At 68.5% G+C, this 43,500-nt stretch carries 33 protein-coding genes and 1 tRNA gene (1 of these 34 cut by a window edge); 10 read left to right on the plus strand and 24 right to left on the minus strand.

Annotated elements, in window-relative coordinates; translation table 11 throughout:
• A protein-coding gene (locus ACH4U8_RS03085; RefSeq protein ID WP_395775669.1) for an isocitrate/isopropylmalate dehydrogenase family protein crosses the window boundary here: on the plus strand, nt 1-658 show its 3' portion. 368 nt of this gene lie to the left of the window's left edge; the window shows 658 of its 1,026 coding nt (coding positions 369-1,026); its start codon lies off the left edge, out of view; the stop codon is at nt 656-658.
• 4 nt (nt 659-662) lie between these two features.
• Here the strand turns inward: ACH4U8_RS03085 and ACH4U8_RS03090 are convergent, their stop codons facing one another.
• The 10 genes from ACH4U8_RS03090 to ACH4U8_RS03135 form a co-directional block, all read right to left on the minus strand.
• Nucleotides 663-989 (minus strand): antibiotic biosynthesis monooxygenase, encoded by a 327-nt coding sequence (locus ACH4U8_RS03090; protein WP_360310406.1) that lies wholly within the window; start codon nt 987-989, stop codon nt 663-665.
• A gap of 64 nt (nt 990-1,053) precedes the next feature.
• Nucleotides 1,054-2,397: an FAD-dependent oxidoreductase gene (locus ACH4U8_RS03095; RefSeq protein WP_395775670.1), complete on the minus strand. Its 1,344-nt coding sequence runs from the start codon at nt 2,395-2,397 to the stop codon at nt 1,054-1,056.
• A 65-nt stretch (nt 2,398-2,462) separates the two neighbouring features.
• Nucleotides 2,463-3,662, minus strand: coding sequence for a cytochrome P450 (locus tag ACH4U8_RS03100; protein WP_395775671.1), 1,200 nt, complete (start codon nt 3,660-3,662; stop codon nt 2,463-2,465).
• Entirely contained in the window at nt 3,659-5,488 is a 1,830-nt protein-coding gene (locus tag ACH4U8_RS03105; protein WP_395775672.1) for a non-ribosomal peptide synthetase, read from the minus strand. The genes ACH4U8_RS03100 and ACH4U8_RS03105 overlap by 4 nt, the downstream gene beginning before the upstream one ends.
• Nucleotides 5,485-6,555: an LLM class flavin-dependent oxidoreductase gene (locus ACH4U8_RS03110; protein WP_360310414.1), complete on the minus strand. Its 1,071-nt coding sequence runs from the start codon at nt 6,553-6,555 to the stop codon at nt 5,485-5,487. The genes ACH4U8_RS03105 and ACH4U8_RS03110 overlap by 4 nt, the downstream gene beginning before the upstream one ends.
• Nucleotides 6,552-7,166, minus strand: coding sequence for a flavin reductase family protein (locus ACH4U8_RS03115; protein WP_395775673.1), 615 nt, complete (start codon nt 7,164-7,166; stop codon nt 6,552-6,554). Before ACH4U8_RS03115 ends, ACH4U8_RS03110 begins: the two co-directional genes overlap by 4 nt.
• Nucleotides 7,167-7,194: 28 nt before the next feature.
• Nucleotides 7,195-8,787, minus strand: a complete 1,593-nt coding sequence (locus ACH4U8_RS03120; RefSeq protein ID WP_395775674.1) for a tryptophan halogenase family protein — start codon at nt 8,785-8,787, stop codon at nt 7,195-7,197.
• A 285-nt stretch (nt 8,788-9,072) separates the two neighbouring features.
• The gene (locus tag ACH4U8_RS03125; RefSeq protein ID WP_395775675.1) at nt 9,073-9,957 is read right to left on the minus strand and encodes a sigma-70 family RNA polymerase sigma factor; all 885 of its coding nucleotides are present in this window, start codon (nt 9,955-9,957) and stop codon (nt 9,073-9,075) included.
• A gap of 263 nt (nt 9,958-10,220) precedes the next feature.
• A complete protein-coding gene (locus ACH4U8_RS03130; protein ID WP_360310422.1) occupies nt 10,221-10,715 on the minus strand; it encodes a helix-turn-helix domain-containing protein in 495 nt (164 codons plus the stop codon).
• A 263-nt stretch (nt 10,716-10,978) separates the two neighbouring features.
• A complete protein-coding gene (locus ACH4U8_RS03135; protein ID WP_395775676.1) occupies nt 10,979-12,565 on the minus strand; it encodes an MFS transporter in 1,587 nt (528 codons plus the stop codon).
• Between the two features lie 144 nt (nt 12,566-12,709).
• On the opposite strand from ACH4U8_RS03135, the gene sigJ reads away from it, so the two are divergent.
• Nucleotides 12,710-13,597, plus strand: coding sequence for an RNA polymerase sigma factor SigJ (sigJ, locus tag ACH4U8_RS03140; protein WP_360310426.1), 888 nt, complete (start codon nt 12,710-12,712; stop codon nt 13,595-13,597).
• 121 nt (nt 13,598-13,718) lie between these two features.
• Here sigJ and ACH4U8_RS03145 read toward each other — a convergent pair whose 3' ends face one another.
• The 3 genes from ACH4U8_RS03145 to ACH4U8_RS03155 all read right to left on the minus strand — a co-directional run bounded on the left by ACH4U8_RS03145 (nt 13,719) and on the right by ACH4U8_RS03155 (nt 16,533).
• Nucleotides 13,719-15,023 carry a cation:proton antiporter gene (locus ACH4U8_RS03145; RefSeq protein WP_395775677.1) on the minus strand — a complete coding sequence of 435 codons (1,305 nt, stop codon included), beginning with the start codon at nt 15,021-15,023 and terminating at the stop codon, nt 13,719-13,721.
• Between the two features lie 9 nt (nt 15,024-15,032).
• On the minus strand, nt 15,033-15,239 hold the full coding sequence (locus ACH4U8_RS03150) for a ferredoxin (protein WP_360310430.1): 207 nt from the start codon (nt 15,237-15,239) through the stop codon (nt 15,033-15,035).
• A gap of 97 nt (nt 15,240-15,336) precedes the next feature.
• Nucleotides 15,337-16,533 carry a cytochrome P450 gene (locus ACH4U8_RS03155; RefSeq protein ID WP_395775678.1) on the minus strand — a complete coding sequence of 399 codons (1,197 nt, stop codon included), beginning with the start codon at nt 16,531-16,533 and terminating at the stop codon, nt 15,337-15,339.
• Nucleotides 16,534-16,725: 192 nt separating this feature from the next.
• On the opposite strand from ACH4U8_RS03155, the gene ACH4U8_RS03160 reads away from it, so the two are divergent.
• The 3 genes from ACH4U8_RS03160 (at nt 16,726) to ACH4U8_RS03170 (ending at nt 19,000) form a co-directional block, all read left to right on the plus strand.
• Nucleotides 16,726-17,538, plus strand: coding sequence for a thioesterase II family protein (locus ACH4U8_RS03160; protein WP_395775679.1), 813 nt, complete (start codon nt 16,726-16,728; stop codon nt 17,536-17,538).
• Nucleotides 17,526-18,302 (plus strand): tryptophan 2,3-dioxygenase family protein, encoded by a 777-nt coding sequence (locus tag ACH4U8_RS03165; RefSeq protein WP_395775680.1) that lies wholly within the window; start codon nt 17,526-17,528, stop codon nt 18,300-18,302. Before ACH4U8_RS03160 ends, ACH4U8_RS03165 begins: the two co-directional genes overlap by 13 nt.
• A gap of 110 nt (nt 18,303-18,412) precedes the next feature.
• Entirely contained in the window at nt 18,413-19,000 is a 588-nt protein-coding gene (locus ACH4U8_RS03170) for a flavin reductase family protein (protein ID WP_360310438.1), read from the plus strand.
• Nucleotides 19,001-19,435: 435 nt separating this feature from the next.
• Here ACH4U8_RS03170 and ACH4U8_RS03175 read toward each other — a convergent pair whose 3' ends face one another.
• The 3 genes from ACH4U8_RS03175 to ACH4U8_RS03185 are packed head-to-tail and all read right to left on the minus strand — an operon-like array spanning nt 19,436 to nt 20,581.
• Nucleotides 19,436-19,765 carry a DUF6247 family protein gene (locus ACH4U8_RS03175; RefSeq protein WP_360310444.1) on the minus strand — a complete coding sequence of 110 codons (330 nt, stop codon included), beginning with the start codon at nt 19,763-19,765 and terminating at the stop codon, nt 19,436-19,438.
• Between the two features lie 55 nt (nt 19,766-19,820).
• The gene (locus tag ACH4U8_RS03180; RefSeq protein ID WP_395775681.1) at nt 19,821-20,372 is read right to left on the minus strand and encodes a flavoprotein; all 552 of its coding nucleotides are present in this window, start codon (nt 20,370-20,372) and stop codon (nt 19,821-19,823) included.
• Complete coding sequence (locus ACH4U8_RS03185; protein ID WP_395775682.1) at nt 20,369-20,581, minus strand: hypothetical protein; 213 nt, start codon at nt 20,579-20,581, stop codon at nt 20,369-20,371. The genes ACH4U8_RS03180 and ACH4U8_RS03185 overlap by 4 nt, the downstream gene beginning before the upstream one ends.
• A 381-nt stretch (nt 20,582-20,962) precedes the next feature.
• Between ACH4U8_RS03185 and ACH4U8_RS03190 the strand changes: the two genes are divergently transcribed.
• The 5 genes from ACH4U8_RS03190 (at nt 20,963) to ACH4U8_RS03210 (ending at nt 32,178) form a co-directional block, all read left to right on the plus strand.
• Nucleotides 20,963-22,372 (plus strand): alpha/beta fold hydrolase, encoded by a 1,410-nt coding sequence (locus ACH4U8_RS03190; RefSeq protein WP_395775683.1) that lies wholly within the window; start codon nt 20,963-20,965, stop codon nt 22,370-22,372.
• Nucleotides 22,369-27,720, plus strand: a complete 5,352-nt coding sequence (locus tag ACH4U8_RS03195; RefSeq protein ID WP_395775684.1) for a hypothetical protein — start codon at nt 22,369-22,371, stop codon at nt 27,718-27,720. The genes ACH4U8_RS03190 and ACH4U8_RS03195 overlap by 4 nt, the downstream gene beginning before the upstream one ends.
• Nucleotides 27,721-28,532: 812 nt before the next feature.
• Entirely contained in the window at nt 28,533-29,834 is a 1,302-nt protein-coding gene (locus tag ACH4U8_RS03200) for a phosphatase PAP2 family protein (RefSeq protein WP_395775685.1), read from the plus strand.
• A 246-nt stretch (nt 29,835-30,080) separates the two neighbouring features.
• Nucleotides 30,081-30,449, plus strand: coding sequence for a transposase (locus tag ACH4U8_RS03205; RefSeq protein WP_395775686.1), 369 nt, complete (start codon nt 30,081-30,083; stop codon nt 30,447-30,449).
• Between the two features lie 556 nt (nt 30,450-31,005).
• A complete protein-coding gene (locus ACH4U8_RS03210) occupies nt 31,006-32,178 on the plus strand; it encodes an IS110 family transposase (RefSeq protein WP_395775687.1) in 1,173 nt (390 codons plus the stop codon).
• Nucleotides 32,179-32,427: 249 nt separating this feature from the next.
• Here the strand turns inward: ACH4U8_RS03210 and ACH4U8_RS03215 are convergent, their stop codons facing one another.
• From ACH4U8_RS03215 to ACH4U8_RS03250, 8 genes are all read right to left on the minus strand, one after another.
• Nucleotides 32,428-33,510, minus strand: coding sequence for a hypothetical protein (locus ACH4U8_RS03215; protein ID WP_395775688.1), 1,083 nt, complete (start codon nt 33,508-33,510; stop codon nt 32,428-32,430).
• A gap of 73 nt (nt 33,511-33,583) precedes the next feature.
• Complete coding sequence (locus ACH4U8_RS03220; protein ID WP_395775689.1) at nt 33,584-34,954, minus strand: protein kinase; 1,371 nt, start codon at nt 34,952-34,954, stop codon at nt 33,584-33,586.
• Nucleotides 34,951-38,043 (minus strand): hypothetical protein, encoded by a 3,093-nt coding sequence (locus ACH4U8_RS03225; RefSeq protein ID WP_395775690.1) that lies wholly within the window; start codon nt 38,041-38,043, stop codon nt 34,951-34,953. Before ACH4U8_RS03225 ends, ACH4U8_RS03220 begins: the two co-directional genes overlap by 4 nt.
• A gap of 22 nt (nt 38,044-38,065) precedes the next feature.
• Nucleotides 38,066-38,719 (minus strand): hypothetical protein, encoded by a 654-nt coding sequence (locus ACH4U8_RS03230; protein ID WP_395775691.1) that lies wholly within the window; start codon nt 38,717-38,719, stop codon nt 38,066-38,068.
• Nucleotides 38,720-39,254: 535 nt separating this feature from the next.
• Nucleotides 39,255-40,463, minus strand: a complete 1,209-nt coding sequence (locus tag ACH4U8_RS03235; protein ID WP_395775692.1) for a hypothetical protein — start codon at nt 40,461-40,463, stop codon at nt 39,255-39,257.
• Between the two features lie 318 nt (nt 40,464-40,781).
• Nucleotides 40,782-41,084 (minus strand): hypothetical protein, encoded by a 303-nt coding sequence (locus ACH4U8_RS03240; RefSeq protein ID WP_395775693.1) that lies wholly within the window; start codon nt 41,082-41,084, stop codon nt 40,782-40,784.
• Between the two features lie 486 nt (nt 41,085-41,570).
• Nucleotides 41,571-41,644 (minus strand) — tRNA-Val (locus tag ACH4U8_RS03245).
• A gap of 64 nt (nt 41,645-41,708) precedes the next feature.
• Entirely contained in the window at nt 41,709-43,349 is a 1,641-nt protein-coding gene (locus ACH4U8_RS03250; RefSeq protein ID WP_395775694.1) for a glycoside hydrolase family 31 protein, read from the minus strand.
• Nucleotides 43,350-43,500 lie beyond the last annotated feature (151 nt).

A 43,500-nucleotide genomic window follows, 5' to 3' on the forward strand; every position in this document is an offset into this window, starting at 1 on the left:
CGTGCGGGAGAACACCGAGGGGCTCTACAGCGGGATCGGCGGCAGTCTCCGCGGCTTTTCGCCGAACGAGATCGCCATCGACACGGACGTCAACACCTGGCACGGCGTCTCGCGCATCGTGGACTACGCCTACACGGTGGCCCGCCGCGAGGTGTGCCTGGTGGACAAGGCCAACGCGGTGCGCAACGGAGGTCGGCTGTGGCAGGAATGCCGGCGCCGGGCCGCCGAACGCAACCCGCGGACGATCTCCTCGCATCTGTACATCGACGCCGCCGCGATGAAGCTGGTCACCGACCCCGGCTGCTTCGACGTCATCCTCGCCAACAACTCCTACGGCGACATCCTCAGCGATCTGGCCGCCGCGCTGGCCGGCGGCATCGGGCTGGCCCCGTCCGCGAACCTCAATCCCGAGACGACGTTCGGGCTGTTCGAACCGGTGCACGGTTCGGCTCCCGACATCGCCGGGAAGGGCCTGGCCAACCCCTTCGCGTGCCTGCTCACGACGGCCCTGCTGGTGCGCCACCTGGGCTTCACCGCGGCGGCGACCGCGATCGAGACGGCGGTGGCCGAATCGATCGCGGCCGAGCGGGTCACGCCGGATCTGGGCGGGAGGCTGAGCACGCAGGAGGTGACCCGCGCCGTGCTCGCCGCCCTGTGAGCCCTCACGGGGCGGGATAGACCTCGGGTTGTGCGTTGGAACTGGTGCGGAGCACTTCGGCGACGCTCAGTTCGTAGAAGTCGTACCACTTCTCCCGGCCGAGCCGCTGCGCGTCCAGGTGTTCCGGATCCTCGCGCCACTTCTCCAGCGTCTCGGGATTGCGCCACCACACCAGGGCGACGCGCTCACCGTCGTCCGCGACGTAGTTCTTGATGTGCAGGAGATCCTCCCCCGCCATCTCCCGGACCTTCTTGGCCAGATGATCCTCGGTCGTTCCGTACTCCTCGTCGACCTGCGCGGAAAAACGTGACCTGAAGACGACCAGAATCACTTGTACCCTCCCTGGGGTCTCGGCTGTACCGGGCTGTCCGTGCGGGGAATCGGCGTGCCACGTCTCACCCGGACGAGACGCATTCGCGCAGCCGCGGATCGGGCAGGTCGATCGCCGCGGCGCCGTGCCGGTTGAGAATGCGCCGGGCCAGTGCGCGCAGTCGGCGGTCCTGGTCCAGCGCGGAGCGATAGCTCTCCTCACTGAACGCGCAGCGTTCGTAGAGCGGGACGAAGCGGTCCGGCATCAGGCCGACCAGCCGCCGGGTGATCGCCTCTTCGGCCTCGTGCCGGGCATCCGGCAGCCGCGACATCGTCCGGTAGTGCTCGTAGGAGATCTCCGCGATCGCCTCGCCGTCGCTGCGGCGGATCCGCTCGTACTCGGCGAACGCCGAGGCCCAGTCGGGCTCTCGGTCGAGGCAGTTCACCAGCGTGCGCACGTCCTCGAAGGCGCAGTTCATGCCCTGGCCCATGAACGGTGCCATCGCGTGGCAGGAGTCGCCGATCAGCGCGGCCCGGTCGCCCAGGACCCAGCGGTCACAGCGGGTGACCCGCAGCGAGGAGACCGGCTTGGTCGCCAACTGCCGTCGCAGGTCCGGGATGTTGCGGGCCGGCTCGGGAAAGAGCCGGGTGAACTGCTCGGCCAGTGCCCGAGTGCCGGCCGCCGCGCTGTAGGACGGACCCGGCCCTTCCCGACGCAGGAACACCGACCCCGCGAACAGGTCGGAGGAGACCATCGGGAACGCCCCGAACAGGGCATCGCCCGCCGGCCAATAGTGCATCAGGCCGCGATCGCAGGCCGGCAGCGGCAACACGATCTCCTGGTAGGCCAGTTCCAGGGTGCCGACCTCCTCGCGACCACCCTTGGCCACCAGCGCGGCGCGGACCGTGGAGCGAACTCCGTCGCAGCCCAGGATGTGATCGCACTCGATCCACCGCTCCGCCTCGCCGGCGCGCACCAGCAGCGCCGGTGCGTCCAGATCCACCTCCAGCACCGGGCGTTCGAAGTGCAGCCGCACTCCCGGCTCGGCCTGCGCCGCGTCCAGCAACATCCGGTGCAGCCGCTCCCGCTGGACCGCCCAGATCGGTGCCCCGTCCCGACTGTAGGGAGTCACCACCGTGCTGCCGTCGGGCAGGTGACCGCACCTGCCGGTGAGCGGCGAGCAGATCCGGCGTACCGCCCGCTCCAGGCCCAGTTCGCGCAGGACCCGCCAGCCGCGGTTCGACAGGATCACCATGAGCGAACGGCCCGGTCCGGCCGCGCTGCGTCGCGGATCCGGGTGTCGTTCCAGCAGGGTGACCAGGTCGTGGCGCCGGGCCAGATAGATCGCGGCCACGGGGCCGGCCAGTCCGGCCCCGACGACCGCGACATGTTTGCCCGTCCCGAACCCGGACGTGCTCGACGTGTGCATGACTGCTCCCAGCGACGGCGGCACCGGCGAATGACGACCTCTGCGATCACCCATGTGCGGGCCGATTACCAGGCCACCGGAAGCTCGCGCACGCCGTACGCCACGCCGTCGTGTTTGAACGGCACGTCGTCGAAGTCGATCGCGAGTCGCAGGGTCGGAATGCGCCGGTAGAGCGTCCCGTAGACCACCTGTAGTTCCAGCGCGGCCAGCGGTCGACCGAGACAGTGGTGCGGGCCGTATCCGAAGGCCAGGTGGTGCTGGGCGTCGCGGCCGAGGTCGAGCCGGTCCGGGTCGGGGAAGTTCTCCGGGTCGCGATTGGCCAGTTCGCTGGCCAGGATGATGCCCTCCCCGGCGCGGATGACCGTGTCGCCGACCGCGATGTCCCGGATGGCGACCCGCCGCCGGCCGGAGTGCGAGATGTTGAGGTAGCGCAGCAGTTCGTCGACTGCGCCTTCCACCACCCGGCGGTCCTCGGTGCGGCGCAGCAGTTCCAGTTGGTCCGGATTGCGCAACAACGCCAGTGTGCCCAGCGCGATCATGTTCCCGGTGGTCTCCAGTCCGGCCACCAGCAGGGTCACCGCGATGTAGGAGAGTTGCTCCTCGCTCAGTTCGCCGGTGCGCACCTGGGCCTCGATCACCGAGGAGATCAGGCCGTCCGCCGGTTCCTTCTTCTGCCGCTCGATCAGCTCCCGCAGATAGCTGCGCAGCGCCTCCTGGGCGCCGACCATCGCCGCGGGCTCACTGTCCCGATGCAGCATGCGCGACGTCTGATCCTGGAAGAACTCGTGGTCGGCGTAGGGCACTCCGAGCATCCGGCAGATCACCTGGGTCGAGGTGGGGAAGGCGAAGCGGCCAACCAGGTCGGTCGGATTCGGCCCGGCGAGCAGGTCGTCGATCAGGCCGTCGACGATGTTCGTTACGTCGCCGCGCAGCGCCTCGATGTTGCGGATGGCGAACGGCAGCGACACCATCCGGCGTTGCCGGGCGTGCTCGGGGTCGTCCAGGGCGACGAAGGAGCGCCCGTCCTTGCGCCGCTCCCGGCTGCCCTCGTCGAAGTGCGGGTAGCCCGGTGTCGTCGAGTCGGCGCTGACCCGGGGGTCGACCAGGAGCTTGCGCCCGAGGTCGTAGCCGGTGACCAGCCAGGGTGTGCTGCCGTCCCACAGGGTGACGCGGGTCAGTTCGTCCAACGCGCGCATGCTGCCGGCCGGGTCGAACGGGCAGGCGGCGTCCTTGCGGATCGGGAAGCGGATCAACTGTTCGTTCACGGCATCTCCTTCTGTTGCCGCGCCGTGCCGCTCCCGGTGGGCGGCTCTGCTTCGGCGGTTGTCGGTGGCTGGATGCGTCCGTGCAGGAATCGGGCTATCTCCCCCAGGTCGCCCGCCTCCAGGACCGTCCGGATCGGCAGGCGCACACCCAGTTCCTCGCGCACCGCGCCGATCAGCCGGCCCGCGATCAGCGAGTTGCCGCCCAGGTCGAAGAAGTTCGCGTCGAGATCGACCGTCGACAGGCCGAGCAGGCGCGCGACCACGTCACCCAGCAGGGCGTCGGGCGTGCGCGGCCCGGCCGGCGCTGCGGGCGGCTCCGGCGCGTCCGCGTCGCTCGGCGCGCCCAGGGCTCGCCGGTCCACCTTCCCGTTGGGCAGGGTGGGGAATTCGTCGAGCACGGTGATCCGCGTCGGGATCATGAACTCCGGTAGCGCGGCGGCCAGTTCGGTGCGCAGCGCGGCAGGGTCGAGGGTGGCGCCCGGGTGCGCGGTCAGATAGGCCACCAGTCGCGCGTCGGCGAGTTCGCCCTCGACGACCACCGCGGCCAGGGCCACGTCCGGTTGCCCGGTCAGGCAGGTCTCGATCTCGCCGAGTTCGACGCGGAACCCGCGCAGCTTGATCTGCCCGTCGACCCGGCCGGCGAAGTGGAACCGACCGTCGGCGTCGCGCCGACCCAGATCGCCGGAGCGGTACATCCGCGCGCCGGGTGGGCCGAACGGGTCGGGCAGGAAGCGCGACGCGGTCAACTCCGGGCGGTTGACATAGCCTCGGGCCAACCCCGAACCGGCCAGGTAGAGCTCGCCTTCCCGGCCGTCGGGCACCGGCCGCAGGTGCTCGTCCAGCACCCGGACCCGGGTCCCGACCCACGGGAAGCCGATCCCGACGCCGTCCGCCTCGGTGATCGGCCCGGCGATCGTGGAGCCGACGGTGGCCTCGGTCGGCCCGTAGCCGTTGAACATCCGCCGCCCGGGTGCCCACTTGCGCAGCAGGGCGGGGGTGCAGGCGTCGCCGGTCGACATGATGGTGCCGCCCAGCAGGACACCTTCGCTGTCGGTGACGCTCAGCGCGGCCGGCGGCAGTACGGCATGGTCGATCTCGTACTTGGCCAGCGTCTCGTGCAGCGCGTCGCCGGGCAGCAGGTCCTCGTCGTCGGCCATCACCAGCGTGGCCCCGTGCAGCAGCGCGAGGGTGACGTCCCAGAAACCGGCGTCGAAACTCATCGAGGCCCACTGCAACACCCGGTCACCGAGGCCCGGCCGAAACCGCTGCGCCTGGGTCGCGACGAGGTCCGCGACGCCGTCGTGGCTGATCGCGACGCCCTTGGGGGTCCCGCTGGAGCCGGAGGTGTAGATCACGTACATCAGGTGCCGGTCCGTCAACGGCTCGCGGCGGTCGGCCTGGCGCACATCCGCGTCGTCGAAGGCGGCGCACGCGTCGGAGTCGAGGTCGATCTCCGCGAGTTCCACCCCGGGCACCCGCCCGCCGCCGGCACGCACGAGCAGCGTCGGGGCGGCGTCCTCGACCATGAACGCCTTGCGGGCCGCCGGGTAGCGGGGGTCCAGCGGCAGGTAGGCACCGCCCGCCTTGAGGATCGCCAGCACGCTCACCACCAGCTCGACCGACCGGGGAACGGCCACGGCCACCAGGTGGTCCGGGCCCACGCCGCGGTCGATCAGCAGCCGGGCCAGCCGGTTGACCCGGCGGTTGAGATCGTCGTAGGTGAGCGCGGTGTCCTTGTAGAGCACCGCGAGCGCGTCCGGACTGCTCGCCACCTGTGCCTCGAAGAACTCGGGCACGGTACGCGGAGCCGATCGCTGCGTCGTCACCGCGTGCTCCCCAGGTAGGGGCGCACCTCGGAGGCGAACAACTTCAGGCTGCGTTCCATCGACTCCAACGGCTGCTGGCCGAAGTCGAGTTGGAACAGCACGATGTCGGTGTCCAACTCCTGTTCGATATGCCGCAGTTGCTCGATCGCGGTCTGTGGCGAGCCGACCACGGCCAGCCCGGCGTCCTCGCTCGGGCCGGCCTGGTGCTTGTCCACCACGGCCTCGCGGTAGCCCTCGTACGAGCTGGAGGTCCGGTCCCGCCAGGCGTTCGCGGCCGAGCCGAAGACGTCCCAGTGGCGGCGCAACGCGGCGGTGCCCTCTTCGATCGCCTCCTGGTCCGTTTCGGCGAGGTAGAGCGCGACACTGATGGCGACCCGGGGTTCGCGGCCGGCGTTGCCGGGCGCGGCGCGGAAGCGGGCCCGGTACAGGTCGATCATCTCCCGGACCTGGTCCACCTGTTCGCGGCTGGGCGCGGAGGCTATCAACAGGTTGTGGCCGGCGTCGCCGATCCATTCGAAGCTCGAACGGGTGAGCAACGCGGCGGCCCAGACCGGCGGGTGCGGCTCCTGGGTGGGCAACGGCAGGGAGTTCGCCGCCCGGTAGCGAAAGAACGGGGTGTCCTCGCTCACGTCCGACTCGGTCCACAGCCGCACCACGGCGTCGACGGTCGCCCGGAAACGATCCTTGCTGCTGTCCAGGTCGATGCCGAACGAGTCGAACTCGTACGGCAGGAACGCCCGCGCGAAGCCGACGTCCAGGCGCCCGTTGCTGAGTGCGTCGAGCTGCGCGGTGCGGGCCGCCAGTTGGATCGGGTGGTGGAAGGACGCCTGGATGCCGCCGGTCATCAGCCGGATCCTGCTGGTTCGCGCGGCCACGGCGGACAGGAAGGCGAGCGGGTCGGGGCAGTAGCCGCCGTAGGGATGCAGGTAGTGCTCGGTCATCTTGACGTATTCGAGCCCGAGGTTCTCCACCAGCTCGGACACGGTCAGCAGGTTCGTGTAGTAGTCACCGGCGCTACGCTGCTGCGGCGTCGTGTCCGGCAACAGGGAGATCCCGTAGCTCGTCATCGCGGCCTCTTCGTATCCGTGTGCGGCTGATCGTCCGTTGTCGTGGTGGTGGTGTTGCACTCCCGCGAGCCGGCCCCGCCCGGGGTCAGGGACCAGTACTCGCGCATCCCGTAGACCAGCGGTCGCGGCAGCACGTCGCCCGCGGTGCTGACCTTGACCACCTCGCCGAACACGACGACGTGGTCGGCGACCGTCACCGACTTGGTGACCCGGCAGTCCGCGATGGTGTGCGCGTCCTGCACCAGGTGGGGTCCGCCGAAGCCGGGTCGCATGGTCCACGCGACCCGCTCGAAGCGATCCGGGCAACGGGCCGCGAACAGTTCGGCCGTCGCGCGGGCCTGATCGTCGAGCAGGTTCACGGTGAAGGCCCGCGTCCTGGTCAGGACGGCGAGGGTGCGGCCGGCCTGCTGGGCGCACACCAGCAGGGTCGGCGGGCTGGCCGACACACTGGCGATCGCGGTGCAGGTCATGCCGTGCAGCGGACCGCCCGGCTCGGCGGCGGTGAGCACCGACACACCGGCCGGAAAGGCCGCCATCAGGTTTCTGAACTCGCTTGTGGACACCGGCTCCGTCGCAACGCGGCGATCGGCCTCGGCGATGGGAATCGACATGGTGGTTGCAGCACCTCCTGGTGTGCTGTCACGCGCTGGGAACGAGGCGCCCGCCGGCGGCCCCGCCGTGCCGGGCGACCTGGTGGGCCAGGTACTCGTACTGCCCGGGCAGGCGCTCGATCAGGGCCGAAGCCTGCTTGCGCACCCGCTCGAACTCGTTGCGCGCGGTGGTCGGATCCAACTGGTCGAGCACCGGCAGCGACCGGACCGGCAGCCCGCCGAGGCCCAGGATCATGGCGGTGTACGAGTACGGTTCGAAGCCGTGGAAGCGCGGGAAGACGGAGTTCTCGTCCGGCAGCGTGGCGCTCCACTGCTCCAGGCGCTCGGCCAGGCCGTCGGGCACCGCCCGGGTCTTGGTGTCCCGCCAGTAGTCGTTGTCCGCCCGAGCCGCGGCGTAGTAGTGCAGGAACAGGAACTCCCGCACCCCGTCCATGACTCCGCTCACCTGGTGGTTGTAGGCCCGGCGCAGCGGCTCGTCGTCCCGGGTGCCCGGGAAGTGCTTGACCAGTTGCTCCACCCCGTTTTGGATGAAGAAGATGCCGGTGGACTCCAGCGGCTCGACGAAGCCGCTGGACAGGCCGATGGCCACGCAGTTCTTGACCCATGACCGGGCGCTGCGGCCGATCCGCATCTTGATGTGATTGGCGGCCAGGTCGGCACTCTTGGGGCCGACGAACCTGCGCAGCGTGCGCTCCGCCTCCTCCGGCGTGGTGTAGTCGCTGGAGTAGACGTAGCCGGTGCCGAGCCGGTCGAGCAGCGGAATGGTCCAGATCCAGCCGGCGTCCTGTGCCGAGGCCGTCGTGCAGGGCCGCATGCCGCCGGCGGCGACGTCCACCGGGACGCGCAGGGCCACCGCGCTGTCGTTCGGCAGGGAATCCTGGTACGAGACGAACGGCTCGCCCAACTTCTGGTTCAGCAATAGACCGCGGAACCCGGTGCAGTCGACGAACAGGTCGCCGCCGAGCGGCCCGTGCTCCTTGGTCAGTACGTCCGTGATGTAGCCGTCGGCGTCCAGGCGCACGTCGACCACGTCGTCCCGGACGTGTCGCACGCCGCGTTCGACGCCGTACTCGGCCAGGAATCCGGCGAGCAGGGTGGCGTCGAAGTGGTAGGCGTACGGGAATTGGGTGCTCTGGCCCTCGGGGGTCGCGCGGGACATGTCCTGTGCGTCGCCGGTGGTGAAGTCCCCTTCGAACAGGCCCCCGTCCAGGTGGCGGGGCGAGCGCTTGGCGTCGCAGAGTGCGGCCAGCACGGAGCAGTCCCGGTCGAACCGGCCGGACGGGCGGTCCCGCAGCCACCATTCGGCGAGCGGGAAGCCCTCGACCACGCGGGGTCGTTCGAAGGGGTGGTAGAAGTGGTGGCCCGGGGCGCGCCAGTTCTCGAATCGGATGGCGAGTTTGTACGAGGCGTGGCAGCGGGGCATCCACTCCGGTTCGGTCAGCCCCAGGTGCCGGAAGAATTTCCGGACGGTGCTGAACGTGGCCTCGCCCACTCCGATGGTGGGCACGGCCTTCGATTCCACGAGTGTGACCGACAGTCGATCACCGAAGCTCGCCTTGAGATGGGTGGCGGTCATCCAGCCGGCTGTACCTCCGCCGACGATCACTACGTTCTCGATCATGATTCCCGTCTTGGTCGATGCCTCGAATGGGACGGGACCCGGCGATTCGGTATGAGACTCCAGCGGGATCCCGGTAATGCACCCGACTCTGACACGGGCGTCCACAGGGTCGGTCGACGGGAAAAGATTCACGAAAGACGCGCTTCTTTCCGGCCGGGGCGACCGCGGATATGCGGGTGATCTTTCACCGACCGGCTCGGTTGCCCGGACCGGTCCGGTGTGTTGCCGGTTATCCCCGGGATCGATAAACGGATCACCGTATTCCGCTGCGCGGCGTCGGGGGCGTCAGGGTTCGGGCAACAGCCGTATGCGCAACGGTTCCAGCCAGGCGCGACCCGCGAGCAGTTCGTACTCCCGGACCCGACCGTCCTCGATGGCGAAGCGAATGACGAGTCGCAGCCGCCCTTCCGGCGCGACCAGCAGGCCGACGCGGCCGTCGATCATCGCGAGTTCGACGTGTTCGGCGGCGGCGCAGAAGTGGCTGATCTCGCGAGCGACGGCTCCCGCGCCGCGCACCTCGCTCGGGTGGTTCGCCGAGACGGCCGCGGCGTCGACGCGCCGCACCACGTCCGGAGCCAGGCGCGCGGCGATCTTGGCGGTGTCACCGGTGCGGGCGGCGGCGAGGAAGGCGGCCACCACCTCGCGATGCTGGGCCAGTTCGACCGACCGGCGATGCTCGTGCGGTTCCCGCACCTTGTGCCGGGCCCGGCTGGCGAGCTTCTTGGCCGCCGCCTCGCTCCGGCCCAGGGTCGCGCCGATCTCGTCGAAGGGCACGCCGAACATGTCGTGCAGTACGAACGCCACCCGCTCGGCGGGGCTGAGGGCGTTCAGGACGACGAGCAGCGCGATGCCGACGGATTCGGCTTCGAGCACCCGCTGTTCGGGATTGCCGCTCGTCACACCCGTGGCCGGGGCCGGCAGCGGATCGCTCGGCTCCTCGGTGCACACGTGTCGGCCGCGCAGTATGTCCAGGCAGATACGGGAGACCACGGTGCGCAGCCAGCCCGGCAGGTTCCGCACCGACGCGGCGTCGACCCGCTCCAGCCGCAGCCAGGTGTCCTGCACCGCGTCCTCCGCCTCCTCGCGCGAACCGAGCATGCGGTAGGCGAGGGCGAGCAGGTCCCTGCGGTTGTCCTCGAAGCACGTTGCCAGGAATTGGCGCTGGTCCATCGGTCACCTTTCCGGTGTGCAATCCGTCGTACAGATGACCCTGAGGTAACGGGTCGTGTGACGAATGCCTGACGAGGAAAGGTGCCATGGCCATCCAATGCGACGAGACCGTCGGGATTCGCCCTGTGTGCGGACCTCGTTCACGTCCCGAACCCGACGGGCCCCGAGCCCCCGTCCTCTGCCCGGCTAGGGATCGGGCAGAGGACGGGATCGTCCGCCACGCCGGCGACGAGGCGCCCGGCGTCGGCCGGTCCGGTGGCGGGTTACATGGTCTCGGGTTCGAGGATGTAACCGCGTCCCCAGATGGTTCGGATGCTGAGGCGTACCGAGGCGATGCGGCGGCGCAGTCGCATGATCTGAAGATCGAGAGCGTTTCTGGTGATCTTCCCGGTCAATTCGATCAACTGTTCCTCGAGCTCCGCGCGATAGACCACTTCGCCGTAGTGCGCGACGAACTGTTCCATCAGGCCCGCCTGCGTGCTGGAGATGGCCACCGAGTCCGTACCGAAGTAGAGCACTCCGGTGGAGTCGACGGCCGGAATTATGAGCCCGTGCGCACGTTGTGTTAACGCTTGGATCCGGGCTTCGACATCTTCCCGAGGGGCCGGCGTTCTGATCCAGTCCTCCGAGGGATCAACGCAGATGGGAGCCCGATTTCCGGCCTCCACGACGAGAAGGCAGGGAATGCCCGCCTTCTTGCAATCGTCTCGCGTGCTCGCCTCGATGGGCCAGCGCACCAACTTGACGCTCTTGCTCAAGGGTGTCCCCCAATGCACAGAGTTCTGTTGTCGATATTCCCTTTTTGCACCCCATGGTTCACGCGATCCTGCAAATCGGATGGTACGTACGAAAAAAGCAGACCGAGGCCGGGATGCCACGCCGCGGCTCCAGATGTGTACCCACCCGGATTGGATTTCTCATTTCCCCGGACGCCATTTTTCACCGGGCGCCGAAGTCGCGTGTTCGCGGAGCATGGAGCTCCGCGAACACGCTGCCCCGACGGACGGGACGATGGAACAAGTCACCGCGAACGATCGCTGAGCGCCTCACTCTCCCGGGGGCTTTCCGACTCCGGCTTCGCCTGCGGCCCCACGGCCACCGAACGCACGGCCCGCTGTCGGAACCCCGCGTACGCGACGGCGGCCGCGACCAGGGTGCAAGCCGAGGCCAGTCCGACGGCCATCTGGTAGCCGTGCAGGAAGGAATCGATCGCGGTCTGCTTGACCGAGGGGCCCAGCGTGTCCACGACCTTTTCCACCCGCCCGCCGCCGACGTTCTGCGCCTGCTGCGTGGCCTGGGCGTGCCGGACGCCGTCCAGGCCGGAGGTCTTGCTCCGCCACGAGGAGGTCGCCATGTTGACCCCGACGGTGCCCAGCACCGCCAGGCACACCGAGGAACCGATCTGCCGGGAGGCGTTCAGGACGCTGGAGGCCGCGCCCGAGACCCCTGCGGGCACGTCGCGCATGGCCGCGTGGGTCGTGGCCGGGACGAACGTGCCGAACCCTCCGCCGTAGAGCGCGAATCCCAGCGCGCTGACCGCGAACGGGGTGGTCCCCGCCCGGCTGAGCAGGAGCACACCGACCGCGGCGACCACCGTGCCGCTGACGGTCACCACCCACGTCTTGAACCGGGCGTCCAGGCGCCCGCCGAACTGCGCCATGACCAGGAACGGGATGTTCATGAACAACCACGACAGGCCGGTGCGCATCACGGACCAGCCCGCGACGTTCTGGAAATACAGCGTCACCCAGAACAACGCGCCGGTCATTCCGCCGTAGCAGAGCATGTAGATGCCCGAGGCGCTCACGAAGCTGCGCGCGCGCAACAGCGCGGGCGGCAACATCGCGTGCGGGATGCGGCGCTCCCACCAGAAGAACGCGGCCAGCAACACGGTTCCGGCGACCAGGGGTAGGGCCACCAGCGTCGAGCCCCAGGGGTGGGCGGAGGACTCGACGAAGCCGAGCGTGAGACAGACCAGCGCCAGGCCGCTGATCGTCATGCCCGGCACGTCCAGCTTCCGGGCCCGCGGATTGCGCGATTCGCGGACCGCGACGACCGTGCAGACGATGCCCAGGGCGGCGAACGGCAGATTGATCCAGAACACCGACTGCCAACCGAAGAAGGTCAGCAGGATGCCGCCGCCGACCGGTCCGGCGCCGAAGCCGGTGCCGCCGATCGCGGCCCAGGCGCCGATCGCGCCGGCCCGCTGTTCCTGCGGGTACGTCTCCATGATGATGGGCAGGCCCAGGGCGAGCATCGCCGCGCCGCCGACGCCCTGCAGGGCGCGGAAGGCGATCAGTGAATTCGCGTCCCAGGCAAGGGCGCAGGCGACCACACCGATGGTGAAGACCACCATGCCGGTGAGGAACACCCGCTTACGGCCATAGCGGTCGCCGAGGGCGCCGCCGGCCGGGATGATCGCCGCCAGGCTCAGTGAGTAGGCGCCGATCACCCACTCCAACTGCGCTGCGCTCATGTGCAGTTCGTTCTGCACGGAGGGAAGTGCCACGTTCACGATGGTCAGGTCGAGCGAGGTCATGAACGTCGCCATGCACATCGCGAACAGGACCAGGCGGCGATGTTGTGTCTCGGTGAGTCGGAGGCTCATGTGCCCTCCCGGTCGGTCGTCGGGCACAGTGCCGACCCGACTACGCTATGCGATGTGGTGATCATCCGTACTCCCAGTGAATCCGTGACTGCCAGGTCCTGACCGCCCACTGGTAATGACCCCTGTCGCCCGAGGAGTGTGACCGTGTCCGATCCCGATCAGCTTGCGGAGCAGTTCGAGCTCGCCCGGCCACGGCTCGGCACGGTCGCCTATCGCATGCTGGGTTCGCATGCCGAGGCCGAGGACGCGGTCCAGGAGAGCTGGATCAGACTCAGCCGCACGGACGCGGACGAGGTGGAGTCGCTCCCGGCGTGGCTGACGACCGTGGTCAGCCGAATCTGCCTCAACGTGCTGCGCTCCCGTGCGGCCCGGCCGGAGGATCCGATCGGGCTGCGGCTGCCCGATCCCGTGCTCGGCCGGGAGGAGACCTTCGGCCCCGAGGACGATGCGCTGCTGAACGATTCGGTCAGCCTCGCGCTGATGATCGTGCTGGACACGCTGGCGCCGACCGAGCGGGTCGCCTTCGTCCTGCACGACATGTTCCATCTGACGTTCGACGAGGTGGCGAAGGTGGTCGGGCGCTCCACGGTCGCGGCGCGTCAGCTCGCCAGCCGGGCGCGCCGACGGGTGCAGGGCGCCTCGGCGAGCTCGGCGGACGGCGACTTCGCGACCCGGCGCCTGCTGGTCGACGCGTTCTTCGCCGCGGCGCGGGGCGGGGATCTCGACGCGCTGGTGGCCCTGTTGGATCCGGACGTCGAGTTGCGCGCGGACGGCGGGCGTACCCTCGTCTCCGCCTCGGCCGTGGTCCGGGGGGCCGGGCCCACCGCGCAGCGGGCGGCGTTGTTCCGGCAGCCCGGGGTGGTGGTGCGGGCCGTGCTGGTCAACGGCTCGCCCGGCGCGCTGGTGGAGCGGGACGGGCGGCCGGTCTCGGTGATGGGGTTCGCCATCGCGCGGGGCCGGATCGTCGGGATCCAGATCCTGCTGGATCCCGACCGGCTCGGGGCGATGGATCTGGCGGCGCTGCACGGGTAGCGGGCGCGGGGTGGCCTGCGTGGGCGCTGTGTGGGCGGCCTGCGTGGGCGGGCTGCGCGCGGGCGGCCGGCGCGGGCGGCTTCCGTGCGCGGCTGCTGCGGGCGGGCGGCCGGGAGGTCCGTCAGGACACGCCGACCAGCTTCTCGCTGCGCCGCAGGCGGGCCCGTTCCTGCTCGTTGACCTCGATGCGTGAAAGGGCCCGGCGAAGTACCGGCGGGGTCATCATCGTGGTGCTGATCGCGATCAGTACCACGATGGTGTAGGCGGCGGTGTTCAGCACGCCCAGTTGCAGTCCGATCCCGGCCACGATGATCTGGATGACCCCGCGCGCGTTCATCCCGGCGCCGAGCACGAGCGCGGTGCGATGGTCGAGACCGGCCAGTCGGGCGCCGAGAAAGGCCCCGGCGAACTTGCCCACGACGGCCACGGCCAGCGCGCACAGCGCGGCCAGGGCGATCACGGGCCTGCCCAGCACGGTCAGATCCAGCCGCAGGCCGGCCTCGGCGAAGTACAGGGGGGCGAACACCGACAACGTGACCGCGCGCAACGGCGCCAACCGGCCCACCGTTTCTCGGGTGCAGGTGCCGATCAGCAGGCCGCCGACGAGCGCGCCGAAGGACGCCTCCATGCCTGCGGCCTGGGTCAGCGCCGCGCTGCCCAGGATCACCACGGTCGCCGTGGCGATGGTCGTCCCCGCCGCGGTCACCCTGGCCATCAGCCACCCAATGGCCGGCCGGACGATCAGCGTCGCGCACACCACGATCAGCAACAGCCAACAGACCGGCTTCACCACCGAGACGACGGTGAGGCCGCCCACGGCCGCGGCGGACGCCACGGACAACAACATCCAGCCGCTGACGTCGTCCACCACCGCGACGGCGATGGTCAGTTGGCCGAGGTCGCGGTGCAACAGGCGCATGTCGGCGAACATCTTGGCGATCACCGGCAGGGCGCTGACGCACATCGCCACCCCGACGAAGAACGCGAACAGGCCGCGATCGTGGTCGGCGGGCAGCAGGCTCGCGGGCGCCGCGAAGCCGATGGCGACCCCCAGGGCCAGCGGGATGAGCAGACCGAGGAGGCCCACGCCGAGCGAGGTCCGACCCTTGCGGCGCACCAGGCCGAGATCGATCTCCAACGCGGTCACGCCCACGAGCAGGATCACTCCGATCTGCCCGACCGCGTCCAGCAGGTGCATCTGCGGTGCGGACGAGGTCTCGAGCCAGTCCCGAAGCCCGGGCGCGAGCCCGCCCAGCACCGATGGCCCCAGCAGGACACCCGCGGACAACTCGCCCAGGAGGGCGGGCAGTCCGAGCCGCTCGGCGAGCCGGCCGAGCAGCAGTGCCACACACAACAGCGTCGACACTTGAACCAGGAGCAGCAGAAGCGAATGGCCGCCCAGGGGCGCGGCGGTGTCGGACGGCATGACGTGCTCCTAGGCGTCGGATTCGGGGAGCACGGCGATCGCCCGAGACGGGCAGACACGCGCCGCGTGCCGCACTCGGTCCTCGAGTTCGCCGGGCACGTCCTGGCGGAGCAGGTGCACGATGCCGTCGTCCTCGCCCTGGTCGAACACCTCGGCCACCGCGAGTACGCACATTCCGGAGCCGATACACCGCTGTTGGTCGGCGGTCACACGCATGACAGATCCTTTTCTCGCGTCGATTCCGATTCCGACGGTCGCATTCCACGGCCGGTCGCAATTCCACGGCCGGCCGCGCATTCCGCGACTGCTTGCGTCACCGCGGTGAAAAGCGCACCGGCAGGCTGCTGTACCCATTGAGGAAATTGGACTGGATCCGGGTCGGCGTCCCCAGGAGTTCGATCTCGGATACCGCGCCGACGAGCGCGCCCATCAGCGCGCGCAGTTCGACCCGACCGAGGAAGGCGCCCAGGCAGTAATGCGGGCCGTGTCCCAAGGCGACGTGCTTGTTCGGGGTTCGGGACAGCTCGAAACTGCGCGGCGCCGGAAAGACCCGCTCGTCGTTGTTCGCCGAGATGTTCCACAGGGACACGATCTCTCCCGCGCGCACGGCCTTGTCGCCGATGACCCGGTCGCGCACGGCGGTACGGGCGAAGTGCAACGAGGGCGTGGCCCAGCGCAGGGCCTCCTCGACGGCCGTGTCCGGGTCGATCCGCCCCGCGCGCAGGGCGTGCCACTGCTCCGGGGCCTCCGCCAGCGCCTTGACCGTGCCGACCGCCGACACCCGCGAGGACTCGTCGCCGCCGATGACCAGGCTGTAGCAGTTGAGAGCGACTTCCTCCAGGGTCAACGGCTCGCCGTCGATGGTCCCGGTCGCGATGGTGCTGACCACGTCGTCGCCCGGATGTGCGCGGCGGAAGGCGCCCAGATTCATGAAATACAGGACGAGTTCGTTGCGTGCTTCGAGGGAATCGAGTTCGTCGGCACCGGCGAGTGCGCCCTTGCTCCAGTCGAGCAGGTCGGGGCGATCCCGTTCGGGCACGGAGAGCAGATCGCAGATGGTGTTCATCGGCACGTGTTCCGCGACCCGGGTGGCGAAATCGAAGCTGCCCTCCTCGACCGCGGCGCCGATCAACGCGGTGGTGTACGCCTCGACTTCGCGTACGACCCGATTGAGCACCTTCGGCGAGAGGGCGCGCCACAGCAGGGCCCGCAACTCGCGATGCCGGGGTGGGTCGGTCACGGCCAGCATCTTCCCGCCGGCCGAGTCGTCGCCCCGAAGCAGCACGTCGAGCACGGTGCCGCGGCCGGAGCCCAGGGTCGCGGGATCCCGGTAGCAGTCCACGACGCTGTCGTAGTCGGTGACCACCCAGAATCCGGGCAGATCACCCGACGCCTCGTGCCAGTACACCGGTTCGCGGGCCCGGGCCGCCGCGAAGAACTCGAAGGGATCGTGCTCGAAAAACGTGCGCGAATCGGTCAAATCAACCGAGGTGACTGCCGCTGGGCTCATTGTTCGAAATCCCCATCGTAAAAGGTACCGACTCCGGCACGCGGATCCTTACACGCACCCGGGACCGTACGAACAAGTTGTGTCAGAGATCTGTCGCAGGCGACCGGGAATTGACGGAGAGTCGAAAGATTTCCTCGATGCATTCATCCGCCATGAGAACTTACGAAGGCATCGGAGCGGAGGAGTGAAAAGATGCCCGTTACACGCCGGAATTACTGCCTGCGGACTCTGACCGACGCACCGGTCACCCCGGCCGCCCCGCAGCCCGTCGCGCGGCTCGTCTGTCTCCCCCACTCCGGCGGGACCGCCGCCGCCTACGCACCGTGGGCCGCGAGCCTGCGACCGGACATCGAGCTGCTCGCCGTGCAATACCCGGGGCACGGCGACCGCTTCGGCGAGCCGGCACCGGACGACGTGCGGACACTGAGCGCGGAACTCGACGCGGAGCTGTCGCGCCTGGACCCGCTGCCCACCTTCCTGTTCGGGCACAGCCTCGGAGCCCTGGTCGCCTACGAGAGCGCCCTCGCCCTCGCCGCCGACGGTCGGCCGCTGCACGGCCTGCTGGTGTCCGGTTGCCTGCCGCCGAGCAGGCAGGGCGGGGGCCGCACACACCTGTGTCCCGACGAGGAACTGTGGTCCGTGGTCTGCCGCATGGGCGGCGTCGACCCGGAGATCGCGGACAACCCCGACCTGGCGCAGGTACTGCTCCCGGTGCTGCGCGCGGACATCACCGCGCACGAACGCTACCGACCGGCCGCCCGGGCCACGCCGCTGCGCTGCCCCGTCCGCTGCCACCACGGCGCACAGGACCCCCTCGTCGACGGCACCGGGTTGGCCGGCTGGGACGCGGTCGGCACCGGGACCTTCAGCCTGCTCGAACGACCGGGCGGACACTTCCACCCGTTCCGGGACCCGGCCGGGCTGGTGGCCGAGATCCTCGCCTTCATCGACGCCGCACTCGATTTTTCGGACTCTAGGACGCGGAGCCAACCATGGCCGACCTGAGCTATACCTCCTACCTCCAAACGGAGACACTGCTCGCGCTCCAGAAGACGCAGATCCCCGAGACGGCCGACCGGACCGTGGTCCTGGCCGAGCACTTCTTCATCGTCGCGCACCAGTCCTGCGAACTCTGGCTCAAACAAACCATCGCCGACCTGAACCTGGTCACCGAACTGCTGTCGACCTCCCCGTATCGCTCGACCCCCGCACATCGTTCGGCCAACGGGTATCGCCCGACCTCCCCGTATCCCGGCGGCAACGGGGTCGAGGTGAGCGTGGAACTCCTGCAACGGGCAAGCGAGTTACTGCGGGTACTGCACGAGCAGGTGATCGTCCTGGAGCGCCTCCAGCTCCGCCACTTCGTCGAGTTCCGGCCCTATCTCGGCACGGCCAGCGGAGCACAGTCGGATCAATTCCGCGTACTCGGCCGCCTGATCGGCGACAACAAGCGCGACGGAGAACTCTACGAAGCCTTCGTGCAGAGCGCCGCGCACCACGGGCACAGCGTGGCCGAGATCTGCCGCCTGGGCCCCGACATCGGCGGCCTGCACCGCGTCGCCGAGGCGCTTCTCGACGTCGGCAACGGCTACTGGCGATGGAAGGTGGCCCACCTCGGGCTGATGTCGAGGATGGTCGGCGGACAGGAGGGCACCGGCGGCACGACGGGGGAGGAATTCCTGATGCGCCGGATCACCCTCCCCTTCCCCGAACTCCGCCGGTTGCGCGGCTCACTCCACGCGGCGGAACTCACGAGCAGCCCGGCGTGACGTCGGCGGGCACCCTGCCCACCCCGGCGGCACAGGCGGCCTCCCCCGGCCGCGGACGTCCGGTCCCGATCCGAAACGGCTGACACATGCTGGAATTCGACGCAGCGGACATGACCACGCGGCAGCGCGAACGGCTGCTGCTGTGGAGCGTCGTCCCCCGACCGATCGCCATGGTCAGTACGGTCTCGCCGGACGGGGCGGTCAATCTCGCGCCCTTCTCCTACTACACCGCTGTGGGCTACTCCCCGATGGCGCTGCTGTTCTGCGCGGGCCGCCGCGCCGACGGCTCCGAGAAGGACTCGTGCCGCAACGCGCGACCACCGGCCGAGGGCGGCACCGGCGAGTTCACCGTCAACGTCCTGATCCAAAAACACGCCGAGGCCGCGACCGGCGCGGCGAAACCCATCCCCCACGGCCGATCCGAATACGAACTCGTCGGCCTGCTCCCCATCCCCGGCACCCGGGTGGGCAGCCCACGCATCGACGGCTCACCCATCGCCTTCGAATGCCGAACCTCCGCCATAGTCCCGATCGGCGACCACTTCGTGGTCATCGGCGAGGTCGTCCACGTCACCGCCGAGGAAGACCTGCTCGACACCGACGACTTCCACGTCGACCTCACCCGCCTCGACGCCATCGGCCGGATGGGCGCCGCCGACTACCTCAAAACCCAGGACCGCTACACCCTCGACCCCTGACCCCACCCGAAGCCCAGGACAGGGTGCCGTCCTGGGCTTCCCGCGGCCCCGGCCGCCCGCCTGCCACGCGACCTCCGCAGGGTCGTCCGTCCGCAACAGAGGCATGAGCGGCCGGGCGCCGGCGATCCCATACCTACGGTGCGGGGAGGGGCGGGGAGACAACCTCCACCGCTACGCCTGCCACCCCTGCGTTCCTCAGGATGCTCGCGAGGAACTCGACCTCCAGGTGGGTCCCGGACCAACCGGACGCCATGGCCTGGCTCGTCATCGTCGACGCGGTCCTGAGGTCGACCTGGGATACCGCGCGAAATGCCTTGAGCAACTGGACTTTCGCCCGAGAAGAGTCCCCGACCACGAGTCTCCGAGCAGCGTGCTCGGCCAGAATTGCTTCTCTGACGAAATCCGGCGCCGGGTCCACCCCCCAGTCGCTGTAGCTCACGGGTGGTCTCCCCACTGTGTGCGGTCGGCCGGGACGGTGTCGACGGGCAGGCCGGCGTTGATCCGCCGGATGGTCTCTTCGGTTTCCGGCCAGTCGGGGCTGCGGCGCATGCGGACCTCGGATTGCCAGGGGCCGAGCATGTCGGCGAGGGGCTGGAGGTCTCCGCTGTCGCGGGCGGTGTCCAGGGCCTGGCCGTACTCCTTTTCGAACTCGTCGCGGAGGTCGGCGGGAAGTTCGGCGCGGATCTCGGCGGGGGTGGCGTGGTGGGTGCCGCCGAAGCCGATGGTGTGCCGGGGCCGACGGGGGTCGGTGGTCTGCTCGTCCATGCCGCCAGGGTGACACCGCACGGGTGGTAATCGGTAGCCGGCGCACACGGGTGGGTTACCCGCCGGCCGCGCGCCTGTCCAGTGCATCGAGCACACGGACCCACGGGTAGGTCGGGATGCGGCTGCCGCCCGTGCCCGGCGGGTGCGGCCGGAACCCGTCGGTGCCGTACAGGACCTCGACCCCGCATTCCCGAAGGGTCGCGACGGCCCGGTCGACAGCGGGGTGGGCGGCCTGGGCGGCGTTCCAAAACGGCAGGGCCGCGATCGGCAAGCCGAGCCCGATCGCCTCGGTGAGAACCCCCAGGGCGTAGGTGTCGGCGTGCCCGTCCGCCCACTTGGTGACCGTGTTCATCGTCATCGGCGCCACGGCGACGGCGTCCGCCTTCGGCCACCGACCGGGCTCATTCGCCCGCCGGTAGCGGTGGCGGACGGGGCGGCCGGTCACTGCTTCGATGGCTGCGGGATCGACGAACCCGCCGCCCTCGGCCGCCGGCGTCGCGACCGTGCACACGTCCCAGCCCCGCCCCCTGGCGGCCTCGACGAGGACACCGACGTGCGGCGCCGGCCCGGCCGCGCACACGACCAGGTACAGGACTCGATCGCTCACAGGGGTACTCCCGATCGGACGGCCAGGGGTCGCAGCTCCGGGAGGCGACCGTACTCGTCGCGACGCACCAACTCGCCGATGAGGTTCCGCGCGACGGTGCGGGAGCGGATCTCCTCGGGTGCCTGCTCCGCCGCCGCCGGCAGGGCGATGCCGGCCTGCTCGGTGCGTCCGCAGACGGCGAGAGCCCGAGCGACGTCGAGCCGGAACACCGCCCGACGCTCGGCCGCTTCGAGGCCCGCGACGTCGACACCGCAGGCGCCTCGACAGCCTGCCCGGCGTTGCCCGGCGTGAGGGCGAGGGACACCCTGTGGACGCTGACGTTGGTGGGGCCGAACGCGGTAAAGGCGCGGTTGCGGTCGCCGTCGAGCATGGCCGCCGCCTGTTGCGGCCGAACACCGTTCTTCCACTGGCGTGTTGATGATCCGCCCCCGCGAAACGCCTGGCCGAGCTCGCGAACCGGTGAAGAGCATCTTGCGATGTGTGCGATTCCCGGCGGAGGCGAGAGCGGGGATTCTACGGTGTGGCCGGCAATGAACCGGTTCCGGGCGATCCGGCGGTTTGTCGTGTGGCTGTAGCGAAGGGGGACGGGCATGGGTCGTCGGCAGTTGGTGTACGTGTTGCCGGGCATCGGGGGGAGTGTTCTGGAGGAACCGCCGTCCGGCAAGCGGCCGGGTCGGCGGGTGTGGGACGCGGGATTGGGGGACATCGCGGCGTCGTTCCTGCGTCCCGGCCGGCTCGATCCCGACATCGCGCTGCGACCGGTCGGGTTGATCACGTCGAAGCGATTGCTCGGCTGGACGCCGGTCCACGGCTATGAGCGGCTGATCAAGGAGGTGGGTACGGGCGCCGTCGTGGACTGCGGACACCCCGATACCCGCAACCTCGCCGCCGATGTCGTGTTGTTCCCCTACGACTTCCGGCTGAGCGTCGTCGAAGCCGCACACCGCCTGGCCGCCGACGTCCACGACCGGCTCAAGGATTGCAGCGAGAAGGAACGGGCGGGACGCGTCGTGGTGGTGGCGCACTCGATGGGTGGGCTGGTGGCCCGCTACTGGCTCGGTCCGTTGGAGGGCCGGCGGGTGTGCCGGTCCCTGGTCACCCTCGGTACACCCCATCGCGGTGCGCCCACGGCTCTCCGCTGGATGGTCAACGGCATCCCGCTCCGGCCCGGCATCGGCGGCCCGAAGGGAGCCCTCACCCGATGGCCGTCGATCGCCGAACTCCTCCCCCAGTACCCGGCGGTGTGGGATGACTCGGCTCAAATATCCCTGTACCCGAAGGACTTGCCGATCGAATGGTTGCGCTCGCGGGCCGAGACCGGCGCACGGACGCACGCAGACATCAAGAAGGCCTGGGACGTGTTGCCACGCACGACGGAAATGGTGCCCCGGGTCGGGTGGAGCCACGCCACCGACGGGGTCGCCCACTGGGACGGAAAGGCCCTGCGGATGACGGGCGAGCAGCCGACCTGGCTGGATCTGGCCGGCCGCGAGGACGAACTCGGCGACGGCACCGTCCCCGCGTGCTCGGCGGTGCCGCAGGAAATGAGCGGCCACAACACGATCGCGATGCGCGTCGCCGAGAAGCACGGACCGATGTCCGCCGCCGCGTGGGTCGCACCGATGCTCGTGCCCTACGCGGAAAGGCGCCCGCTGGACGCTGTCCGAGGCGACCGCCACAAGACGACGCTGGGCCTGGACATCGACGACGTCCACGCCGAACGCAGCCCGTTGTCGGTCCAGGTCGCCATCCGCGGCGAGGACGCGCCTGCCGGTCCCCCGGCCGATGTGGAGGTGTGGGCGACCCTGCGGCCCGCCGATGCCCCGCCGGGCACACCGGAAATCGAGATGTGCTTGACGGCGGACTCGACCGCGGGTGCGTACGTGGGCGAATTCGCCGGGCAGCCGGTGGGGGTGTACGAGATCACTGTGGATGCCGAAGCCGTCCCGGGTGCCGGCGACCTGACCGCCCGCGACCTGGTCGCGGTGGTCGCCCCGTGAGCGATTGGCCCACCTGGAGCCTCACCGGCGACGACGCCGCACTGGCCCGATACGTCGTACCCGACGAGGTCGCGGGCCTGGTCCGCGAACTGCCTCCCAAAGCACTCCTGAACAGCCCCATCGCCCACCTTCGGGCGGTCTACGAGGCGTTGGCCGCACACGGCATCCTCTACGACCACGAAGAACCCACCACCGACTCCGGCCGCCAGGTGATCCGCGAACCCGGCGAAGTCCTGTGGAGCCCCGGTCGCGGCACCTGCCTCGACCTCGCCCTGGTCATGGCGGGGGCCTGCCTCAAGGCCGGCCTGCACCCGATCGTCGTGCTCGTCGACTCCACGAGCGGCGGCGCGTCCCACGCGCTGCTCGGCGTGTGGGTCCGCGACGCCCCCCACCCCGTGGAGCCCTCGGGCGTGTGGCACAGCCCGCCCTCCGCGTGGGGCGGGCTCACCCGTCCCTCGCCCTCGGGCCGCCGGCCCCCGCTCGTGCTCGTGGACCCGGTCGGGATCGCCCGGGGCCTGCCCACCGCCGCCACCCGCGGCCTGAACGCCGACTTCGACGAGGCGGCGCGCTCCGCCACCCACTACACGCCCTTCCCCGACGAAGCCGGCACCGCGTCCTGGGCATGGCGCGTCGGCGTTGACGTCAAGCGCCTATGGCGCGCCCAGAGCGTCCACCCCACCACCAGCCGCCCGGCCGGGGACCCGCTGCGCGAGCCGTACATCAGCCTGGACACGGTCCCCGAAGCCGCCCGCACGCCGATGCAACTCCTGCGCGCGGACTACGGCATCGTGCCCTTCGAGGCCCGGGACGAACTCACCGTGCTCGCGGACTGGTGCCACACCGTCGCCGCCGGCCGCCGCACCGGCATCGCGGTCGTGCACGGCCCCGGCGGCGCCGGCAAAACCCGCCTCGCCCTCGAACTCGCCCAGCGCATGCGCACCCGCCACGACTGGTACACCGGCTACCTCAAGAGCGACGAACCCCTCGACTGGCTCGGCGCCGTCGTCACCCCCACCCTGATCGTCGTCGACTACGCCGACGCCGCCTCCGACCGCACCCGCGAACTCCTGCGCATCCTCGGCCTGCGACGCGGCGCCCCTGCGGCCGTCGTGATGACCGCCCGCTCCGTCGAAGGCGACTGGCTCGACGACCTCCGCGCCTCCTGGACCCGCAGGGGACAACTCTGCGACGAACTCCGCCTCCGCCTGCCCTCCGAACACCCCGCCCGCAGCAGGCTGTTCCGCAGCGCCATGGACGCCTACGCCGCGCAGCGGGATCCGGGCGCAACGCCGCAGGACACGACACTCGACGCACTGGTACCCGACCGGTGGTCCACCCTCGACTACGTGCTACTCGGCCTGCTCGCCGCCCGCCGCGAGGGCCCACTGCCCGCCACACGCGGCGACCTGTACGACGAGGTACTCGACCACGAACGCCGCTACTGGGCCCAGACCCACCAGGACCTCACCGGCACCCGCAAAGCCCCCACCGCCGTCCTGGCCCGGGCGGCGGCCTGCCTGACCCTGCGCGCACCCACCACCGACGCCCAGGCCCACGCGGCGCTCCGCGCGGTCGAGGAACTGTCGGACGACGGCCGATGGCGGGAGGAGGTACGCACCGCCCTGACCACCTGCCTACGCCCCGGCGTCGGCGAACCCCTGGTGGTACGCCCCGACCCGATCGGCGACCACCTCACCATCCAGCGGCTCGCGGACGACCCCGACCTTCTCGAACGTGTCCTGAACGGCCTCGAACCCGACCCACTGCATCAGACCCTCCTCCACTTCAACCGCGCCGCAGCCGCAGACCCCGAAACCGCCAACTCCCGTCTCCTCACCTGGATCGATGCAGGCGCAAACCGATGGGAGGCGGTCCTGCCGGTCGCCTCCGCACAGGGCGGCGCCGCCCTCGCCACCTTGGAACTCGCGGTCCGCCGACCCAGGACACCAACCTGGCTCGACGAACTCGCCCGTGCCCTGCCGGAGGCTCACACCGGCCTGGTCCACCTCGCGCACGATGTCGAGGTACGCCGCCTGACGGACTTACGAAACGACAATGCGACGCCAACGGAAGCACTCGCCGCGCAACTGACACGCCTCAGCCCGCGACAAGCGGACATCGGTGAGCACAATGCGGCGCTGCTCTCCGCCACCGAAGGCGTGGACCACTACCGCGCACTGGCCCAGGCGAACCCGGCAACCTTCCTCCCCGACCTGGCCGGAGCCCTCAACGGCCTCTCGAACCGCCAGTCGGAGACCGGGAACCGGAAGGCCGCGCTCAGCTCGGGTGCCGAGGCCGTCAACCACTACCGAGTACTCGCCCGGGCCGATGCCGCAACCTTCCTCTCCGGCCTCGCCGCCGCCCTCGACAACCTCTCGACCTGCCGGGGCGCAACCGGGGACCGAAACGGGGCACTCACCGCAAGCACCGAAGCCGTCGACCACTACCGCACACTCGCCAAAGCCGACCCCGCAACCTGCCGAGACGGCCTCGCCGCCGCCCTCAACAACCTCTCGATCTCCCGGGACGCAACCGGGGACCGAAACGGGGCACTCACCGCAAGCACCGAAGCCGTCGACCACTACCGCACACTCGCCCAGGACGACCCCGCAGCCTTCCTCCCCGACCTCGCCGCGTCCCTCAACAACCTCTCGAACCGGCAATCCGAGAGCGGGAAACGGGACGCGGCACTCATCTCGATCGTCGAAGCCGTCCAGCTCCGACGCACACTCGCACAGACGAACGCTGCGGCATTCCTCCCCGACCTCGCCATGTCCCTCAACAATCTCTCGAACCACCTGCGCGTAACCGGTGATCGAAACGCGGCACTTGCCTCGGCCACCGAGGCCGTCGACCACTTCCGGGCACTCGCCCAGGCCGATGCCGCAACCTTCCTCCCCTCCCTCGCCGCCTCCCTCAACACTCTCTCGAGCCGCCAACGCGCAACCGGGGACCGGCACGCGGCACTTGCCTCGGTCACCGAGGGCGTCGACCACTACCGCACACTCGCCCAGGACGACCCCGCAGCCTTCCTCCCCGACCTCGCCGCGTCCCTCGACAACCTCGCGAACTGCCAGTCGGAGACCGGGAACCCGAACGCGGCACTGACCTCGATCACCGAGGCCGTGGGCCACTACCGGGAACTCGCCCAGGACGGCCCCGCAGCATTCCTCCCCGACCTCGCCTCCTCCCTCAACACCCTCTCGGTCCAGCAGTCCCGAACGGGGAACCGAGAGGCGGCCCGCACCTCAAGCACGGAAGCCGTCGACCACTACCGCACACTCGCCAAAGCCGACCCCACCGCCTTCCTCCCCCGCCTCGCCACGTCCCTCACCAACCTCTCGAACCACCAGTCGGAGACCGGGAACCGGGACGCGGCACTCGTCTCGAGCACCGAAGCCGTCCGACTGCAACGCCCGCTCGCGCAGGCGGACCCCGCCACCTTCCTCTCCGACCTCGCCGCCTCCCTCAACACCCTCTCGACCTGCCGACTCAAGACCGGGGACCGGCACGCGGCACTCACCTCCAGCACCGAAGCCGTCGACCACTACCGCACGCTCACCGACGCCAACCCGGAGACCTTCCTCCCCCACCTCGCCACATCCCTCACCAACCTCTCGAACTGCCAGTTCAAGACCGGGAACGGTCACGCGGCACTCACCTCAAGCACAGAAGCCGCCCACCACTACCGCACACTCGCTCAAGACGACCCCGCGACCTTCCGCCCCCGCCTCGCCATGTGCCTCAACAACCTCTCGGTCCAGCAGTCCCAAACCGGAAACCAAAAAGCAGCCCTCACCTTGATCACCGAGGTTGTCGACCACTACCGCGCACTCGTCCAGGACGACCTCGCGACCTTCCGCCCCCACCTCGCCACGTCCCTCAACAACCTCTCGGTCCAGCAGTCCCAAACCGGAAACCAAAAAGCAGCCCTCATCTCGATCACCGAAGCCGTCGACCTCCACCGCACACTCGCCCAAGACGGCCCCACAACCTTCCTCCCCGACCTCGCCATGTCCCTCACAAACCTCGCGAACTGCCAGTCCGAGAATGGAAGCCCGGACGCGGCGCTCACCTCGATCACCGAGGCCGTCGACCGCTACCGCGCACTCGCCCGGGACGACCCCGCAGCCTTCCTCCCCGACCTCGCGATGTCCCTCAACAACCTCTCAAGCCGCCAGTCCGACGCCGGAGACCCGAACGCGGCGCTCACCTCGATCACCGAGGCCGTCGACCACCACCGCGCACTCGCCCGGGACGACCCCGCAGCCTTCCTCCCCGACCTCGCCATGTCCCTCGAGAACTTTTCGCTCCTGCAGACGGATGCCGGCCTGACCAAAGCAACCTGGCTGGGCGTCTTGGACGACCTGAGGCCAACCCCGATCGCCATGGCCGAACTGCGCACCCGCTACGCCCGATATCTGATGGACAGCGACAGATCTTCCGAGGCAACAGATCAACTGGTCCAAGCAGCGGCTGAAACCTATGAAGGATCGTCACATCGCCTGGGACTGACACGACGGGCGATCCGCGATGTGGTGCTGCTCGGCAAAAGCCGGGACGAGCGGCTACCGGCCTGGGCGGTATTCCATCCGGACGACGAATGCGCCGCCCTCCTGGAGGCATGGGCCGAGATCGAGACCTGGGCCGGCGTCGAGGCGTTCGTCACGCAAAACTCCACCTGGCTTCAGACGGCGGCCGGCAGAACCGACCTCGACGCGGCGCAGTCCCTGTACCCGGGACACGCCGCTCTCGGCCGCCTGGCCGAGACATTCGACGCCATCGCACGACTCGGTGTCGCCACGTTCCTGGCCGAAGGTCGCGACGACAACGAACGCCGAGCGGTCGTGAAGGCCTGGCTCGACACGCCGACTTGGGACGACTCGATCCGCTTCCTCGCCGAGCATGCCGACGAGCTGCACACCCCGGCAGTCCGGCAACTCCTCACCGCAGCCGGCGACACCGTCGACTCACGCCGACACCGGGCCATCCTCGACCTCAGCGAACACATGGCCGCGGCAGACGTACTCGCCCTGCTCACCGACCCGTCCGTCGCGGCCAACCATGCCCTGGACGCCATCGAACACGCCGACGTGCCCTGGATGACAGCCGTGCTCGCGGCCTGCCCACCCGTCCTGGAGAACCACGACGCCAACGCCGCAGTCCTCACCGCCGTCCTGGCCCTCGCCGACGGCTCCCCCGACGAGGCCCGCGCCTGCGCGATGTACGCCGCCGAACACGCCGACGACCTCCAACGCCGAGCCCACGCAATCCGCCTACGCGCCCTCCACCACGGCCGCCCCGACCTCGAAGCCGCAGCAGAACTCGTCGACATCATCAACCCCTGACATCGGCCCACCCGACCGCGCGCCACAGCCATCGCAGCCGGCAACCACCAGGTCCCGAACGGGGCACAACCATCGATTTCCGACGCCCCGCTGCCCTCGCACCCCAAAATCCCCACCCGCCACAAAACGCACCCCGCCCGTCCCGGCCGGCCCAGAGCAGCTCTACGCCTTCACACGGTGATGTGGCGGCAGCCGGATAGTGCAGGAACTGCACCATTTCGGCCCCAATCCGGCCCCGGCTGGAATCAAAACGGGCATCCATCTGGTCAGATGGATGCCCGAACCAGATAAACACGCAGGTCAACCAGGGTGGGCACAGACAGACTCGAACTGTCGACCCCTGCTTTGCAAGTGCCGATGGGGTGGTGACGGGAGGTGCCACAGAGGGATGCCGTGTCCCGGGCCTCACGTAGTCCGTCGAACTGCGACAAATCACCACAGGATCAACGCATGGCAACTTCGGGGCCTACCAGGTTCCCACCCCTCTCAGGCTCGATGTCGTCCTCGCCCCGGTGCGCGAGGCGTGAAATCTTTCCAGCGCCGCCATCCACCCCACCGCCGGTGGTTCGGGGACTGAGCGGCACCACCCGTCAGCGCGTGATCGGCGAAGCGCAACAACGTGATGAACAGCCAGGGGCCTGCAACTGACGTGCGCCGAACGCCCCCGAGAACCTGGGCAAGCCGCGCCCGCGATACTGGAGCACGACTGCAGTACACTGGTGGATTTCGATATGTTACTAAACTCTAATAAATTGGCCAAGTAATTGACATTCATAATATCGCGAATATTTTCGCGAATAAGTCGCAGAACCATGGTCGCCGTGCGGCGCCGGCCGCAGGCGATTCGGTGCGGCGCCGTCGGAGTGGCGGTCCTCGGATTTCTCATCACCATGGAGATTTTCGCACGTCGCTACGGTCTACCGGGGCCGATCACCAGCCAGGGGCGCGAGCTGATATTTGCTCCCCGTTCGGGACAGCTGCTGTATGCCGGTTTGACGTTGATGATGGTGGTGCTCACCTGGCGGCAACGGTTTATTGCGGTGGGTACGGCAATCGGCATCGACATCGCCTTCTGGCTGGTGCGGTGGGTGGTCGACGCCAGAATGAACTACGGCAACGGCGCGTTGTGGGTGATTTTTGGCTGTGCGGTCTTTGCTCTCACGCGCCGCACCGGCGGGGAACGCGTCCTGATGCTGAAGGGCGCCGGACTGGGACTGCTGCTGGTGGCAGGCCACAAGACCGGCGCCACCTGGCTGCTCATCACGTCGGAGACCCGCCCGGCTGTGCTCGACCAGTACGTGGCGACTGCCGATCACGCGCTGAGTGACCCGTCGTGGCTGGCCGGCCGGATGGTCGCGGCCACCGACCCGATCAGCTCCCATGTCCTCGGCACCGTCTATGGTCAGCTTCCCCTGGCAGCGGCCATCGTTGCGCTGTACCAACTGCGACACGTAGTGGTCGAGCGCCGCTTCCCGGGCCATCACCTGGTGCGCACCTTCCTGGCCATCGGCCTGCTCGGGCCGAGCATCTACATGATCTTCCCGGTGGTCGGACCGGTCTTCGCCTACGGCCCCGACGGCGGGCCCTGGGCAGTGGCCGACCTGTGGCCGAACACGCCGCCGTCGATCAGTACGCCAGTCTCGATGCAGTTCGACGAAATCACCCCTCGCAACTGTATGCCCAGCCTGCACACAGCGTGGGCTACCATAATTTTCGTTCACTCTCGCAAGGGCTCGCGGTTTATCAGATTCGCAGGAACGTTCTGGCTGATTGCCACGCTCGCGGCCACGCTGGGATTCGGCTACCACTACGGCGTGGACCTCGTGGCCGGTGTGGTCTTTGCGCTCACAATCGAGACTGGAATGCGCTCGCTGGACCGCGGCTGGGGCTGGCAAGGAATTTGTCTGGTCATCTACGGCGCGACGGTTTTCACAATGCTCTTGGTATCGTACCGCTATCTGCCGATGGAGATGGCACGCTATCCGTGGGCGTTTGGACCACTGCTTATTCTGGCGATGGCCTCGGTTATCTACGCCTATGTGCGGACCACCAATGTGTGGGACCCGAAGGCCGCGCCGGCGGAGCAGCTGGAACCGCAACTCCAACCGGCGTGATCGCCGTGCGCCCGGTCACGTCACCACCGACCGTGTGCAGCGGTTGTTTCACGGCCACGGAACGTGACTCTGTCGGGACTTGGTGTTCCCGGTGCGCGAGCATGATCGGCAGGCATACTCGGGGCCGTTTCGTAGATCGATGCGGCTGCCGAGGTGTCCGTTTCGCTCCGTCCCCGTTCGGGTGGGCAAGTCCCGTCTTCGACCGCGCAGATCGCACGGACGAGCAACCCGGCCGGCACCACGGCGATGTGGGTCAGAGACCGACTGGACGGACTGTGGTGCGACGAGGACTTCGCGCGCCGGTATCCGCGCGCCGGGCGTCCCGGGCTCTCACCCGCCCGACTGGCCACCGTCTGCGTGCTGCAGTTCCTGCTCGGCCTGTCGGACCGGCAGGCGGCGGAGGCGGTCCGGTGCACCTGGCTTTGCCGTTCCCGCCGGGCTTCTGCGGCCTGGACATCGAGGAACGAGGACCGCCCCGGCTGGAACTGGGCCCGAGGACCAGCCGAACTTCGATGTGCACCTGCGCTGACGGGGAACCGCATTGGGATATCCGCGCACGCACGGCCTTCCAGGCAGTCCTCCAACGGGCGGACTCACCGTCACGGACAGCGATAAGCCCAGGTCAGCGCGCTGACCTGGGCCTTGTTTCGGGTGGGCACAGACAGACTCGAACTGTCGACCCCTGCTTTGTAAGTGCTGATGGCATGGTGACGGGAGGTGCCATAGAGGGACGCTGTGTCCCGTTTTGAATCCGTCTGGCACCCCGAAAGCGGGCCCGATACCGCCGAGTGTCGGCGGGTGCCGGAACGGCCGTACACGCGCCGTGCACGCAAGTGTGAGCGCTGGTCGGAGGTTTCCGTGACGCGCCCTGGGGTTCTTCCGGGGCGCGTCACGTCGTGAAGGGGGCGCGGGATCAGCCTTTCGGGTGGTCGCGTCGTCGTGGTGGTGACGAAGCCGAAGCTTGGTTCGTAACGTGCCGATCGGGTTCCGTTCTTCGGGCATGGCTTGCACGCACGTGCCGCTGGGATGGCTTTGCGCGATAGGACCGCCCGAAGTGTTCGGTGGGTGGCCTCATCGCCGATTGGGATGTGTGGATCGGATCGCCGGCGCGGATACGCGGTCGGCCACCCTCGCGGGATCCCTCGGTACTTCTTCCTCGGAGGGGAGGTGCGTGGTGGCCGGGATCTGGGTCGGAGTCGACATCGGCAGAACGCACCATCACTGCGTCGCGATCGACGATCGCGGGAACACGCTGCTGACCCGTCGTGTGGCCAACGAAGAGGCCGACCTCCGGGCGTTGATCACGGACGTAACCGTGCTGGGCGTCGATCCCTTGTGGATCGTGGACCTGCCGGACGGCCCGACCGACCTGCTACGAACGTTGCTCCACGACCGCGGCCAGCAACTCGTCTACCTCCCCGGACGATTCATGCACAATGTCGCGGGCTCCTATCCCGGCGAGGGCAAGTCCGACGCCCGCGACGCGGCGATCCTCGCCGACCAGGCCAGAGTGCGCCGAGACCTGCGAACCCTGTCCCCACCGAACACGATCGCGGTCGACCTCGCCCTGCTCACCGCGCGCCGCACCGACCTGGTCTGCGACCGCACACGCGTCTACAACCGCATCCGCAGCCACCTCAGCACCATCGCACCAACCCTGGATCGGGCACTCGAAGTCCGCCTCCAGGGACCACTGACCCTGCTGGGCAGCTACCCCACGCCGACGGCCCTACGAAGGATGGGCCAGCGCCGCTTGACCGCATGGCTTCGACGGCGACACATCCCCCGAGCAGAGGCGTTGGCGGAACGCGCCTTGACCGCGGCCCACCGTCAACACGTGATCGTCCCGGGCGAAGAACTCGCGGCAGCCCTGATCATCCAACTCGCCCACGAAGCCCTCGGGCTACACCAACGAGTGCGTGAGGTCGAACACCGGATCACCGCCCGGTTCCACACCCACCCCGACGCCGCATTGATCACCAGCATGCCCGGCATCGGCGACGTCCTCGGCGCCCACTTCGTCGCCGCCACCGGCGGCGACCTCACCCGCTTCCCCAACGCCGGAAGCCTCGCCGCCTACGCCGGCCTAGCCCCCGTACCGCACGACAGCGGCCGGGTATCAGGCGCACGCCGCCGCCCCCACAACTACAACCGACCCCTACAACGCGTCTTCTTCCAATCCGCCCGCATCAGCATCGGCTGCTGCCCAGCCTCGAAGACGTACTACGACCGCAAGCGTGCCGAAGGCAAGCGTCACACCCAGGCCGTCCTCGCGCTGGCCCGCCGCCGCGTCGACGTCTTATGGGCCATCTTCCGCGACCGCCGGCCCTACCAACCCCGGTGAGAGTCGGGCGTGTCCGCTCCTTTGTGTAAGTCCTGGGGCGGTTCCTGATGGACGGCGACCACATTTTCGGCAAAGCCTGTGCCGACACGGCCGTGTCACTCCTCACCCAGGCCACTCGACCAGGGTGTGTGGCAGGTCGGCAGAATACGCGACCAACGTGACGTTTGGGATTGTTGGGTTGAGATTTCGAGCATCTGCGTCAGCGGTAAAGGAGCCTTGTGCGTTACAGGTATCGAGCTCGTCACTCGATCAGTAGTCGGGGGGAAAGAGCTCAGTTTGCCTTGGGGCTCCCGATGGCTGGTTCTGCGGAGACAAACTTGCTGGAATCATCGGGAGCAGGTCCAGCGACCTCAGAATGCGTCCGGTGTCAGCCCCATCGATGATCATGTAAGAGCGGGGGCGCCGGGCGTCGTGGGCATAGGCGTCCATCATGCCAACCACGTTCGGCTTGATCTCATGACAATGCTGCAGAACGAGTAGCTCCGCAGGCTCGGTGAACAACCGATCGATTTGGTCACCGTTCTTGCCCAGGGCCCTGACGTCCATGGCGCGAGGGTAGCCGGGTCCCTTGAACAGCCAGGCAGCTGAAACCTGGCGCCTGCGGACGAAAACTCGTGATGTGTAGAGATCGGAGCGCTCGCCACCCCAGTCCTTCGGAACGTACGGCTCGCCGATCAGCCTGGCGAAGGCGTGTTTCACCACATCCTCTGGCACACGCAGGACCGCTTCACCCTCGGCGTCGGTAAGGGGAGAGGCGAAGTCGATCCCGCTGAACTGGCTGATATCGCTGGGGTACACCCGCGCTCCCGGCGCCGACCCCTCGGGGACGGGGCAGTCATCGACGAACGACCTGATTCCGATGAAGACCGGCCTGAGCTCAATTTGCGCCGCGCTGAGATTGGTGATCGTTCCGATCAGGTAGGCCCGCCTGTTCCCGGCGAGACTGCCGGTCGCGGACGAGCTGGCGGTTCTTGCCGAGTTGAATGTACCGGTGACGCGCACCGGCTCGCCCGCGTCGAGCATCGCTGTAAAGCTGATCGGCTTGAAGCCCGGGGTGTCGAGTTCCCGGTCCCGCTTGAAAGCAAAATCCAGCTCGGCGCCGACGACCTGCCCCGTGCGCAGGTTGTGTTCCAGGACGCACCTCGCCAGCTCGCTGACTCCCATCGAGGAGAGCGCCCCAGCCAGTTCTGTGGCGAGCACATAGGGCAGCGCTGCCTCAGGCTCACTCCTCCGGGCAGCCCGCGCCCGCGCGGACTCCGTCCGCTGCTCGCCAAGGAGAGACTGAACCTGGTCCTGGTGCAGGAAGTACGGCTCTAGTGCGATGCGCGTCATCGACAACATGATCCTTCTAGCTGGGGCGGACCAGACTCAGCACCTTGGCAAGGCTGGGACGGCGTGGGAACGGTCACGGAATGTCTTTGAGTAAGCGAAGGAACTCGTCCACGTCCTGCGGTCGATCGGCGGGGTTGTGACGACTCGCTTCCGCTACTACGGCTCGCCATGGTCCGCGTGCGGGCAGCAGCGGGAGATTCTGCTCCGGCCGCTCCCCGGTCAGGATGGCTGCAATGAGCCGTCCGATGCTGTAGATGTCAGCAGCAGCAGCTGCGTTATGGGGGTTTCCAGACGACACCTCCGGCGCTGCGAATCCCTCGGACCCGAAACCGGTGCCCGTCCGAGTTCGGCGCGGAACGCTAGTCTCCCCTCGGGGCTGACGACCCAGACCCCAATCTGCCACGACCCACTTGCCGTTGAGGAGCAGAACGTTTGCCGGCTTGATATCGCGGTGGATCCGGTCGTCGGCGTGTGGACCGCGCAGTCCTTCGCAAACCGCCGTGACAAGGTCCCGGAGGGCTCCTGTCTCCCGCTGCAAACGTTCTGCGTGGCTGGCGGCGCTGCCGCTCGCGAGCGGCATGACGAACCACCGCCCGTCTGGGTCGGAGTCAAGCACCGGCATGACGTTCGGGTGCTCTCCGTAGAGGTACCCGATGGAGATCTCGCGGGCCATGCGGTGCGTAGAGTCGTCATCGCCGTAGCGGAGCTGCTTCATAGCGACGGGGATACGGGTGTGCCTGTGCACGCCGCCATAGACCGCTCCCTGACCGCCCTCAGCAAGCGGCTCCTGATCCCTGTCGTAGTCCGCCTTCGTTCCGCGCTTAAGCCACCGCACGGCGGCCCACAGCGTGGCCTCGCCCATGCCGGTGATGGTCTCGTCGGCGAGAAGGGCGCGGGCGGCCTCGATGGCGTGGTCACGATAGGGTCCGTCCCGTTGCGCTCCGAGGATGGTTGCAAGTGGACCGGCAGCCGGGTAGGGAGCAAGCTCGACGGCAAGACGGCGTGCCTCGTCGCCTTGAGCGGATCTTCGGGCCGCGCGCTGGCTGGTGTGCTCTTGCCGAGCCGCGTGCAGGTCAGGATGAGGAACCCAGCCACGGGGTGGTAGAACCACGCGGGCGTCGCGGAAGTCGCATTCGATGACGATGCACCCGTTGCGCGCGAGCTCTGCGGCTATGGCCTCGGCACGGACGCCGAACGTGGTCACGGCGGATTGCCATCGGCGGGGGCGGTTGGTGGCGAAAGCCCACTGGCTGTCGGTCAGGCCGTGCGGGCGCTGCGGTGCCGGGAAGCCTTCCGGCTCCACGGTGACGCGCGTGATCTTCGGATTGCCGTTGCGGTCGGTGCTGTAGTTGCCATCGGGCAGGGGGACTGCGTACGTGATAAGGCCGGGGTAGACGGTGAGATGACGCATCGCAAAGCCGCGCGGGCGGGAGCGGGCGGTCATGCCAGATCCCGGTACCCATTGCTGGTCAGCCAGGCACGGAGCAGTTCGACACGTGAGGCGTGCTCGTCATAACCGACGACGACGGGCTGCTCGTTGTACGGGCTGGAGTCTGAGCTGCGGCGGAGCTTAACGTACTCGCCGCAGGCATCGATGGCATAGGACTCCATGTCGTCTTGCAGTGCCCCGACGACGGTGATCCCGCTCTTCTTGCCGATCTGCCCGAGCAGGGCGACCGCCTCGCGGCGGTGCTGCTTACCGAGGTTGCGGCCGAGCTCGTCCAGAACAAGGACTAGCGGGCGGCCCGTGCCGCTTGCGGCTGCGGCGGCGCACACGAGCTTGATCGCCCGATCATCCATCTGTGCAGTGTTGGCCCGCCTGTCGTAGGGGATATACCGCCGCCCATGGGCGCGCCGCCACGTCGGTACAACGTTCCAGCCCCAGTCCTCAGTGGGATCGACCGGCGGTGGAGGTTCGTCGTACTGCAGCGAGGCCCCGTACCCACTGTGGTCCTTGTCGAACTGGTCGAACTGGGCCGCAACGTCGGCCAGCTTCTTCTTGATAGCTGAGCTGAGCGCCGCACGGTGGGCTCGACTGGCCTGGACCGCCTCCTCGTGGCCGATCCGCGCAGCACCGAGGCTCTCGTGGCGTTCCCTGCGCTGAACCGCGATCTGCTGGCGCTCATACCTGTCGGTGCCTTCCAGGTGGCGCAAGTAAACGTGGAGTGCGTGGCGCAGCCGGGCGAAGACGGCCTGCGCCCGCTGGCTGCTGTCGGGCCCCCGCTGGTTGAACTCTTCCAGCAGCCCAGTGATTTCCTTCGACATGCTGGCAGAAGCGGTGTGAGGGAAGCACTCGGATATTGCGGTACGGATCAGGTCCCTGGCTTCCTCCCACCAGTCGCCAGCCGTCCAGGACTGCTGGTTGTCCGGCAGAGCAAGCAGGTGCTCGTCGGCAGAGTCGAGGGTGTCATCCCATTGGGCGGTCAGTTCCGGAAGGCCAAGCTGCGATTGTTCCTTCTTGAGGTTTTCGCGCTTCTCTCGCCATGCCCTATTTCTGTCGTCGAGCGTGGTCTTCTGGTGTTGCAGAGACTCGATCTGCTTCTGACGGACACCTTCCAGTCGGAGCACCTCGTTCCGCTCGACGACTGCAGCAGCGAGCACTGGGGCGAGTTTCGCGCGCTCGTCCCGGTTGGCCTGATCTCTCTTCCGCAGGCCGCCAATCTGTACGTCCAGTTGGCTTGCCTCATCTGCGGCTCTTGCGCCCTTCTGCCGGCGCTTAGCGGCGGTAACTTGCTGATCGGCAGTTTTCCATCGTGCTTTTGCCTGCTGATGGCTTTCGGATGCTTGGCGAACACGCTCCCGTGCGGCTGCAATGCGGGTGGCACGGCCGGTCACGGGTCTGGGGAACCCGCCAATGACAACAACCCCGGCGTCGTCGTGGACCCGATCGGGGTCGGCGCGGGTAGTGACTCGCGCGTCAAGGGCCTCGAGGAAGCCGCTCAAGTCGTATTGTGGGTCGGCATTATCCGGGAGGTCGACGTGTGCCGCACTTCTAGCGAGATTGGCGGCGATCAAAGTCGAGCCAGGTGCGCCCGCCAAAAGCACGCCAGCCCTGTCGAGATCGCCGGAGTCGACGATGACCGCCTCGCGGTACGGCCAGAGGGCTGGCTCCCACTTTGACCTCTGTTGCGCGTTGAGGACAACTGCGTCGAGCAGGCAGATGCCTCTAATCCCGTCGGCTGCGAGGACGTCGATCTGCTGCCGGGCCAGGTCCCTGCCGCTCTCCGCGTCCCGCAGGCTTGTTTTGGCGTCGGAGAGCGCGTTTTCCGCCACTCCAGCTGCCTTGACTGCCTCTTCCAATTCAATGTCCGCATTGGCGCGTTCCCGGTTGGCAGTTGGCTCGTCACGGCCGTCAGCGTCACGGGCTGTTTCTCTGGTTGCACGCAGCCGACGGTCGGTATCCTCGATCTGGTGTTCCAGCGTTGCAATTTTATTGCTCAGCTCGCGGTCAACGCCGTCGAGCCTGTTTAAGGTGCTCACCGCAGCCTGCTGCCGTCGTGTGAATGCCTTGTCATCGGCCAGCTCCGCCACCCGTCCGACCAGCTCTTGTGCCGTGCAACTGGTCTTCTCAATCTCGGTATTGATCGCAGCAACCTCGACCTCGATCGCGGCGTCGCGCTTGCGGGCGTCGCACAGCAACCGTGCCGTGCGCGACCGCCAGCGGTCGGCGGCTTCCGCGACGCGCCGACGTGCCTGGTCCCGGGCGTCGATACCGTCCTCGATGACCTGGGCGTTTTCTTCCCAGGCGGCCAGGTCGGACTCGGCGCCGTTGGTCTTCTGGAGGAGGTCGTACTCGTGGCGGCGTGCCTGGCGTTCCGTCTCCAGTTCGCGGTCGATGCCGGTGAGTGCAGCGATCGCTTCGAAGATCCGCCGCTTGGAGATCTCGTTCAGCGGTTGGGCGAGCAGGTTCGGTGCGGCGCTAGCCCGCACTGACGTCGACAAGAACGATACGCACCGCACATGATCCCCGTAGAGGGTGCGCGGGAGATCACGTGCTGCCACGTCCTGTCGCCCAGCCCGCGGGGACAGGGTCTGCCAAACCGAGTCAGCGGCCTGCTCCCGTTCGGCCTCGCTGTCCCCAGCGGGTAGATGCAGCCCGTCTTGCCAGCGCAACTTCACTCGGGGCCCTTTTTGGCTGTTGCGGTCGATCCGGATCCACACGGTCAGGGCGCTGGCCTGAAGCTGATCAAGGGTCCCGGCGGCAGGAGCGAACACGCCGATGACGTACCCATGGTCGGCGTTACCCCAACGGTCTTCACCGCCTGCGTCCTCGGAGTTGAACAGCAGGTCGACCGCGGCAGGCGCGCCGGAGCCGAATCGCCACTGCTCATCGGCATGCAGCAAGCTGATCTGGGCCAGCAGCGACGACTTCCCTGCCCCGTTGGAATCCTTCGGCCCCTGCCCAGCCACGGCGATGAGGGTGCCAGCGGCAATCGGAACGGGATGCGTGGACAGCCGAGAGACTCGCACGCTTTGCAGGCCGACCAGGACACGGTCACCGACGATGTCCTCTTGTGGCGTGCTGCCGCTCATGAACCGCTCCTCGGGAGGATTGTCACTTCTGGGGGCGGGCCAAGCTCCGGCGGACCATGATCGCCGTTGCGAGTGCGGTATCCGGGCCTACGGCCAGGATTAGGTTCTCTTGCAGACGCTGGCGCGCGGCGGGGGTGAGTCGGCGTAGCGCCGGTCCGGGGACGTAGGAGGCGCCGGCTGTTTCAGGATCGGAGCCACGCACCGCGCGGACCAACCCGGCCGCGCGCAGCCATTGCAGGGCATCGGACAGGCGCCGCTGCCCGTGAACCTGCGATAGCTTCCGTAGGCGGGTCGGTGTGGTCGGATGGGGTGACTGCCAGTCATCTCCGACCAGGCGCCCCTCTGCCCGGGGGATAGCGACCGAGTGGATCAGCACCAATATCAGCGCGGCTCGCTCTAGCGGCGGCAATATTGCCCAGCCCTTCGCCACGAGTTCCGCGGCAATGTCGTCCCGGTACCCCGATGTCCACAGGTAGGCGCCCGTGTGGACGAGCATGCGGCCGGTCCTGTGCAACATCTGGTCTAGTAGGTGACGCAGCGCCGCGTCCCGAAGTGCGGGCAGCGCGGCCTCGCTGCCGGGCTCGCTGCCGTACTCAAGCGCGGCCCAGGCCGAGACCAACGCGTCACGCTGCTTATCGCCGAGCGGCTGGAGCAGATCATCGAACAAGCCGCTCATCGGTCCGGCTCTCGGTCAGGCCGCGGGAGCGGCAGCTCCCGGCGCAACTCCCGCAGCGCGGGAAGGTCCTGCTCCGGCCAGGTAGCCACCCGGGGGCCAAGGCAGACTCTCTGCATCTCATCATCGATGTCCAGCCACTGGCTAACACGCAGGCGTCGGAGCGCCCCCATCCCAAGGCGATGCAGCACCTCTTCCGCGCGTCCGGGAATGAGCTGGTCTACTACATCCAGTATCTCGCGCGTCGTCGATGGCTGTCCCGGCCACGGGCTTGTCTGGACGTCGGCCCAGCAGCAGCGCAGCGCCGCGGCCAGGACCCGGCTGGTCTCGTTTGGGAACTCCACTGGGAGCACCTGCATCCGCAACTCGCGCAGCACAGCCGGCGTCACGTCGTCGGGTGGGCGGGGCAGCAGCCAGCAGAGCTCGCCACCTCGCTCCACTAGTCGCAGCATGCCTGCCGGAGTTCTGGTCGCTGACGGTATGCGCAGCGGGCCTTCGGCTCGCGCCCTCGCCCACCAGAGCGCCGCCTCCGCACTAGTCACACGGACCTCCGCTCTCGCTCGAACACGCCAGGAGTAAGCCAGGACGGCACGCTGCCCGCCCGTACCTGGACCGGGCCAGACCACGCCAGCCGGTAGCCCAGCCGGTCGTTGTTGCTCGCGGCAACTAGGTCGGCCAGCACACGGCGCGCCGTCACCCAGTCCATACCCGACAGCAATTCGTCGACCGCAACAGAGTCCCCGCCACTGAGCATCTCCTCGGCGACTCTCGCCAGTCGCTCGGCCTCCGCGTCTGACCGTTCTTGGGAGGGTCGCTCATCGCCATCGGGAACCCGGGAACGCGGCGGCGTCGAACGGCTGCCGTTCGGCTGCGACCTGCTGGCAACAACCTCCGCCAGGTCAGCGACATCGTGCCACGGGGAAGGCGCGTCGAAGACTTGATCAGCCAGTACCACCGCGAGCTCATCCACGGTTGCCTGCTGCGCGAAGCGCTTCCACATCTCGGGCGGTAGTAGGTTCAGCGCCCTCGTGGTTCCCGCTGCGGTCATCAGGCGTATTGAGGCGTTCGTCGAAGCATCTTCGTATGCGGCGATCGCCGAGCGCAGTTCCCCACACATGCGGCTGAGCTCCGGCCAGAACTCCAACAAGATCTCATGCACCGCAGACGCCTGGTCGATGAGCGACTTCGCGTTCCACAGCAGCGGCGCACGCTCCCGCAGGATCTCCACGGTGCCGCCGACGGTCAGCGCCACGAGCTCGGCGACGAGAAGCCGGAGCGCCGTGGTAGTTCCGACGACAACTTCAAGGGCTTCCTCGGATGTGCCCTGCCCGCCCTCCAGCCTGATCTTCTCCATCGTCAGAAGCTGGTGCAATTCCGACTGGCCGCCGCGGGCCAGCATCCGCTGGACGAACAGCATCGACACGTAGCTGGTAAACGAGGCCCGATACTCACGCTGGTAGGGCTTATCAAACGCGGGCTGGATCGCTCCAAGCTTCCGCAGGACGCCCAGCCGGTTGTCGATCACCTCGTCCGGGAATGCGGAACATGCCGCCCGGATCTGCTCAGCTGTCAACCCATCCTCGCCCGCACGGGCAAACGCAGCAAACAGCGTATCCGCCAGTCGGAACAGGGCCGCGTCATCGATCGCCGCGCTCGCCTGACGTGCTAGAACGGCGACAATCTGCTCGAACACAGAAACGACGGCCTGCTCGGCCGCCACTGTATCCAGACCAAACTGCTCGTCCACCACTGAACCGTTCCTGGTTGCGTCCTGGCTCGCGGATTAGGTTCCAGCTGCGATTTGGCAGAGTGAGGAGAGCCCTCTTTCGCATTTAGCGGTCAGGCTCTTGTCACGGGAAACAACACCCCAAGCCGACCCCATCACCCCCGGTCCCACCCACAGCACATAGAGTATCCGATCTGCGAGAAGCTCGCGGGTAGATGGCCAAAAAGTACGGCCAACACCAAGCCCCTGGCGCTCAATCCAGGCAAAGTCCGTGTACACACAACGACCCGGTGGCTAGCCCGATCATTCATGAGGGACCGTCAGCTCGCTGGCAGCCCCTCATTTCATCCCGGTTCGGGTAGCTTTCCAGCTCGACTGTCGTGTCGTGGCGCCGGTTTCGACGGTTTCGGATGTGCCGTGCGTCTGGTCGGGGTGTTCGGTCCGGTGGGCAGAAGAGTGCGGCGAGTTGGCCGAGTCGGGTGATGCCGTCGAGGATGTATCCGGTCCAGGGCCATCGGTCGGGCAGGCGGACGGCAACGCGTCGACCGGTGCGGACAGGCGGGCCGCAGCCGAGAAGAGCCGGAAGCGGAACTTCTTGATGTCCCATCGCCTGGCCTCGCCGGTCAGGGCGAGCGTTCGCATCCAGGAAACCAACTCGCCAGCCAGGGAGAAGGGTTCGCGCCAAACCCGGTTCTGCGCGCAGCCGTGCAAGGCAGGTTCCGCAGGCCTTTCGCCTTCGCCTGGCGGATGCGCTCCTCGGCGCGAGGGCGTCGACGTGGCGTGGGTCCAGGTTCGCGAGCTGCCTACCCGTCGATCATGAAGCGTCCGAATTGACGGCCGAACTCAAGGCCATCCTCACCCACCGTCCTCGCCACAGCGTTCAAGTGGCGATCCGCCCTTGACCACGTGCGAAAACCGTCGTAAGGACTGCCTGAAAACACCACTGTGTATGGCGCCGCGGCGACGGAACACACCGGTGCACTTGGCAGCCCACCGAGTTGACCACGACGGAACCGCATTGGGATATCGCGCACGCACGGCACCCCGGGCGGCCCTCCAACGGGCGGACTCACCGTCACGGACAGCGATAAGCCCAGGTCAGCGGGCTGACCTGGGCTTCGTATCGGGTGGGCACAGACAGACTCGAACTGTCGACCCCTGCTTTGTAAGAGCAGTGCTCTAACCAACTGAGCTATGCGCCCGGATGCGAGAGGACAGCCTACCGAATCCGTGGGGGTGGTTCGTGCCGTTGGGGCGTGGGGCCGGTCACCTCTGCGTGAGGTCGGGGGTGGTGGGCATGCGGCGGAACCAGGGGAGGCGGGTCAATGGGGTGTCGACGGTGATCTCGGTGGGGCCGTGGTGGGTGGTGCCGTCGTCGGCCTGCCAGGTGCCCGGGGGGATGGTGACCTTGCGGGAGTGGGCGCCCTTGGTGGTCACGGGGGCGACCAGGATCGTGTCGCCGAGCAGGAACTGGTCGGTGACGGCGGCGTAGCCCCGGCCTGGGAAGGCGTAGTCGAGGGGGCGCTGGATCGGCTCGCCGGTGTGTGCCGCGGCGCGGGCCAGGGTCAGGATCTCCGGGCCCAGCTCGGTGTGCAGGCGGGCGGCGGCCCGGCACGCGTCGAGGTGCTCCGCGTCCAGCACCCGCCACGGTGCCGCGGAGAATTGCATCATCGGGAAGAGCGCGGCGGTCTGCGCGTATCGGACGAACAGCTCGGGGTCGAAGCCTTCGCCGTCCGGGCCCGGGACGAAGCGGAACTCGCCGCCGCCGATCATGTCCGGGCAGGTGAACGCGTGGCCCGTGATCGACTGGGCGAGGGCGTTCGGGACCAGGCTCTCCAGCCCGAATCGTCCTTCCCACAGGTGGTACTTGTCCTGTTGGCGCTGGGCCAGCGGCAACCCGGCCGCCCGCCACGAATCGCGGAACTCGTTCAGCGGCCACTGCGCGCCGAATCGGTTCCACGCGTGCGTGTACGCCTCCGGGTCGGCCACACCGAGCGCCCGCCAGAACGGCGCGTCGCCCCCGTCGAACTTGAACCCGTCGATGCCGACCGACGCCTGAAGCTCCGTCAACTGCGCCCGCAGCCAGCCGGTCGCGTTCGGATCGAGCAGGTCCAACCCCGCACTGTAGCCGTTCCACCACGCGTGCACGCCGAAGTACCCGTCCGGGCGGCGGATCAACAGCCCCTGATCGTTGAGTTGCCGGCAGGTCGGCGAGTCCGGGGTCACGTACGGCACCAGCCACAACATCACCCGGAAGCCGAGTTCGTGCAGCCGCGCGACCATGCCGGCCGGGTCCGGGAAGCGCCCCGGGTGGAAGGTCCAGGTCCCGTAGTCCTCGCTCCACCGGTCGTCGATCATCAGCACGCCGGGCGGAAATCCGTGCCGCAGCAGGTCTTCCGCGTAGGCGAGCACCTTGTCCTGGGTGGGCTCGAAGACCGTCTCGATCCACAGGTTGTACTGCGGCGCGGTAAACAACAACGGGTCCGGCAGCCCACCGGTGGCCGGGTAGTGACGCTGCATCACCTCCAGGTACGCGTCCCGCAACGTGCCCCCTGCGGCCACACCCGTTTCGACGACCACATCCGCGTCCGCAGCCCCGAAGCCCTCACCGGCCTCTGCGGCCCCCGACCGACCGGGGACCTCGATCACCGGCCGTCCCTCCCGGATCCGAAACGTGAACGGCCGTGTGCAGTGCACCCATCGGCCGTGGTCGGAAAGCAGCACCGGCATGCCCTGATTGGCCTTCACATCCCGCAGGTCGATCTCGTACCCGTCGGTGAACGGCATCCGGCGGCCGTCGGCGCTCGCTCCGCCCCACCAGCGTTCGCCGACGCGCGGCTCCAGCGCGAGCACGCCGTCCTCGATCGACCCACGATTCGCCATGACGCTCTGCTCTCCCACGTTCACCGATTCCCTCCGCGCGCCCACCAACCGGTGGCGGGGGGGGCCCCGGGGGCGCCCCCCCCCCCCCCCCCCCCCCCCCCCCCCCCAAACAAAAACCCCCCCCCCCCCCCCCCCCCCCCCCCCCCCCCCCCAAAAACCCCCCCCCCCCCACCCG

This window comes from Embleya sp. NPDC020886 (assembly GCF_044333915.1).
Taxonomy (GTDB): Bacteria; Actinomycetota; Actinomycetes; order Streptomycetales; family Streptomycetaceae; genus Embleya.

What these genes read in the sequence shown, in the direction of transcription:
- ACH4U8_RS03095 (WP_395775670.1), bottom strand. Translation starts at nt 2,397, where the DNA reads ATGCACACGTCGAGCACGTCCGGGTTCGGGACGGGCAAACATGTCGCG.
- ACH4U8_RS03110 (WP_360310414.1), bottom strand. Translation starts at nt 6,555, where the DNA reads ATGACGAGCTACGGGATCTCCCTGTTGCCGGACACGACGCCGCAGCAG.
- ACH4U8_RS03115 (WP_395775673.1), bottom strand. Translation starts at nt 7,166, where the DNA reads ATGTCGATTCCCATCGCCGAGGCCGATCGCCGCGTTGCGACGGAGCCG.
- ACH4U8_RS03120 (WP_395775674.1), bottom strand. Translation starts at nt 8,787, where the DNA reads ATGATCGAGAACGTAGTGATCGTCGGCGGAGGTACAGCCGGCTGGATG.
- ACH4U8_RS03125 (WP_395775675.1), bottom strand. Translation starts at nt 9,957, where the DNA reads ATGGACCAGCGCCAATTCCTGGCAACGTGCTTCGAGGACAACCGCAGG.
- ACH4U8_RS03135 (WP_395775676.1), bottom strand. Translation starts at nt 12,565, where the DNA reads ATGAGCCTCCGACTCACCGAGACACAACATCGCCGCCTGGTCCTGTTC.
- ACH4U8_RS03145 (WP_395775677.1), bottom strand. Translation starts at nt 15,023, where the DNA reads ATGCCGTCCGACACCGCCGCGCCCCTGGGCGGCCATTCGCTTCTGCTG.
- ACH4U8_RS03150 (WP_360310430.1), bottom strand. Translation starts at nt 15,239, where the DNA reads ATGCGTGTGACCGCCGACCAACAGCGGTGTATCGGCTCCGGAATGTGC.
- ACH4U8_RS03155 (WP_395775678.1), bottom strand. Translation starts at nt 16,533, where the DNA reads ATGAGCCCAGCGGCAGTCACCTCGGTTGATTTGACCGATTCGCGCACG.
- ACH4U8_RS03160 (WP_395775679.1), top strand. Translation starts at nt 16,726, where the DNA reads ATGCCCGTTACACGCCGGAATTACTGCCTGCGGACTCTGACCGACGCA.
- ACH4U8_RS03165 (WP_395775680.1), top strand. Translation starts at nt 17,526, where the DNA reads ATGGCCGACCTGAGCTATACCTCCTACCTCCAAACGGAGACACTGCTC.
- ACH4U8_RS03170 (WP_360310438.1), top strand. Translation starts at nt 18,413, where the DNA reads ATGACCACGCGGCAGCGCGAACGGCTGCTGCTGTGGAGCGTCGTCCCC.
- ACH4U8_RS03175 (WP_360310444.1), bottom strand. Translation starts at nt 19,765, where the DNA reads ATGGACGAGCAGACCACCGACCCCCGTCGGCCCCGGCACACCATCGGC.
- ACH4U8_RS03190 (WP_395775683.1), top strand. Translation starts at nt 20,963, where the DNA reads ATGGGTCGTCGGCAGTTGGTGTACGTGTTGCCGGGCATCGGGGGGAGT.
- ACH4U8_RS03200 (WP_395775685.1), top strand. Translation starts at nt 28,533, where the DNA reads ATGGTCGCCGTGCGGCGCCGGCCGCAGGCGATTCGGTGCGGCGCCGTC.
- ACH4U8_RS03205 (WP_395775686.1), top strand. Translation starts at nt 30,081, where the DNA reads ATGTGGGTCAGAGACCGACTGGACGGACTGTGGTGCGACGAGGACTTC.
- ACH4U8_RS03215 (WP_395775688.1), bottom strand. Translation starts at nt 33,510, where the DNA reads ATGACGCGCATCGCACTAGAGCCGTACTTCCTGCACCAGGACCAGGTT.
- ACH4U8_RS03220 (WP_395775689.1), bottom strand. Translation starts at nt 34,954, where the DNA reads ATGACCGCCCGCTCCCGCCCGCGCGGCTTTGCGATGCGTCATCTCACC.
- ACH4U8_RS03225 (WP_395775690.1), bottom strand. Translation starts at nt 38,043, where the DNA reads ATGAGCGGCAGCACGCCACAAGAGGACATCGTCGGTGACCGTGTCCTG.
- ACH4U8_RS03230 (WP_395775691.1), bottom strand. Translation starts at nt 38,719, where the DNA reads ATGAGCGGCTTGTTCGATGATCTGCTCCAGCCGCTCGGCGATAAGCAG.
- ACH4U8_RS03240 (WP_395775693.1), bottom strand. Translation starts at nt 41,084, where the DNA reads ATGCGAACGCTCGCCCTGACCGGCGAGGCCAGGCGATGGGACATCAAG.